Origin of the sequence: Cecembia lonarensis LW9, from assembly GCF_000298295.1 — a bacterium.
GTDB classification, from domain to species: Bacteria; Bacteroidota; Bacteroidia; order Cytophagales; family Cyclobacteriaceae; genus Cecembia; species Cecembia lonarensis.
This window is the reverse complement of the sequence record NZ_AMGM01000024.1, coordinates 1-54,861: the sequence shown is the minus strand read 5'-3', so window position 1 is coordinate 54,861 and position 54,861 is coordinate 1. Positions and strand designations below refer to the sequence as shown.

General features: G+C 39.8%; 52 protein-coding genes. 29 read left to right on the top strand and 23 right to left on the bottom strand.

Annotation, left to right across the window (positions count from 1 at the left end; translation table 11 throughout):
- Positions 1 to 2,053, bottom strand: a 2,053-nt coding sequence (gene mutS, locus B879_RS09435; RefSeq protein WP_040400403.1) for a DNA mismatch repair protein MutS, incomplete at its 3' end; no start/stop codon positions are given.
- 85 nt (positions 2,054 to 2,138) lie between these two features.
- Between mutS and B879_RS09430 the strand changes: the two genes are divergently transcribed.
- A complete protein-coding gene (locus tag B879_RS09430; RefSeq protein WP_157231579.1) occupies positions 2,139 to 2,684 on the top strand; it encodes an RNA methyltransferase in 546 nt (181 codons plus the stop codon).
- Between the two features lie 54 nt (positions 2,685 to 2,738).
- Here B879_RS09430 and B879_RS09425 read toward each other — a convergent pair whose 3' ends face one another.
- A complete protein-coding gene (locus B879_RS09425; protein WP_202949613.1) occupies positions 2,739 to 3,164 on the bottom strand; it encodes a hypothetical protein in 426 nt (141 codons plus the stop codon).
- A 21-nt stretch (positions 3,165 to 3,185) separates the two neighbouring features.
- Here B879_RS09425 and B879_RS09420 point away from each other — a divergent pair, with 21 nt between their 5' ends.
- A complete protein-coding gene (locus tag B879_RS09420; RefSeq protein ID WP_009184941.1) occupies positions 3,186 to 3,521 on the top strand; it encodes a tRNA-binding protein in 336 nt (111 codons plus the stop codon).
- Positions 3,522 to 3,523: 2 nt separating this feature from the next.
- Here the strand turns inward: B879_RS09420 and B879_RS09415 are convergent, their stop codons facing one another.
- On the bottom strand, positions 3,524 to 3,844 hold the full coding sequence (locus B879_RS09415) for a Rieske (2Fe-2S) protein (RefSeq protein ID WP_009184940.1): 321 nt from the start codon (positions 3,842 to 3,844) through the stop codon (positions 3,524 to 3,526).
- A gap of 54 nt (positions 3,845 to 3,898) precedes the next feature.
- Between B879_RS09415 and B879_RS09410 the strand changes: the two genes are divergently transcribed.
- On the top strand, positions 3,899 to 4,642 hold the full coding sequence (locus B879_RS09410; protein WP_009184939.1) for a hypothetical protein: 744 nt from the start codon (positions 3,899 to 3,901) through the stop codon (positions 4,640 to 4,642).
- A 35-nt stretch (positions 4,643 to 4,677) separates the two neighbouring features.
- Here B879_RS09410 and B879_RS09405 read toward each other — a convergent pair whose 3' ends face one another.
- Positions 4,678 to 5,286 carry a DNA-3-methyladenine glycosylase I gene (locus B879_RS09405; protein WP_009184938.1) on the bottom strand — a complete coding sequence of 203 codons (609 nt, stop codon included), beginning with the start codon at positions 5,284 to 5,286 and terminating at the stop codon, positions 4,678 to 4,680.
- An 11-nt stretch (positions 5,287 to 5,297) separates the two neighbouring features.
- Positions 5,298 to 5,603, bottom strand: coding sequence for a DUF4286 family protein (locus tag B879_RS09400; protein WP_009184937.1), 306 nt, complete (start codon positions 5,601 to 5,603; stop codon positions 5,298 to 5,300).
- Between the two features lie 103 nt (positions 5,604 to 5,706).
- Here B879_RS09400 and B879_RS09395 point away from each other — a divergent pair, with 103 nt between their 5' ends.
- The 11 genes from B879_RS09395 (at position 5,707) to B879_RS09345 (ending at position 18,794) form a co-directional block, all read left to right on the top strand.
- Positions 5,707 to 6,396 (top strand): carotenoid biosynthesis protein, encoded by a 690-nt coding sequence (locus tag B879_RS09395; RefSeq protein WP_009184936.1) that lies wholly within the window; start codon positions 5,707 to 5,709, stop codon positions 6,394 to 6,396.
- Between the two features lie 37 nt (positions 6,397 to 6,433).
- Entirely contained in the window at positions 6,434 to 6,874 is a 441-nt protein-coding gene (locus B879_RS09390) for a sterol desaturase family protein (protein WP_009184935.1), read from the top strand.
- Positions 6,871 to 7,776, top strand: a complete 906-nt coding sequence (locus B879_RS09385) for a MerR family transcriptional regulator (protein ID WP_009184934.1) — start codon at positions 6,871 to 6,873, stop codon at positions 7,774 to 7,776. The genes B879_RS09390 and B879_RS09385 overlap by 4 nt, the downstream gene beginning before the upstream one ends.
- A 213-nt stretch (positions 7,777 to 7,989) precedes the next feature.
- Positions 7,990 to 8,502, top strand: a complete 513-nt coding sequence (locus tag B879_RS09380) for an RNA polymerase sigma factor (RefSeq protein ID WP_009184933.1) — start codon at positions 7,990 to 7,992, stop codon at positions 8,500 to 8,502.
- 6 nt (positions 8,503 to 8,508) lie between these two features.
- The gene (gene crtID, locus B879_RS09375; RefSeq protein WP_009184932.1) at positions 8,509 to 9,990 is read left to right on the top strand and encodes a bifunctional phytoene desaturase/3,4-desaturase; all 1,482 of its coding nucleotides are present in this window, start codon (positions 8,509 to 8,511) and stop codon (positions 9,988 to 9,990) included.
- Between the two features lie 21 nt (positions 9,991 to 10,011).
- Positions 10,012 to 10,854: a phytoene/squalene synthase family protein gene (locus tag B879_RS09370; protein ID WP_040400404.1), complete on the top strand. Its 843-nt coding sequence runs from the start codon at positions 10,012 to 10,014 to the stop codon at positions 10,852 to 10,854.
- Positions 10,855 to 10,953: 99 nt separating this feature from the next.
- A complete protein-coding gene (locus B879_RS09365; protein WP_193786163.1) occupies positions 10,954 to 11,799 on the top strand; it encodes a 4-hydroxy-3-methylbut-2-enyl diphosphate reductase in 846 nt (281 codons plus the stop codon).
- Between the two features lie 26 nt (positions 11,800 to 11,825).
- On the top strand, positions 11,826 to 12,536 hold the full coding sequence (locus tag B879_RS09360; protein ID WP_009184929.1) for a fatty acid desaturase: 711 nt from the start codon (positions 11,826 to 11,828) through the stop codon (positions 12,534 to 12,536).
- Between the two features lie 83 nt (positions 12,537 to 12,619).
- Entirely contained in the window at positions 12,620 to 15,025 is a 2,406-nt protein-coding gene (locus B879_RS09355; protein WP_009184928.1) for a TonB-dependent receptor, read from the top strand.
- 61 nt (positions 15,026 to 15,086) lie between these two features.
- The gene (locus B879_RS09350) at positions 15,087 to 16,232 is read left to right on the top strand and encodes a BamA/TamA family outer membrane protein (protein WP_009184927.1); all 1,146 of its coding nucleotides are present in this window, start codon (positions 15,087 to 15,089) and stop codon (positions 16,230 to 16,232) included.
- Positions 16,233 to 16,304: 72 nt separating this feature from the next.
- Positions 16,305 to 18,794 (top strand): TonB-dependent receptor, encoded by a 2,490-nt coding sequence (locus B879_RS09345; protein WP_009184926.1) that lies wholly within the window; start codon positions 16,305 to 16,307, stop codon positions 18,792 to 18,794.
- Here the strand turns inward: B879_RS09345 and B879_RS09340 are convergent.
- On the bottom strand, positions 18,791 to 19,528 hold the full coding sequence (locus tag B879_RS09340; protein ID WP_157231578.1) for a spheroidene monooxygenase: 738 nt from the start codon (positions 19,526 to 19,528) through the stop codon (positions 18,791 to 18,793). The two genes, B879_RS09345 and B879_RS09340, sit on opposite strands and share 4 nt — an antisense overlap.
- A 194-nt stretch (positions 19,529 to 19,722) precedes the next feature.
- On the opposite strand from B879_RS09340, the gene B879_RS09335 reads away from it, so the two are divergent.
- Together B879_RS09335 and B879_RS09330 are read left to right on the top strand one after the other, a co-directional pair.
- Complete coding sequence (locus B879_RS09335; RefSeq protein WP_009184924.1) at positions 19,723 to 20,367, top strand: TatD family hydrolase; 645 nt, start codon at positions 19,723 to 19,725, stop codon at positions 20,365 to 20,367.
- Positions 20,364 to 21,092: a tRNA threonylcarbamoyladenosine dehydratase gene (locus B879_RS09330; protein ID WP_009184923.1), complete on the top strand. Its 729-nt coding sequence runs from the start codon at positions 20,364 to 20,366 to the stop codon at positions 21,090 to 21,092. Before B879_RS09335 ends, B879_RS09330 begins: the two co-directional genes overlap by 4 nt.
- Before the next feature lie 44 nt (positions 21,093 to 21,136).
- On the opposite strand, the gene B879_RS09325 is transcribed toward B879_RS09330, so the two are convergent.
- Positions 21,137 to 21,604 (bottom strand): MaoC family dehydratase, encoded by a 468-nt coding sequence (locus B879_RS09325; protein WP_009184922.1) that lies wholly within the window; start codon positions 21,602 to 21,604, stop codon positions 21,137 to 21,139.
- Positions 21,605 to 21,790: 186 nt separating this feature from the next.
- Here B879_RS09325 and B879_RS09320 point away from each other — a divergent pair, with 186 nt between their 5' ends.
- The 5 genes from B879_RS09320 to mtgA are packed head-to-tail and all read left to right on the top strand — an operon-like array spanning position 21,791 to position 27,164.
- Positions 21,791 to 22,081, top strand: a complete 291-nt coding sequence (locus B879_RS09320; RefSeq protein WP_009184921.1) for a hypothetical protein — start codon at positions 21,791 to 21,793, stop codon at positions 22,079 to 22,081.
- Between the two features lie 20 nt (positions 22,082 to 22,101).
- Positions 22,102 to 23,628 carry a transglutaminase-like domain-containing protein gene (locus tag B879_RS09315; RefSeq protein ID WP_009184920.1) on the top strand — a complete coding sequence of 509 codons (1,527 nt, stop codon included), beginning with the start codon at positions 22,102 to 22,104 and terminating at the stop codon, positions 23,626 to 23,628.
- 1 nt (position 23,629) lies between these two features.
- Positions 23,630 to 25,573 (top strand): DUF3858 domain-containing protein, encoded by a 1,944-nt coding sequence (locus tag B879_RS09310; protein ID WP_009184919.1) that lies wholly within the window; start codon positions 23,630 to 23,632, stop codon positions 25,571 to 25,573.
- Between the two features lie 48 nt (positions 25,574 to 25,621).
- A complete protein-coding gene (locus B879_RS09305) occupies positions 25,622 to 26,464 on the top strand; it encodes a class I SAM-dependent methyltransferase (RefSeq protein WP_238542114.1) in 843 nt (280 codons plus the stop codon).
- Positions 26,465 to 26,468: 4 nt separating this feature from the next.
- Complete coding sequence (gene mtgA, locus B879_RS09300) at positions 26,469 to 27,164, top strand: monofunctional biosynthetic peptidoglycan transglycosylase (protein WP_009184917.1); 696 nt, start codon at positions 26,469 to 26,471, stop codon at positions 27,162 to 27,164.
- 172 nt (positions 27,165 to 27,336) lie between these two features.
- Here the strand turns inward: mtgA and B879_RS09295 are convergent, their stop codons facing one another.
- The 5 genes from B879_RS09295 to B879_RS23185 all read right to left on the bottom strand — a co-directional run bounded on the left by B879_RS09295 (position 27,337) and on the right by B879_RS23185 (position 33,687).
- Complete coding sequence (locus tag B879_RS09295) at positions 27,337 to 28,854, bottom strand: GH3 auxin-responsive promoter family protein (RefSeq protein ID WP_009184916.1); 1,518 nt, start codon at positions 28,852 to 28,854, stop codon at positions 27,337 to 27,339.
- Positions 28,854 to 29,591: an LPS export ABC transporter ATP-binding protein gene (lptB, locus tag B879_RS09290; RefSeq protein ID WP_009184915.1), complete on the bottom strand. Its 738-nt coding sequence runs from the start codon at positions 29,589 to 29,591 to the stop codon at positions 28,854 to 28,856. The genes B879_RS09295 and lptB overlap by 1 nt, the downstream gene beginning before the upstream one ends.
- Before the next feature lies 1 nt (position 29,592).
- Entirely contained in the window at positions 29,593 to 31,317 is a 1,725-nt protein-coding gene (recJ, locus tag B879_RS09285) for a single-stranded-DNA-specific exonuclease RecJ (protein ID WP_193786162.1), read from the bottom strand.
- 236 nt (positions 31,318 to 31,553) lie between these two features.
- Entirely contained in the window at positions 31,554 to 33,251 is a 1,698-nt protein-coding gene (locus B879_RS09280) for a WD40/YVTN/BNR-like repeat-containing protein (RefSeq protein WP_009184913.1), read from the bottom strand.
- Positions 33,220 to 33,687, bottom strand: a complete 468-nt coding sequence (locus B879_RS23185; protein ID WP_238542113.1) for a WD40/YVTN/BNR-like repeat-containing protein — start codon at positions 33,685 to 33,687, stop codon at positions 33,220 to 33,222. Before B879_RS23185 ends, B879_RS09280 begins: the two co-directional genes overlap by 32 nt.
- A gap of 163 nt (positions 33,688 to 33,850) precedes the next feature.
- On the opposite strand from B879_RS23185, the gene B879_RS09270 reads away from it, so the two are divergent.
- Complete coding sequence (locus B879_RS09270) at positions 33,851 to 34,345, top strand: cupin domain-containing protein (protein WP_009184911.1); 495 nt, start codon at positions 33,851 to 33,853, stop codon at positions 34,343 to 34,345.
- Between the two features lie 19 nt (positions 34,346 to 34,364).
- Here B879_RS09270 and mazG read toward each other — a convergent pair whose 3' ends face one another.
- Positions 34,365 to 35,165 carry a nucleoside triphosphate pyrophosphohydrolase gene (gene mazG / locus B879_RS09265; protein WP_009184910.1) on the bottom strand — a complete coding sequence of 267 codons (801 nt, stop codon included), beginning with the start codon at positions 35,163 to 35,165 and terminating at the stop codon, positions 34,365 to 34,367.
- A gap of 71 nt (positions 35,166 to 35,236) precedes the next feature.
- On the opposite strand from mazG, the gene B879_RS09260 reads away from it, so the two are divergent.
- The 3 genes from B879_RS09260 to B879_RS09250 all read left to right on the top strand — a co-directional run bounded on the left by B879_RS09260 (position 35,237) and on the right by B879_RS09250 (position 38,125).
- Positions 35,237 to 35,467 (top strand): hypothetical protein, encoded by a 231-nt coding sequence (locus B879_RS09260; protein WP_009184909.1) that lies wholly within the window; start codon positions 35,237 to 35,239, stop codon positions 35,465 to 35,467.
- Positions 35,468 to 35,530: 63 nt separating this feature from the next.
- A complete protein-coding gene (glmM, locus tag B879_RS09255; protein ID WP_009184908.1) occupies positions 35,531 to 36,919 on the top strand; it encodes a phosphoglucosamine mutase in 1,389 nt (462 codons plus the stop codon).
- Positions 36,920 to 36,982: 63 nt separating this feature from the next.
- Positions 36,983 to 38,125: a cysteine desulfurase family protein gene (locus B879_RS09250; protein ID WP_009184907.1), complete on the top strand. Its 1,143-nt coding sequence runs from the start codon at positions 36,983 to 36,985 to the stop codon at positions 38,123 to 38,125.
- A gap of 4 nt (positions 38,126 to 38,129) precedes the next feature.
- Here the strand turns inward: B879_RS09250 and B879_RS09245 are convergent, their stop codons facing one another.
- The 10 genes from B879_RS09245 to B879_RS09195 all read right to left on the bottom strand — a co-directional run bounded on the left by B879_RS09245 (position 38,130) and on the right by B879_RS09195 (position 47,531).
- On the bottom strand, positions 38,130 to 38,756 hold the full coding sequence (locus B879_RS09245; RefSeq protein WP_009184906.1) for a response regulator: 627 nt from the start codon (positions 38,754 to 38,756) through the stop codon (positions 38,130 to 38,132).
- Positions 38,757 to 38,794: 38 nt separating this feature from the next.
- A complete protein-coding gene (locus B879_RS09240) occupies positions 38,795 to 39,559 on the bottom strand; it encodes a sensor histidine kinase (protein WP_009184905.1) in 765 nt (254 codons plus the stop codon).
- 755 nt (positions 39,560 to 40,314) lie between these two features.
- A complete protein-coding gene (locus B879_RS09230) occupies positions 40,315 to 40,725 on the bottom strand; it encodes a hypothetical protein (protein WP_009184903.1) in 411 nt (136 codons plus the stop codon).
- Positions 40,726 to 40,782: 57 nt separating this feature from the next.
- Positions 40,783 to 41,463, bottom strand: coding sequence for a hypothetical protein (locus B879_RS09225; protein ID WP_157231577.1), 681 nt, complete (start codon positions 41,461 to 41,463; stop codon positions 40,783 to 40,785).
- Between the two features lie 99 nt (positions 41,464 to 41,562).
- Positions 41,563 to 42,237, bottom strand: a complete 675-nt coding sequence (locus B879_RS09220; RefSeq protein WP_009184901.1) for a hypothetical protein — start codon at positions 42,235 to 42,237, stop codon at positions 41,563 to 41,565.
- Between the two features lie 137 nt (positions 42,238 to 42,374).
- Entirely contained in the window at positions 42,375 to 45,329 is a 2,955-nt protein-coding gene (gene secDF, locus B879_RS09215) for a protein translocase subunit SecDF (protein WP_009184900.1), read from the bottom strand.
- 87 nt (positions 45,330 to 45,416) lie between these two features.
- Complete coding sequence (locus B879_RS09210; protein WP_009184899.1) at positions 45,417 to 45,779, bottom strand: hypothetical protein; 363 nt, start codon at positions 45,777 to 45,779, stop codon at positions 45,417 to 45,419.
- Positions 45,780 to 45,876: 97 nt separating this feature from the next.
- Complete coding sequence (udk, locus tag B879_RS09205; protein ID WP_009184898.1) at positions 45,877 to 46,494, bottom strand: uridine kinase; 618 nt, start codon at positions 46,492 to 46,494, stop codon at positions 45,877 to 45,879.
- A gap of 18 nt (positions 46,495 to 46,512) precedes the next feature.
- On the bottom strand, positions 46,513 to 47,082 hold the full coding sequence (locus B879_RS09200) for a non-canonical purine NTP diphosphatase (RefSeq protein WP_009184897.1): 570 nt from the start codon (positions 47,080 to 47,082) through the stop codon (positions 46,513 to 46,515).
- Between the two features lie 146 nt (positions 47,083 to 47,228).
- Positions 47,229 to 47,531 carry a hypothetical protein gene (locus B879_RS09195; protein ID WP_009184896.1) on the bottom strand — a complete coding sequence of 101 codons (303 nt, stop codon included), beginning with the start codon at positions 47,529 to 47,531 and terminating at the stop codon, positions 47,229 to 47,231.
- 232 nt (positions 47,532 to 47,763) lie between these two features.
- Between B879_RS09195 and polA the strand changes: the two genes are divergently transcribed.
- The 4 genes from polA to B879_RS09175 all read left to right on the top strand — a co-directional run bounded on the left by polA (position 47,764) and on the right by B879_RS09175 (position 54,726).
- A complete protein-coding gene (gene polA, locus B879_RS09190) occupies positions 47,764 to 50,577 on the top strand; it encodes a DNA polymerase I (RefSeq protein WP_009184895.1) in 2,814 nt (937 codons plus the stop codon).
- 19 nt (positions 50,578 to 50,596) lie between these two features.
- Positions 50,597 to 51,976 (top strand): DNA repair protein RadA, encoded by a 1,380-nt coding sequence (radA, locus tag B879_RS09185; RefSeq protein WP_009184894.1) that lies wholly within the window; start codon positions 50,597 to 50,599, stop codon positions 51,974 to 51,976.
- Positions 51,977 to 52,399 carry a secondary thiamine-phosphate synthase enzyme YjbQ gene (locus tag B879_RS09180; RefSeq protein WP_009184893.1) on the top strand — a complete coding sequence of 141 codons (423 nt, stop codon included), beginning with the start codon at positions 51,977 to 51,979 and terminating at the stop codon, positions 52,397 to 52,399. It abuts the gene before it with no gap.
- A 113-nt stretch (positions 52,400 to 52,512) separates the two neighbouring features.
- Positions 52,513 to 54,726, top strand: a complete 2,214-nt coding sequence (locus B879_RS09175; protein ID WP_009184892.1) for a DUF5916 domain-containing protein — start codon at positions 52,513 to 52,515, stop codon at positions 54,724 to 54,726.
- Positions 54,727 to 54,861 lie beyond the last annotated feature (135 nt).

The window sequence follows — 54,861 nt, the reverse complement described above, 5'->3', positions numbered from 1 at the left end:
CTGTTTCGGTCATCTCTACCATAAAGGTAGACTCTCCTTTAGAGAGGTTATCAGAGGCACCAACCCTTGTAAATACTTTATCGATGATTCCTATTCTTGCGTATGAGGCAGGCACAAAACTTCCCATTTGAGCCATGAGCACAATCAAGGCCGTCTGTCGCAATAATGCGGACTTACCCGCCATGTTGGGGCCAGTGATGATGATGATCTGTTGGTTCTCATTATCCAAATAGATATCATTAGGTACGTATTCCTCTCCTGCGGGAAGCTGCTTTTCAATTACCGGATGACGGCCGTCTTTAATTTCCAGCGCATCAGTATCGGATATTTTTGGCTGGCTGTAATTGTTTATCCGGGCAACATGCGCAAACGAGAGCAAACAATCCACTGTAGCCAAAATCCTTGCATTATGCTGAATTTGGGTCACATATTCTGCTGCATCAAGTACCAAAGCCTGAAAGTATTTTTGCTCGATGGCTATCATCCTTTCCTCGGCGTTGAGGATTTTTTCCTCATAGGTTTTGAGTTCAGGGGTAATATATCTTTCTGCATTGACAAGGGTTTGCTTCCTGATCCATTCCTGTGGTACTTTGTCCTTATGTACATTGGTAACTTCCAGGTAATAGCCAAAAACCTTGTTGTATGCGACCTTTAGTGAACTGATTCCGGTATTTTGCATTTCCCGCTGCTGCAGTGCCACCAAATAATCTTTACCGGACTTTGCTAAACTCCTGTACTCATCCAGTTGCTCGTCCACACCTTCTTTGATAATGCCTCCTTGGTGAATAAGCATGGGTGCATCTTCCTGCAATTCCCTTTCAATTTTTTCAAGAAGAAATGCGCAGGAATTCATTTGATCAGCCAACTTTTTCAAAGAGGGATTATCAGAAGACTGCATCAAATCCCTAATCGGAACGGTGTTTTTCAGGGCTTTTTTAAGCTGATTCATCTCCCTGGGGTTAATTCTTCCCACCGCAACTTTTGAAATCAACCTTTCCAGGTCACCTATATGCTTAAGGTAACCGTAGATTTCATCCCCCAATTGTTTATTTTCAAAGAAATAAGCCACTACTTTAAGCCGTTCCTCAATAGGCTCCTTTTCTTTTAAAGGAAGGACCATCCATTTTTTCATCATTCTTGAGCCCATGGGCGTTACCGATTGATCAAGAATTTGAATAAGAGGCACTCCACCCTCCTGCTGGGCGTATACTAACTCGAGGTTTCTAATGGTAAATTTATCCAACCAGACATATTTCTCCTCTGCAATTCGGGAAATGGCCGCTATATGTTTGACTTCGCGGTGCTCTGTCTCCTCCAAATAATATAATACCGCTCCTGCAGCGATTATCCCCAATTCGAGGTTTTCAATACCAAACCCCTTCAGGTTGTTAGTAGCAAAGTGATTGGTAAGCTTTTCATAGGCATAATCATACTGATACACCCAATCTTCGCAGTGAAAAGTGGTGTATTGATCCTTGAGCATTTCCTGAGCCCTTTGTTTAAAGGCTTTGGAAAAAATCAACTCTGAAGGACTGAAGCTTTGCAAAAGCTTTTCTATATAGCTTTGGCTTCCTTGAGCACTCATAAACTCACCGGTTGACAGGTCTAAAAATGCAATGCCAATGGATTCTTTCCCAAAATGAAGAGAAGCAAGGTAATTATTCCGTCGCTTATCAAGAACGTTATCGTTGAAAGAAAGGCCGGGTGTTACCAACTCGGTTACCCCTCTTTTTACTATACCTTTGACTTCTTTTGGATCTTCAAGCTGATCACATATTGCAACCCGGTTTCCGGCCCGTACCAATTTAGGCAAATATGAATCCAGGGAATGATGGGGAAATCCTGCCAGTTCAATATGAGAGGCTGCGCCATTGGCTCTTTTTGTCAACACAATATCCAACACCTTGGAAGCCACAATGGCATCTTCTCCAAATGTCTCATAAAAATCTCCTACCCTAAAAAGTAACAATGCCCCAGGATGCTTGGATTTAATGGCATTATACTGTTTCATCAAAGGAGTTTCCTTACCTTCCTTTTGTTTTGATTTCGCCATATGCTCCCAGGATTAAATCTTTATGCTAATTTTGACACGGTTCAAAACCTGAAATTAAAAGATATCAAAAGGTAAACAAAACCTCATGAAAAAATTAAGCATGGAAGAACTCAACCGACTTACGGTAGAGGAATACAAGAAGAAAGACAAAGCGCCTCTAGTCATTGTGTTGGATAATGTCAGGAGCTTAAATAACGTCGGTTCAGCTTTTCGAACTTCTGATGCATTTTTGATAAAAAAAATCTATTTGTGTGGGATCACGGGTAAACCACCTCATAGGGAAATCCAAAAAACGGCTTTAGGGGCAACAGAATCTGTGGACTGGGAATATTTTGATAACACCCTTGCAGCCATCAAAAATCTTAAAGAAAATGGCTATATCATTTGCTCGTTTGAACAAACCGATCAGTCTGTGCCTCTTCATACATTTACCCCCAAAAAAGAGAGGGATTATGCATTGATATTTGGAAATGAAGTTTTCGGGGTGGAAGAAAGCATCATTAGGGAAAGTGACCAGGTAATTGAAATCCCTCAATTGGGCACCAAACATTCCCTAAATGTTTCCGTGAGCATGGGAATTGCCATTTGGGATTTCACAGTAAAACTTGATAACATAGACAGCAAAGCATAAAAAAAAGAGATCACATGATCTCTTTTTTTATTTTGGATTTATTGGTATTTGCATTTAGTCTTCTCTGAATTTGTCTACAATGTAGAGGAATAGGTTAAACGATAAAGTAGACATCCCTTCTTTTCTACCATCTTTTTCTCCACCCTGTCTATATATTGGGTTTTCTTTTCTCAAAAGATTTTGATTATTAGGGTTCTTACCTTCTAAAGGTTTTATAGCATTCAATCTTTGATTTTCTTGCCTCCAATCTAACTGAGAAAATTCGGAACTTTCTAATTGCCCCAAGTCATCAGGATTCCGTGGAAAATCCTGCATACCCTTCTCTTTTTCACCTTGAGCTAGGGCAGCAAAACTGAAAAAAAAGGAGAAACTTATTCCCAGAAGGAATATATTTAATCCTTTAATAGAATTCTTGTCCTTAAATATCATTTGTGATGGAGGTTGAGTAATTTTAACTCTACGTTTATACTTATGTTTCAAATTTAATAAAAATATTTCACAATGCAAACGATTGACTTTTGTGATTTTCAAAGAATCGACTTGAGAATCGGCACAATTATCAAGGTAGAAAATTTTGAAAAAGCACTAAAACCAGCCTATAAGCTATGGATAGATCTAGGTGAGTTGGGCGTAAGAAAGTCCTCTGCACAAATTACTGTAAACTATCTGCCTGAAAATCTGATAGGAGTACAGGTTTTGTGTGTTTGTAATTTTAAGCCCAAACAAATCGCCAATTTCATTTCAGAGGTCTTGGTGACAGGATTTAAAGACCAAAATGGCGCTATTATTCTTTCCACATCGGATAAAATAGTACCGAATGGTGCAAAATTATTTTAGGTTCATATATAGATTTTCAAACCCTCTGGGGTAATTTCATTTTTAAATAACTTAAGATCCTGGCAGTTGGACTGATGGCATCTTCCTGTCACCAGGTTAAAACGGTATTGATGAAGTGGACAAATGACTTCCTGAAACTTGTTGATAAAACCATTAGCTAAATCAGCCTTTCTGTGAGGGCAAGTACGCTCAAATGCAAAATAAGCATTTCCTACACGGCTCAAACAAATTTTCTCCTCACCAAGCCTGACGGTTTTAATTTGATTTTCAGGAACCAACCTTTCCACCTCTTCTTTCGTCCTTCCAAGTATAAACGTTTTCATCAACAGCTTCTTTCGATTATATTGTACAGCCAAACTATAAACAAAAATCCATTTATGAAAAAGATACTGATGCTACCGATGCTATTTTTGGCAGGAATCCTTCAAGCTCAAATTATCGAGGGCGCCTGGAAAATGACCCATCAGGATGGAAAAGAAATGAATGACAAAGAATTCATTAAAATTTACCAGGACGGTTATTTTGCTTTTGGTGCTAAGGAATTGGGCACTAATAAATTTATTGGAGCCGGAGGGGGTGATTTTAGCCTAGAAGGCAATGTTTACAAGGAAACCTTGGACTTTTTTACTATGGACCCAGAGAAAGTGGGTACTACTACCACTTATAACCTAGACCGAACAGGAGAAAGGCTTGTTATATCCGCTCAAATTGATGGAAAAACTTTGGTGGAAATCTGGGAAAAAATCGGAAACAGAAAAGATGATTTGACAGGAAATTGGGTTTTTACAGGAAGAAAATCTGACGGTGAAATATCCAGATCAACGCCGGGCGCGAGAAGAACCGTGAAGATTTTGAGTGGAGGCAGATTTCAGTGGATTGCCTTCAATTCCGAAACCAAGGAATTTATGGGAACTGGAGGAGGAACTTACACAGCTGAAAATGGGAAATACACGGAGTTAATTACGTTTTTTTCTAGAGACGACTCCAGGGTAGGTGCCAGCCTAAGTTTCGATTTTGAGATTAAGGATGGAGAATGGCATCACAGTGGGTTAAGCTCCACCGGAAATCCAATCTATGAAATTTGGAGCAAGTATGCCGAAGCATATAAGCCAACCAAATAAAAGCTTGCAAGTATAAGGGTTAAGTAGGAAACTGCTTAGCCCTTTTTTGCAGAATCTAAATTTTTCACCACCTCATATCGCCAGCAATGCATCAGGTGATCATTGACCAGGCCTGTTGCCTGCATATGGGCATAAATGATAGTGGAACCCAAAAATTTAAACCCCCTTTGCTTTAGATCCTTCGACAGTTTATCAGAAAGGACATTATTGGGTGGAATTTCCTGTATAGTTTTCCATTCATTTTGAATCGGTACCCCATCTACAAAATCCCAGATATAATTGCAAAACGATCCGAAAGCGGCCTGAATTTCCATAAATCGACTCGCGTTGTTTACTGCTGCTCTGATTTTGAGCTCATTCCTAATTATATTTTGATCCTTTAGGAGTCTTTGAATATCAGTTTCTGAAAATAAAGCTACCTGTTTATAGTCAAAGGCGTTAAAGGCATTATGATATCCACTTCGCTTTTTTAATATTGTCGACCAACTTAGGCCAGCTTGGGCACTTTCAAGGATTAAAAATTCAAATTGCTTTTTATCATCCCACACGGGAACCCCCCATTCCTCATCATGATAGCGGATATACGCGTCAAAACCCAAGCACCAATCGCATCGGCATTTTTGGTCTGAAAGATTTGATTGCATAAAATGTTGGCTTATTCCACTGTTTCCAATAAGGTTCTAAAAACCACAAACTTTTCCCCAAACCTGTCTTTGGTATCCTGTTGCAACTTTGGGGCAAACCTTTTCTGATAATCCAAAATCTTATCCATATGGTCTGTAAAGTATTGTACCGAATAATTTACACTTCCATCTTCGGAATCATGCAGGATTTTGTAAAACTTATTTTCTATGAACATACCTGTAGCCAATACATCCGGGATATGGACTTCCTTCATCCAAATTACCCATTCTTCTTCGGTATCCTTTTCAATATTGACGGTTACGTTGTACAATAACATAATATTTTGGTTTTATTTTTACTTTTGTTCTGTATATCTACCAACAAATATACGTTCATGTAGTTAAAGATTTTGCCTTCCACACAGATTGGTCCTTAAGAATATGTCATTAAAATTAAAAACAACGACGCCACCAAGCCCTCTTCTTCAAATACAAAACTGGAGCATCAGGCACTTGACGTTGGTAAAGATTATAGTATCAATTCTTTATTTGGTGGGTATAGCAGGAATGGCCATACCAGAAATCAGGCCTTATTTCCAGTATTTAACACCCTTTCATTTATTGATGACAGTAGGTGTTATGCTTTTGTTTCACAGCGACTGGAACAAACAGTTTCTAATCTTCGCTGCAGCAGCCTGGACGTTAGGTTATGGTTCCGAGGCTTTAGGTGTTCATACCGGGTTTCCTTTTGGCAATTATGCTTATGGACCCGTTCTAGGAGTGCAACTCTTGGAAGTGCCCTTAATGATTGGGGTTAATTGGCTCATACTTGTGTACTTGACTGGCTCCATTTTAAATAGATTAATTTCAAAAGATTGGCTTGCAGCCATTTTGGGAGCTTTTATGATGGTACTCATTGATTTTGCCATAGAGCCTGTAGCCATAGCATTAGACTTTTGGTCATGGGAAGGCAATGAAATTCCTTTGTCCAATTATTTGGGCTGGTTAGGTGTTGCTTTTATCATTCACATGATTTACAGAAAGCTTCAATTCAAGAAAGAGAACAAAATATCTTTTTTTCTATTGTTCAATCTAACGGCTTTCTTTGTGATCTTGAATTTTATTATTTAAAACGATTAAACATTCTGATATTAAATAGGTTATTGATATGATGTATGCTTTGTTGTTCACAATATTAGGGTTTGCTATCATGGAATTTTCAGGTTGGTTTATACATAAATATATCATGCATGGGCCACTGTGGAATATCCATAAAACCCACCATCAGCCTAGTAAATCCTTTTTTGAGCTGAATGATTTGTTTTCATTATTATTTGGAAGTATCGCGGTTTTAATGATATTTCTTGGATTGGAAGGATTGGATTATAGATTTTGGATAGGTATGGGTATCAGTTTTTACGGGATGCTTTATTTCTTTATCCATGATGTATTAGTGCATAGAAGAATAAAATGGTTTGAAAGACCTAAAAATAAGTTGCTGTTGGGGATATTCAGAGCACATCAGGCGCACCACGCGACCAACAATAAAGATGATGCTGTATCCTTTGGCCTTTTTGTTGTACCGAAAAAATATTTTAAAAGTAAATGAGCATAGTCAGCACGTATTCAATCAAAGACCTGGAACAATTGTCTGGAATTAAGGCACATACATTACGTATCTGGGAACAGCGGTACAACCTGCTTTCACCAAAGCGAACGGATACAAATATTCGCTACTATGACGATGAGGACTTAAAACTGATTTTAAATGTGGCCTTATTAAATGATAACGGTTATAAAATCAGTAAAATCGCAAGCATGTCAGAACAAGAAATGCGCGAGGAGGTGGTTAAACTTACTGAAAGAAGTCTGACCCATGATGATCAAATTCATGCTTTGACCATTTGCATGATTGAAATGGATGAGGAGAGGTTTGATAAAGTTCTTTCTACCAATATACTTAAAATAGGTTTTGAGCAGACCATGATGAACATCATCTACCCATTCATGTCCAAGATTGGTGTTTTGTGGCAAACAGGGGCGATAAATCCCGCTCAAGAACATTTTATCAGCAACTTGGTCCGCCAAAAATTGATCGTAGCGATTGATGGTCAAGTCACAAAACCGGGAGGTAAAAAGTTTCTACTATACTTACCCGAAGGAGAATTGCATGAAATTTCCATTCTTTTTGCTGCATTCCTAATCAAAAATAATGGTCATAGGGTGATTTACTTGGGTCAAAACACACCTAATGATGATTTATTTACAGTTTACAAACTCCATAAACCAGAGTATATCTTAACAGTAATCACCACATCACCAAGCTCGGAATATATCCAAGAGTACTTAGATGCCTTGGCAGAAAGATTTTCTCAATGTGACATCATTGTATCTGGATACCAAATCGTTGGTCAAGACCTGAAGTTCCCAAGTAATGTGAAAGCAATGCATTACATCCGACAACTTAAAGATATGTTAACGGAAATTGAAGCGGTACCACAAGAGAAATAGTTTTACTTTTTTTAAAAAAAATTAAACAAGGTGAAGTTTGGCAACTTCACCTTTTTTATTTGAAAATGGGCAAAAAAGACGTTAAAATCGGATTTTTAGGGGAATTAGCGCAAGTACATTTATTTTTGTTTAATATTTTTTAAAAATAATTAGACAAAATATTTGCAGATTGTTTAATCTTTACTACATTTGATTAAACAAAAACAAATAGCCATGACAACTCTAGAATTCAGTTACTCGCTTAACAAACTTTCAAGTTCTCTTAAGCCATTTGCTTTAAAATTGACCAGGGACATGGATGATGCCAATGATCTGTTACAGGATACCATGGTCAAAGCATTCACCAACAGGGATAAATTCACTGAGGGTACAAATCTTAAGGCATGGTTATACACAATCATGAAAAACACCTTCATTACCAATTATCAGAGAATGGTAAGAAGAGGGACTTTTGTAGATACAACAGACAACCTGCACTACATTAATTCGGGAGACATTTTAGTAGAAAATGGTGCTTATGGAGATTTTGCCATGGACGATATCTACGCAGCAATTGATAAATTGGATGATGTTTATAAAGTTCCCTTTATGATGCATTACAAAGGGTTCAAATATCACGAAATTGCAGATAAATTAAATATTCCAATTGGAACTGTAAAAAATAGAATACATATTGCTAGAAAGCTTTTAAAAGAAGATTTACTGGTTTATAAACATAAAAATTAATCAACTATGCCCAACAAAAAGGTAGTTGTTATCGGTGCGGGTTTTGCCGGACTATCAGCAGCTACACATTTGGTGCACGCAGGATATCAGGTAACCATTCTAGAAAAAAACACAACCCCCGGCGGAAGAGCTCGAAAGTTCGAAGCCGAGGGTTTTGTATTTGATATGGGCCCTTCATGGTATTGGATGCCAGATGTGTTTGAAAATTATTTTGCTCATTTTGGCAAAAAGCCATCCGATTATTATGATTTGATCAGACTAGACCCCTCCTACACTGTGGTTTTTGGAGAAAATGAGTTTGTGGAAATCCCTGCAGACCTTTCTCAATTTAGAGCCTTATTAGAAAGTATGGAACCGGGGGTAGGGCCAAAACTGGATGAATTTCTCAAACAAGCGGCATATAAATACAAAGTAGGCATTAACGACTTGGTCTATCGCCCCAGCAGATCTTTGTTTGAATTTACAAGTCCAGGTTTGCTAGCTGATGTGGTCAGAATGGATGTATTTCAATCCATGGCCAAGCACGTCAGAAAGTTTTTCAAAGATGAAAAAATCATCCGTCTGATGGAATTTCCTGTCATATTTCTTGGGGAAACAGCAGAAAATATTCCTGCTTTATACAGCCTCATGAATTATGCAGATATTGTTTTAGGGACCTGGTATCCCATGGGGGGAATGCATGAAATCGTAAAAGGGATGGTGGCACTCGCAGAAGAAAAGGGCGTAAAAATCCATTTGGGTGCTGATGTATCACATATCAATGTAAAGAATGGCATTGCTAAGGATGTCACGCTCAAAAATGGAGATAAATTCGAAGCGGATGTGGTGATTGGCGCAGCAGATTACCATCATATTGATTCGAAATTATTGGCCCCTGATGTTAGAAATTATGATGAAAAATATTGGGATAATCGGGTAATGGCACCTTCTTCCCTTTTATTTTATCTAGGTGTTGACAAAAAGTTGGATAACTTGACCCATCACTGCCTCTTTTTTGATGAACAAATGGGTCCGCATGCGGATGCCATCTATAAAAGCCCAAGATGGCCTGAAAGACCGCTCTTCTACTTGTCAGCAGCTTCAAAAACAGATCCATCAGTAGCTCCGGAGGGAAAAGAAAACCTGGTAATCTTAATCCCTTTGGCTCCAAACCTAGAGGATGGAGAGGAAATCAGAGAAAAATACTACCATATGGTTATGGACAGACTGGAAAAATTAACCGGTCAGGAAATCAGAAGTCATGTCATATACAAGCGCTCATATGCACACAGTGACTTCAAAGCAGACTATAATGCATTTAAAGGAAATGCCTATGGATTGGCCAATACACTTTTGCAAACTGCCATATTAAAACCTTCTTTGAAAAGTAAAAAAGTTAAGAACCTTTATTACACAGGACAGCTTACTGTTCCAGGACCGGGAGTGCCTCCTACTATCATTTCTGGACATGTGGTTTCTAAAGAAGTGATCAAAGAAAACAATTTGTAGATTAATTTGTATATTATGGGTATGGATGCAAAAATGCTTTTTGATCAAACCACCATGGAGTGCAGCAAACTGATTACCCAGCGGTACAGTACGAGCTTTACCTTGGGGATCAAAACCCTGGAAAAGAAGTTTCACCTGCCCATTTATGCCATCTATGGCTTTGTCCGTTATGCAGATGAAATTGTGGATACTTTCCATGATAAAGATAAAAAAACGCTGCTACAGCAGTTCAAAAAGGACACCTACGAAGCCATTGAGCAAAAAATCAGCTTAAACCCTGTACTCCACGCATTTCAGTTGATTGTCAATCAATATCAAATCGATTTGGATTTGATAGAGGCATTTCTGAAAAGTATGGAGATGGATTTGGACTTTAAAACTTACAATGATTCCAAGTATCATGAATACATCTATGGATCTGCTGAAGTGGTGGGCCTCATGTGTTTAAAAGTATTCGTAGAAGGTAATCAAGCGGAATACGAAAAATTAAGAGAACCAGCTTGCAAACTTGGTGCTGCATTCCAAAAAGTGAATTTCCTTAGGGATATTAAAAGTGATTATGAAGAAAGGGGCAGGGTTTATTTTCCTGGAGTAGATTTCAATACATTTGACAAGACCGCCAAAGAATTGATCGAAGAAGATATTCAAAAAGATTTCGATGAGGCTTTGGATGGTATCCGTAAGTTACCCAACGGGGCGAAATTAGGTGTAAAGGTAGCTTATCTGTATTATCAAAAACTATTTGATAAAATTAAAGGATTACCTCCTGAAACCATCACTCAAGAACGTATCCGTATCCCCAATGCAAGGAAGCTTTCTTTGCTATTAGGGACATACTTTGGAATGAAGTTAGGATTTGGATAAATATTTCAAAACCATTTACTTTCAATTCGTAAATGAAAAGAGATACTGTTGAAAAAGTGATCTGGGCAAAACAATAAAAAAAGTCACAAGTTAAAAGCTATGATGAATCTTAAAGTACATATTGATCAGCACTCCGGCTTTTGTTTTGGCGTGGTCTATGCTATAGAAATGGCGGAAGAAATTCTTGAAGAACAAGGCTATTTATACTGTCTGGGTGATATCGTACACAATGATGAAGAAGTCAACCGACTGACCAAAATGGGTTTAAAAATCATCGATCATGATGAATTAAAGACCCTTCAAAACGAAAAAGTGCTGATTCGGGCGCACGGTGAACCACCTTCCACTTATGAATTGGCCATCAATAATAACTTGACTTTAATTGATGCCAGCTGCCCGGTTGTACTAAAATTACAAAACAGGATTAAAAACTCATTTGATAAAGATGAAACAATCTATATCTATGGGAAGCATGGCCATGCTGAAGTAATTGGATTACTCGGCCAAACCAATAATAAGGCTGTGGTTTTTCAAGACATCAACGAACTAGACCTTCCAAGCTTGCCTAAAAACCTTACACTATACAGCCAAACTACAAAAAGTACTGATAAATTTTACGAGATTAATGGGGTGCTAAAGGAGAATGGTATTTCAGTGAATACCAACGACACCATTTGTAGGCAAGTTTCTAATAGAGATAAGGAGTTAAGGGATTTTGCTGATAAATTCGATAAAATAATTTTTGTCAGCGGCACCAAATCATCCAATGGAAAAGTGCTGTATAATGTATGTAAAGAAAAAAATCCAAATACCTATTTTGTATCCAATCCAGATCAGGTATTAAGTGATTGGTTTGTATCAAACGAGACTGTGGGAATATGTGGGGCAACTTCAACACCGATGTGGCTGATGGAACAGGTCAAAGAAAGAATTGAAACCTTTTAATTCATGGCTTTCTTGGCTAATTTTGTATGGTGGTTAGAGAAAGAATAAAAACAGAAGCACTTGATCCAAATGGTATCCTAATAGCCTTTGGTATTATCTTTTTTTGGTTTATTTCCTTGTTCTTCTTGCTGCAATGGGACTTTTCCTGGCTAAACCCTTTGACTTATCTAGCCATATTAGTGCAAATGCATCTTTATACGGGGCTATTTATAACAGCGCATGATGCCATGCATGGTGTGGTGGCTACCAACAAAAAGCTAAATCATGCTATAGGCTGGATAGCAGCGATTCTATTTTCCTATAATTTTTATTGGAAGCTATTTCCCAAACACCATGAACACCACCGTTTTGTAGCAACAGATAAAGATCCTGACTATCATTCCTCAGGAAACTTCTTTGTTTGGTATTTGAGTTTCATCAAACAGTATTTAAGCATTTGGCAATTCTTGCTCATGGCCATTACCTTCAATATCCTGAAGCTTTTTATACCTACTGAAAACTTGATCATTTTTTGGATGCTACCAGCTATTTTATCCACTTTACAATTATTTTATTTTGGTACATACCTGCCACACAAAGGGGAATCCGATAACAAACATCACTCAAACAGTCAGGAAAAAAATCACATTTGGGCTTTTATTTCCTGTTACTTCTTTGGCTACCACTATGAGCATCATGACTCACCAAACACGCCTTGGTGGAGACTCTGGAAAGTTAAGGAGGAGCAAATAGGATAATTTTGCATAAAAATGGGTATTTAATAGTTTTTAGTAAACAATTCCCAAGTCAATCCACTTATAGTTGGGGTTAGTACACGTTTATGAAATACATATTTACAATTTTTATCATTTTGTCCACTTTCGCCTCAGTTATTGCTCAGCAAGGTGAAGTAAGAGGCAGGGTTTTCAATAAAGTCAATAATGAAGGTATCCCATTTGCAAACGTTATCCTTCTGGGCACCGATTACGGCACGGTAACAGATATTGATGGAAATTATGTGCTTTCCAATATTCCCCCAGGCTTTTATAATATCAGGGCAAGTTTTGTTGGGTTCAGGTCAAAAACTGAATTTGATATACAAATAACCCTTGCAAGAGCAGTACGGCTGGATTTTGACTTAATCGAAGAAGCATCCGACCTCAGCGAGGTAACAGTCGCCGCAGAATTCTCCCGTTCAGATGAAACCCCCATCTCTGTAAGAAGGCTGAACACCAATGAAATCGAAAGATATCCGGGAGGAAACAGGGACATCAGCAGGGTGATCCAGTCCCTTCCCGGGGTCGCCAGCACAGCAAATTTCAGGAACGACATCATTATCAGAGGTGGTGCTCCTAACGAAAATAAATTTTTTGTGGATGAGATTGAGGTGCCTGTCATTAATCATTTTTCCACGCAAGGTTCATCAGGAGGCCCTGTTGGAATTTTAAATGTAAACCTGATCAAAAATGTAGATGTGATCACCGGTGGATTTCCAGCAGACCGTATGAATTCCCTGAGCTCCTTTTTTGAATTTTCACTTAAGGAAGGTAGAAAAGATAAAATGTTTACCCAAATGACAGTAGGCGCTAGCGAATTTACGCTTTCCAATGAGGGTCCGTTAGGCGAAAAAACTACCTACTTGGTATCTGCCAGACGCTCTTACCTGCAGTTTTTATTCCGGGCCTTAGGACTTCCATTTCTACCAACCTTTAACGATTTTACCGTTAAAACCACCACCAAGATCAATCCAAAAACAGAGCTTACTTTTTTGGCAGTAGGTGCGACGGGCAACTTTGCTTTAAATTTTGATGAACCCAGGAATGAAACCGAACTGGAAAGGGAGAACAGACTGTATTTACTGGAAAATCTTCCCATCACCTCACAATGGAATTACACGACAGGTCTAAGACTAAAACGGTTCAGAGAAAATGGTTTTTGGACATTTGTGCTGAGTCGCAACATGCTCAACAACCGTTCTTTCAAGTACTTCCAAAATGACGAAAGCGACCCTGCCAACCTTACTTTTGATTACATCTCCCAAGAAAGTGAAAATAAGTTTAGAGCTGAAAACTCTATTTTTAAAAAAGGCTTCAACCTAAAATATGGGGTCAATTATGAATACTCCAGATTTTTTGTCAACAGCTTTGACAGGTTTTCTTTTGCAAGTGAAGGTTTGGTCATTGATGTAAACGAAAAAACCTTTTTCAACAGTTATGGTGCATTTATTTCAGGGAGTAAAAACTTTAACAATGAAAGACTTTTGATAACGGGGGGAGTTAGGATAGATGGAAGTGATTTTGGTGAAACTGCCCGAAACCCCTTGAATCAAATCAGTCCAAGGCTTTCCGTTTCTTACCAGATTAAACCCCAACTATTTTGGACCAATAATGCCGGAATCTATTACCAGAGACCTGCATATACCTCCCTAGGTTTTCGGGATAATGATGGACAATTGGTGAATCAACTTAACAACATCAAATTCATTCAGGCAACTCATTTTGTAAGTGGAATAGAAAAGGTAATCCCTGAAAAAAGCAGGAGATTTAGCATAGAAGGTTTCTATAAATTATACAGAGATTACCCTTCTTCTATTTTGAACGGTATAGCCTTGGCCAACTTAGGCGCTGATTTTGGTGTCATAGGCAACGAACCTGTGTTATCTAATGCAGAAGGAAGGGCATATGGTATGGAGTTTCTTGCCCAACAAAGATTATACAATAATTTTTACGGCATTGCCGCAGTCACTTTGGTTAGGAGTGAGTTTACCAATCCCAATACAGAAGGCTTTGTCCCTTCAGCTTGGGATAATCGCATCATTGTAAGCTTGACGGCAGGGAAACGGTTTGGTAAAAACTGGGAGTTTGGTGCCAGGTGGCGTTATCTCGGAGGGGCCCCTTATACACCCGTTGATGTGGAAACCTCTTCTCTAATTGATATCTGGAACCTAAGGGGCCAAGGTATTCCCGATTTCAATCAGATCAATGCTTTCCGTCTGAGGGAATTCCACCAACTAGATGTTCGTCTCGACAAGAGGTATTTCTTCAAAAAATGGAATTTTAATTGGTATATTGATATAGAAAATGCTTACGATTTCAAAGCAGATCAACCTCCACTTCTACTCCCCACTAGGGATGCACAGGGGGGATTACTTGTCAATCCAAATGATCCATCCCGCTATCTTATGCGCTTGGTAGATAATCCAGCCGGGACTATAATTCCTACGATTGGTATCATAGTAGAATTCTAAAAATTAAATACTTTACACTGGCCCTATCGCCTAGGTGTTATTTTTTTTACTTTTGCCTCTGATGAAAAAGTCTTTTTTATTTTTATTTATATCTGTGTTTTTGCTAGCCAAAACCCAAGCCCAAATTTTTCAAGATAGTATCAAACAAGAAAAAACGGGGATTTGGGATAAAGCATTTGATCTTGGAGACCAAATCATTGATTTGATTTCTGGAGAAAATTGGGCCTTTATCCCCATCATAGTCTATTCTCCCGAAACCAGTTTAGGTTTGGGCATCAGGGCCATTAGGGTATTTCAATTTAAGGATCAAGAAAATGCCTTGCTAAGGCCATCGAGTTTACCGATTACCTTTCTTTATACCCTTAACAGACAAGCAATTTTTACATCAGAGATAAACCTCTGGTCTAATGCAAACAAAAATTTTTTCAATGCCAGACTAGAATTATCTGATTTCCCATTTAGGTTTTATGGTATCGGCCAAGAACCGGTCGTAGAAGAGGGTGAATTTTATAGTACTAGGTATGCATACCTGCATTTATTGTATCAAAAGCGATTGACAAAAGGTCTTTACCTGGGCGGAAGGTATGAGTTCAGGGTAGACAACATCTACGAAAAGAAAGAAGGAGGTCTGTTAGATGCAGGAAATATCCTCGGCTCAGACGGACAGCGACTATCAGGAATGGGTATTGTACTCAGCCATGATACCCGCGATCAAATTTTTCAGCCTACTAAAGGATGGTTTAGTACGATCACCTTGATGGGATTTCCTGATTGGTTAGGCAGTAATTTTACTTTTTCTCAATACACCATTGATGTAAGAAAATATACCTTGATAGGCAGTCAAAAAGTATTGACCATACAATCTTGGTGGAATTTAACTTCTGGAAACGCACCGTTTCAACATATATCATTGATGGGTGGTAGCGAGAGAATGCGCGGTTTTTTTGAAGGCAGGTACAGGGACAGGCATGCTATGATACAACAAGCAGAGCTTCGAACGCCAATTTACAGAAATCTTGGAATGGTATTCTTTGGCCATTCAGGGCTGGTGTTTCCCAATTTTGATAACATCAAATTATCCAAAATGCGCTATGGGGCAGGACTAGGTTTTCGGTATCGTTTAAATAAGGAAGGCCTGAATGTAAGATTAGATTTTGCTTATGGTGACCAAAAGGCATTTTATTTTGGATTAAATGAAGCTTTTTAATTTGGTTTTAACTATAACTATTTGTTTATTTAATTGATATTTAGTTCTCGTCTTCACATAACATAAATACACATGAAACGACCATTTTTTTTAACAGTCTTTTTTTACTTTATCTCAGCCAGAATTTTTGCTCAAGGCAACCTTGAACTACTGGAAACCGCACTTGAGAATTATGCGGCTGTTTACCCATGGGAAAAAGTTTACCTACATACTGACAAACCCCACTATTTCCTAAATGATACGATTTGGTTCAAGGCTTATGGAACTTTGGAGGTCGACAGTAAAAAGATTTACCCCACACTATCCGTTCCGCTTTACGTAGATTTGATTGATAGCCGGTTTGATCGGAATATCAAACGCGCTATTGTCAAGATGGAAGAGGGAAGAGGTATGGGGGATATTGTACTCCCCAGAGATTTGGAACCAGGGATCTATACTTTGAGGGCTTATACCAATTGGATGCATAATTTTGGTGAGAAGGCCTTTTTTACCAAAGATATTTACATTGGGGAAGTGGGCGATGGCTGGAACCTCCCCAATTTTGACCCCCAATTCCAAATCGGGTTCTATCCGGAGGGTGGTAATTTAGTGGCAGGAACAGAGAACCTAATAGGCTTTAAAGCTACAGACGAATTTGGTAAAGGAATTGATGTGACTGGGGTGATTTTAAACAGCCAAGGCGATCAAATCCAACAATTTGAGTCGGATTACTTAGGGATGGGAACCGTAAAATTCATACCAGAAAAGGACCAGCAATACGTGGTATTGGTCAGTACCAAAAACCAAGCGCCTAAGAAATTCGATTTGGGAGTAATTGCTGCTGAAGGTCACCTATTACACATTGATGGCTTAAGCAATGAAACCCAGCTGAACATCAAAGTATTTCAAAACACTTCTGAACTTCCAAGAGAATTGTACCTGATTGCTATGCACAAAGGAGTAGTTGCCTGGAGAGACCGAATCAACCTATCCGGGAATGAAACCAGCTTTACCATTCCAAAAGATATTTTCCAGTCAGGACTTCACAAATTTTCCCTGATGGATGGAGAAACGAGGATTTTGGCAGAAAGATTGGTTTTCCTTTTCCCTCAGCAAGCAGGCCATGCCCTTTTCAAAACCAATAAAGAGACCTATCAACCAAAAGAACAAGTTCAATTGGACATTCAGGTTCAAGATCTCACGGGAAGAGGGCTTGCAGGTGATTTTTCCGTTTCGGTTTTGGATGGAGACCAGGTTTTCTATCCGGAAAAAACACAAAATATTTTCACCTATTTTCTTTTGGATTCAGAAGTACGTGGAGAAATAGAAAATCCTGCCTACTACTTTGACCCCAACCAAAAAGAGGCAGAAAAGCATCTTGACAATTTACTTTTGACCCAAGGCTGGAGAAGGTTTGATTGGAGTGATTTGGCTAAACTTCAATCTTTGCCCAATTTTAATATTGAACCGGGCTTGTCTGTATCTGGAAAAGTAGAGGGAAGCGGAAAGAGAGAAATTTCAGAACACAAAGTGCTAACCCTTATGGTCAGGCATCCTTTGGAGGAGCCCATGTTTTATAATGGCGAAACCGATTCCTTAGGGAATTTTAGTTTTACAGGCTTGGATTTCGAGGATTCGGTAACTGTTTTTATTCAGGCATTTGAAGTAAAGGAAAAACGAAGACGCTCTAGAGAAGTCAAAGAAAATGATATTAGAATTTTACCTCCCCGGATTCCATTTATCGGGGAGCGAACCTATACAAGCTTTTCTCCAAATCCTGATTTCCGGGATGAAAATGAATATTTGATAACTGTAAGAGAAACGAAGAACCTTATGGAGCAATTCCAAATCAATAGGGATATTGAACTGGGAGAAGTCACTGTAGTTGGTAGAAGGTCTCAGATGATACCTGATAAGAGAACTATCCAATACCTGGACGCTCCAGATGCAAAACTTGAAGTCACTGAAGATTTCTATTACTTCGCAAATATCTTTCAATTGATCCGGGGGAGAGTTCCAGGAGTCGATGTAAGAGGGGATGTGATAGGTTTAAATCCTTTCCCAGTCGTACTAATAAGGGGAGGTAGGGTTACCGGCGAAGGGGGTTTAGCAGGAGCATCATATCTTTTGAATGGTCAACCGGTCCAACCAGAGACACTCATTGCAATTCCTGTGCCTGAAATCGAGCGAATAGATATTCTTCGGGGGTTGAGTAAGGCAGCTGTTTTTGGTAATGATGGTGGCGGTGGAATCGTACATGTTTTGACCAAATCTGGTAATCCCAATCAGGATTACTCAGACAGAGAGGTGAAAGGCAATGCCGTTGCTGAGGTATTGGGATATTCTGGCGTAAGAGAATTTTATGAACCTCCCGTAGTTCCATCGATTAATGCGCCTTTTGCAGTAGATTATCGTTCCACCATTTATTGGAATCCCAAATTGGAAACAGACCTAGAGGGAAAAACAGAAGTTAACTTTAGACTTACTGAGGGCAGTCCAACAGTCAGGGTAATTTTGGAAGGATTATCTCAAGATGGTGAGCCGATTTTTGGGATGTTCACATTCACGGTTGATGAAAATTAAATGGTATTCACTAAGGGTACAGTCTCAGCAACCTGTGGCTCTAGTGTAGGAACACCATATTTTTCCAAAAGATTTAACCCGCCCCAAGTCCCATAGCTCATAACAGGGTTGAACCTTGTAAACATTTGCTCTTTAAAACCATCTGCTTGTCTCACCTTTTGAATGGCTTTTCCATGAAAAGTAGTATAAGCAAATTCCTCCATACTCTGGGTATTTTCCCAAATGGTAAAAGTAGCCTGTTCGAGTACGGGCACCTCTCCTATCCCCTGCGAAAAAATAAGACCAGGGTAATCTTTTTGGATTTTACTGATAGAAGGCACCATTTTCCAAAAATCTAAAAGGTACTTTCTTTTTATTGTGGCCCGGGTCAAGGCACAAACCAGTCCATTATTTTGTTTTTCGCTAGATGCGATTTTCCAGTTTCCAAAACCTGACCAGGTGCCTCTTGATGAAGTAGGCTCTAAAAACACAGTATATTGCTCTGAACAAATCCCAGAAAGCTTTACAAATTGATTGGATTGGAAAAAATCCTTTGCAAGCTCTATATCATCCCAGACCATGAATACCCCAATTACACCATATTTAGGCCAGGCCCTATAACCTAATCCACTGCCAGCTCCTAAAAGCTTGAAGAACCCAACATGTTTATTTTTTTTGATTGAAAAACGCAGTTTTAACAATTTTGAAAGCCCCCAAGATTGATTAAGTATTCCATCAAATTTAAAAAATGTCATACTCGCACATTGAATGTTATTCATAGTCAGTTTCTTATACCCTATAATCAATTACAACTCTTTACGAAAAATTTTGTTTAAAAATATTTAATTTGATTTTTAAATACAAATTTTCGTATTTCAAAAAACTTGTTTTTTCAAAAAGATATGGAAAGATAGCCCCTGTTAACAAATCTTTGTAATTTTCTCTTTCAATGGCACTACTGGACATTCATACGCACACTATCGGAAACCCCAAGGGTATTTTTAATGGACTGGCATTAGAAAAAGCAAAACCACAACCCTTTTCTCTTGGTTTGCATCCCTGGTATTTAAAAAAGGATTGGAAGCTGGAATTTTTTCATCTTGAGCGACATATTAACCACCCAAGCCTTTACGCAATAGGGGAGTGCGGTTTTGATTTGATCAAAGGACCTTCAACCGATTTACAACTAAAGGTTTTCATCCAACAGGCCACATTAGCCAAAAGATTTCAATTACCGGTCATTTTACATTGTGTCAAAGGCCTGCATTTATTACAGCAATATTTAAAAACCCATACTGACCCTCCATTTATCATTTGGCACGGTTTCAACCAAAAAGTAAACATTGCACAAAAACTCCTTATTTTCCCCATTTTTTTTTCTTTTGGAGAGGCCTTGTTCAAAAAGGGCTCCAACGCAGAAAAATGGCTTAGAATCTGTCCTTTGGACAGGATTTTTTTTGAAACCGATATTTCTGATAAAAATATTTCCTCCATATATGAGCAGGCTTCCTTAATTTTGGACATTCCTGTAAAAACCTTAGAAAAACAGGTTGGGAAGAATTGGAAGCAAATATCAAAAAGAGGAATTAAATGAATGATTTTGCCTGGCTTTCACGTACGGAGTTGATCGTTGGTCGTGAAGGATTGGAAAAGTTGGCCAAAAAACATGTTTTGATTGTGGGATTAGGGGGCGTAGGCTCTTTTGCTGCTGAGTTTATCTGCAGAAGTGGTATTGGTGCCATGACCATCATCGATGGTGATGTAGTGGATATTAGCAATTGTAACAGACAACTACCGGCCACCCAAAAAAATATAGGACAATCTAAGGCAGAATGGATGGAAGAGCGACTTTTAAGCATCAACCCAAATTTGAAGATCAATGCCATTAAAAAATTTCTGGAGCCGGAACCTATGACCCAATTATTGGCTGAAAATACCTTTGATTATGTAGTCGATTGTATCGATAGCCTAACCCCTAAATTACATCTTATTGAAGGCGCATACCGTAAGGGTTTTCCCTTGGTCAGCTCTATGGGGGCAGGAGGAAAAGTAGACCCCACCCAAATCAGGATTGCTGACATTTCCGAAACCTATAATTGCAAACTGGCCAGGATGCTTAGAAAAAGATTAAAGCGACACGATATTAAAAAGGGCTTTAAGGCAGTTTTTTCGACGGAGCATTACTTCAAAGAAAGTTTGATGTTAACAGATGGGAAAAATTATAAAAAGTCCGCCTATGGCACCATGTCTTTTTTGCCTGCTGCCTTTGGTTGTAGCTGTGCTTCTGTAGTGGTCAATGACCTATTAGCTGGGAATTAAATAACTTCATCCCATGTTGGATTTATTGGGATGAAGCCATTTTATCAAGCATTAAAATGATAGAGGAAAACCAACACTCCCGTAAAAGCCGGTTTTCTTTGATCTTTGATTTCCAACTTCACTTCCACCTCAGCTTTAATCGTTCCCCTCAGGTTGACCACATTTTTTAGATGGGCATTTAGCCTAACCTCTCTATTTACCAAAACAGCCTGAGCAAAACGCAGATTTTCAATGCCATAATTGACCATCATCTTCAAGTTTTCCACCTGCACAATCTGCTCCCAAAGATAGGGCACCAAAGAAAGCGTCAAGTAGCCGTGCGCTATCGTATCTCCAAATGCACCTTCTGATTTTGCACGCTCTGGATCGGTATGTATCCATTGATGGTCTAGGGTAGCTTCTGCAAATTTATTGATCTGCTCCTGCGTGATTTGATGGTAGTCTGATACACCTAGGCCCTGTCCAATGAATTTTTCAAAATCTTCAAAACTTCCAATTGTGATCGGGTTCATGTCTATTATTTATTTTTTACTGATAAAGGTAAAAAAAATATGGATTCTGATTAGATCATTTTGTAGATCCCATCAAATCTCAGAAAAACATTATCCTTAATTGATTAAGTTTTAAAAAATATTTTCTGGTTTATGATTTTTTTTACAAACTAATTTGATAAATTCCAACGTTTTATTCGATATTTTATGCGGCTTCAATTAATCTTCCTGTTGCTATTTTTAGGGTTTAAAGCCGACCTGAATTTCATTCATCCAAATGAAGGTATTCCCACATTCTCCTTCTTGGAAAAAGCAGACAAAATTACCTTAAAAGAAGACTTTTCTGTACTATATGAAAGCCAGAGAATTATCGAAATTTATGATCAGAGGGGCCTTGCCCATGCCACCATAAAAATGCCTGAGGACGGCTTAAATAAAATTCAGCATTTTGAGGCTACAATCATCAGTATAGCAACAGGAAAAACGATAAAAAAATAAGGTTAAGAGACCTTCAATCTGTGTCATATCAAGATCAATACAGTCTCTATGATGATACACAAATTAAAATTTTTGAATTAGATGCTGTCAGCCTACCTGTAAGGGTTGAAATCAGCATGCAGAGAATCAGTTCAAGTAATTTTTTTATAGAAAACTGGTATCCTATAATGGATTACAATCAAAAAGTAAGAAAGGCAAAACTTGAACTTAAATATCCTGGTATAATTGGAATTAGGTATAAAGAACAAGCTATAAATTCACCAAAATCAGAAGTCAAAGATAATAGAGACAATACGCTCAGTTGGAAACTTGAAGACCTTAAAGTTCTTCAAGTTGGAACTGATGAACCAATTCCAGTAATCGAAATTGCCCCACAAAGATTTTCCTTAGAAGGATATACTTCAAATATGGATAGTTGGGAAGGACTAGCTGCTTTCATTGCCAAACTCAACCATCAAAAAGAGACATTACCCTTGAATTTTTCGGAAGAAGTAAAACAGATGGTAGAGGGTATAGAAAGTGATTATGAAAAGGTATCGGTATTATACAATTACTTGCAAAAAAACTACAGGTATGTAGCCATTTCGCTTGGTATTGGCGGTTGGATGCCTAGACCGGCCACTGAAGTCATTGCAACCAAATACGGGGAATGCAAGGCCTTGAGCACTTTAATGAAAGGAATGCTCTCAGCCATTGGTATTGAATCCCAATATACTCTTGTATTTGCCGGGGATGACTACAGACCGCTGGACAGGGAATTTCCAATCAATCAATTTAACCACGCCATGCTTAGGGTACCTTTAAAGGAGGAAGTAATTTGGCTTGAATGTACCAACAGCTTTTTACCTGCAGGTTTTTCGGGCGATTTTACCATGAACAGAGATGTATTGGTAGTAACCGAAAAAGGAGGATTTTTAGATCGTACGCCTGATTTCCGTGAACCAGCCTACAACTCAATTGAAACCATCTATGATATAGAATTGCTTGGGAATGGCGATGCCCGGTTAAAAGGTCTTTCAAAATTTTCAGGATTCCCAAGTATAGACTATTTTCTTCTAGAAGAGCGTGGACAGGAAAAACAAAAAAGGGATTATTTAAACCGGGAATTAGGAGGAGGCGGAGTCTTAATCCATAATTATACCCTGGAGAAAAGTAATGAAAAGGAAATCCCGGTGACCTCAATCAGTTTTGATGGAATAATCCAAAGATTTGGTCAACAGACTGCCAAAAGAATCATTCTACCCAGCCATTGGAAAAAACTCGACCCAACAATGCTGCCAACTGGTACGCTAAATTGGAAAGAAGAATATATGATTCGCTCAGAAAGAACAGTGGAATTAGAATCCAATGGGTCGAAAATTAAAATTGAATCCGAATTTTACTCCTACAGGTTGGAAAGTATTCTGACAACAGACGGAATCAAAATCAGTAATCAACTTGAAGTAAACCTTCCTACGGAAGCCTCCCAAGAGGAAAAAGAAAAACTTGTCGCAACAATCAATCAGGAATTCCTTAAACACCAACTTTTACTTAGAAAATTAGACTAATATGAAAAACCGGCACCTCATCCCCTTTTTAATGGGAATGCTCCTTTTCCCCTCTTTTGCCAATACTCAGGTCATGAAGTTTGGTAAATACTCCCAAGAAGAAATCAACCTGAAAAAAATTGATTTTGAACCGGATGCCAATGCAGTAGTATTGGAAGAAATTTCCAGAAATCAATTTATGGGCACCGTCCAACATACAGATGTACACCGCAGGGTTAAAGTGCTTAAGGAACCTGGAAAAAATCAAGGGAATGTATCTATTAGATATTATTTTGGGAAAGCAGGTATTCAGGATGTTTCTAAACTGAATGCACAAACGGTGAATTTTGTAAATGGAGAAGAGCAGGTCATCAAACTATCAAAAGCAGATTTTTTTCAAGTTGAATTAGATAATGGTTGGAGAGAAGTAAGGTTTACATTTCCCAGTGTTGAAGTGGGCTCTATTCTGGAATACAGTTACCATAAAACCGATAAAAGTATCGCCTTTCTTGAAAGCTGGGTCTTTCATAATCCAATTCCCACGATCAAGTCCACTTATACGATTGATTTGCCTTCCTATTTAAATTACCGTTTTCTTGCCCAAGGAGAAAAAACCTTAAATACGCCTTTCAAAGGCCAAAGGGATGGCTTTTATAGCTGGACAGTCAAAGATCTCCCATCAATTAAAGAAGAACCAATGATGTCCAATTATAGAGATTACCTGGAAAAAATTGATTTTCAACTGGCGGGATATGCCTTTGTTAATACAAGCGAATATGGAGGGAGATCCGGGTTTCAGGAAACGTTCGCGACCTGGCAAGACCTTACAAGATTTTTTACCGAATTAGAAGAGTTTGCTCAGTACATGAAACCAAACGCCTCTCTCAAAGGACAATTGGCCACCTTGAATGTTTCGGGAAGTTCTGAAACCCAAATAGCAAGGGAAGTTTATGAATATATTTTGAGCAACTATACTTATTCTGGTCAGGGAGGTTACTTCCCAAAGAAAAATTTAAAATCTGTACTAGACTCCAAAAAAGGCTCAAGAGCTGAAATTAACCTTACGCTTATGGCTTATTTGAGACAAAATGGAATCAGCGCAAACCCGCTACTTATCAGCACAAAGGGTAATGGAAGGTCACGATTGGTCGACACGCCATTTATTGACCAATTTGACCAAATGATTATCCATTTAAAAGCAGATGGCAAAGATTATTACTTGGATGCTACCAGCAATAGTTTCCCTTTTGGATATCTTCCATTGAACATGCATGTAGCCTATGGCTACCTTATGCACGACCAAAACAGCGGATTGGTCCCCATAAATATATCTCACCGATCCGGCATGCTACAAATGAGCCAAATCAGGAAGGAAGATAACGGCAATTTTGTAAGTTCGTCCACTGTAAGGTTTTCAGAATATGATGCCTTGGAAAAAAGAAATGGAATCAATTTATCAGAAGACAAAAAAATCAAAGAGGAATGGTTTGGTAGCCAAGAGATCAATGTTTATGATTTCACTCTTATTGAAAAAACTGAGCCACGGCTGCAACTGGAAGCCAAGTATAATTATTCAGAGGGAAAGGTAACAGAGAGTCCTATGATCCTAATTTCCCCTTTCCATTTGATGCGTTGGGCTGAAAACCCTTTCAAATCCGAATACAGAACCTTTCCTGTTGATTTTTCATACGCTTTTAATGATAGCTATACCACAATCATTGAAATTCCAGAAGCATATGAACTGGATGATTATCCTGAGAATACCGAAGTGGCCATTCCGGGTGGAGATGGGTTATTCACCTATCAGTTAACTACTTTAGACAATTCGGTAAAGATTTCGGCTAATGTTACACTTAAATATCCGTTGATTTCTCCATTCATATATCCCGAACTCAAGTATTTCATGGAAATAGTCACGGGTAAATTGACGGAACCCGTTATTATTAAGCTAAAGGCAAAACCTTAAAATTCCTATTGATTATATATTTTATTATGCACATAAAAACTCCTTATTTTGCTGCATAGAAAAAAATCAATGCAGCAGGATCCATCAGAAAAAAAATATATCCATGGCTATACTGCCACTGAGCAGGAAAGGTTAAGGGAGCAGGCTTTGGTCATCGAAAGACCAATATATGGGTACATAGACTTTTCCAAAGTCAGGGACTTGCTTGAAATAGGTAGTGGGGTGGGCGCACAGACTGAAGTCCTTTTGCGCAGATTTCCAAACCTATCAATAACCGGGGTAGAGTATGAAGCCCTGCAAATTAAAAAAGCCCAAGAAAACATGGTTGCCTTGGGTTATGGTCCGGAAAAAGTAAAATTTATACAGCAGGATGCCACCAAGCTTCATTTGGATAAAACTTTCGATGCGGCATTTATATGCTGGGTATTGGAACATATTCCTGATCCTGTAAGGGTTCTTATCAGTATGAAACCTTTTTTAAAACCTGGCGCCATGGTTTCTGTCACCGAAGTCTTCAACAGCAGTTTTTACACCTACCCTTACCTTCCAGCAGTCATGGACTATTGGGAGATTTACAATCAGTACCAAGTAACCATTGGCGGAGATCCTCAAGTAGGCGCCAAATTGGGGGCCTTACTGGATGAGGCAGGTTATAAGGATATTGAATTGAGAAGTGGAGGATTCCATTTGGACAAAAGGAAGCCAGAGGAAAAAAAGACGGTATTTACCTATTGGAAAAACCTAATGAGTTCAGGTGCGCCTTCGCTGATTCAGGAAGGTTTGATTACGGAGAAGGATTTCAAGGCCATGCAAGAGGCCATGGATTCCTTAAAAGAAATGCCAGAGTCGATTTTTAATTACAGGTTCATCCAAGCCACTGCTTACGCTTAATGCAATGAAAATCATCAAAAGAATTTTCAGGATATTCTTTAAAATCATTTTATGGTTTTTCATTCTGAGTATTGGCTTTACTGTGCTTTACCGGTTTGTTCCGGTGCCTATTACCCCTTTAATGGTCATTAGACTTTACGAGCAAGCAAAGGACGAGAAGAAAGCACTACGCCTGTACAAGGACTGGGTATCCATCCAAAAAATTTCGAAGCATGTCCCTCAAGCGGTAGTGGCGGCAGAAGACCAGAAGTTTTTGACCCATAAAGGATTTGACTGGGAAGCCATGGAAAAAGCTTGGGAGCAAAATAAGAAAGGAAAAAGAATCAAAGGTGCCTCTACCATATCCCAACAAACAGCTAAAAATGTCTTTTTATGGCCAGGAAGGACTTTGGTCCGAAAAGGCTTAGAAGCTTATTTTACCTTTCTGATAGAATTCATTTGGCCCAAAGAACGCATCATGGAGGTTTACCTCAATGTGATTGAAATGGGGGAAGGGATTTATGGCATAGAGGCCGCAGCCCAACACTATTTCAAGAAACCTGCTGAAAAACTGACCCGTAATGAAGCAGCATTAATTGCTGCTGTTTTACCCAATCCAAGGCGCTGGAATCCAGCCAGACCCACCCCATACATTCAAGGAAGGCAAGTTTGGATACTTAGACAAATGAATAACCTCCAGCCGGTGGGGATGGGGCTGTAGTTTTAATTCAGCTAAGTGCAAATTTCCACAGATTACTTTTTTGAAATGGTATCTACTCCACAGCTAGCTTACAACTTATTCAATAAAGCTCTCTGGAATTTTTAAGATTTAGTTCGAAAAATATAGAAAAAACGCTAATCTATACCTAAGCCCAAACGGACGCATCAATTCCTCAAATCAGACTCAAAACTTCATCTAAATACTCCCTTGTATTGGAAAGTCTTGGCACTTTGTTTTGACCTCCAAGTTTTCCTTTGCTTTTGAGCCATTTCTCAAACAAACCCTCTTCTGAAAAATGCACTTTGGGTTGGCTTAAGGCCAAATCTTTATACCTTTTGGCATCATAATCCGAATTGATTTCCCTCAGTTTCTGATCCAGTACAGCCGTAAACTTTTCTTTATCATCGGGGAATTTTTTGAATTCAATCACCCATTCGTGTGCCCCTTTGCTGGAAGAGTCTCCAAAATAGACAGGAGCTGCGGTAAAGTTGGTGATGGTGGCTCCTGTAGCCTCTGAGGCAGCTTGGACAGCCCTTTCCGCATTTTCCACGATCACCTCTTCCCCAAAAGCATTGATAAAATGCTTCGTTCTACCAGAAATTTTAAAGCGATACGGCTGAGTACTTGTGAATTTTACCGTATCACCGATTTTATAGCGCCAAAGACCTGCATTGGTAGAGATGATGATGGCGTAGTTTTTACCGATTTCCACTTCAGATAATGGTATAACCTTAGGGCTATCCTTTTCCCAATCTTCCATGGGGATAAACTCATAAAAAATACCATAATCCAACATCAAAAGCATTTCATCTGAATTTGTCTGATCCTGAATACCGAAAAATCCTTCTGAGGCATTATAGGTTTCCATATACCTCATTTTAGGAGAAGGGATGAGTTCCTTGAACAAACTTCTATAAGGGCCAAAAGCTACAGCCCCATGGAAAAACACTTCAAGGTTCGGCCAGACTTCCAAGATGTGCTTGGCTTTCTTTAACTCAAGAATTCGCTGTAACAGCACAATGGTCCAAGTAGGTACACCGGATATGCTCACTACATTTTCATCCATGACCTCTCTTGCCATCCTTTCAATCTTACTCTCCCATTCCTGCATCAATGCGATTTCAAGACCGGGTGTTCTTGCAAATTGAACCCAAAGTGGTAGGTTTTGCATGATGACAGCAGAAATATCGCCCACCTGAATTTCGCTGTCCGGATTGATAGGGTTGTTACTTAAACTTCCACCTATACTTAAGCTTTTCCCTGAAAAAAGGCGACTATCCGGATAATTATTGACATAGAGGGTAATCATGTCTTTGCCCCCCTTAAAATGACAATCTTCCAACGCCTCATTGGATACAGGTATGTATTTGCTTCTGCTTGAAGTAGTACCTGAGGATTTAGAAAACCAAAGGATCTCCGAAGGCCAAAGTAAATTTTGCTCCCCCTTCATAATCCTTTCAAAAAAAGATTGCATCTCCTCGTAGCTTTGCACAGGTACATTTGCCGCAAAATCCTGATATTTTTTGATACTTGAAAAGCCATGCTGCTTTCCAAATTCCGTCCTCCTTGCAGATGCTATCAGTTCTTCAAAAGTATCTCGTTGAACTTCAATTGGATTTTTTTTGAAATTATCTATTTGACCTATGCGGTTTTTAAAAATCCAGGTCATAAAAGAGTTGACTACCTCCATCAGTTAAAAACTTTTCTTTTCAATTCAAAATGCTGGCCCAAGTAAACCCTACGTACCTGTTCATCCGCGGCAAGTTCTTCCGCCGTACCTGCTTTAAGCAATCTTCCTTCAAACATAAGGTAAGCCCTATCTGTAATCGATAAGGTTTCATTTACATTATGGTCTGTGATCAAAATACCAATGTTCTTCGTCTTCAATTTGGCCACAATGGTCTGTATCTCCTCCACAGCAATCGGATCGACACCAGCAAAAGGTTCATCCAAAAGTACAAACTTCGGGTCAACCGCCAAAGCCCTGGCAATTTCTGTTCTTCTTCTTTCCCCACCGGAAAGTACCATGCCCAGGTTTTTTCTCACATGGGTCAAGCTGAATTCTTCCAAAAGGCTCTCCACCTTTTCCTTCATCTCTGCCTTGGTTTTATTGGTCATTTCCAAAACCGCCATAATATTTTCCTCTACTGAAAGTTTTCGGAAAACAGAGGCTTCCTGGGCCAGATAGCCAATCCCTAATTTTGCTCTTTTGTACATGGGGAGGTCGGTGATTTCCTGCTCATCTAAAAAAATCTTGCCTTCATTGGGTCTGATCAAACCCACTATCATATAAAATGAAGTGGTTTTGCCAGCACCGTTGGGGCCCAAAAGTCCCACAATTTCGCCCTGATTCACTTCGACAGATATGTCGTTGACTACTTTTCTACCCTTGTATATTTTTACGAGATGTTCCGCTCTTAATAGCATGTCAGTCAAATTTTATGTCTTTCACGTACAATTGAAGAGTACTGTTATTTCTAAAAGTATTCTCTCTGATTTCAAATGCCAAATCAAAACGCATTTTTCGCATCAGCATTTTGTAAATGATCTCATCGGGATAGGTGATTTTATCCGCTAAACCGAAAGCAATACAAATCGGCTTGGTTTCCTGACCATCCTGCACAACATTGAACCTCAAATGTTTATCTTTTAAAATCCGGACATTGTCAGCATAAACCTGTCTCACAGTGAATACAGGTTCCGGATTCCCAGGGCCAAAAGGTGCCATCTGTTTTAAAATATTGTAAAATTTATAGTTGATCTGGTCCAAAAGTATTTCATCATCTATTTCCAGTACCGGCTTCATATGGATATCATGAATCCTTGCACTTACTACTTCTTCAAACTTGGCCTGGAAGGCAGGAACATTGTCTACTGAAAGTGTCAGCCCTGCTGCATACTTGTGTCCACCAAACTGTTCCAATAAATCACTACATTCAGAAATGGCCTCATAAATGTCAAAATCAAATACTGATCGGGCACTTCCCGTAGCTTTGTTATTTGACTCTGTAAGGATGATGGTGGGCCTATAATACCTTTCGATACACCTCGAAGCAACAATTCCGATCACTCCCTTATGCCAATCCTCCTTGAATAGTACGGTGGTCTTCATCTGCTGCACTTCTTCCATGCTTTGAATCATAGACAGTGCCTCCTTGGTGATGTTTTCATCAAAATTTTTCCTGGCAGCATTTACGGTATCTACCAGCTCAGCCCTTGTTAGAGCATCTTCCAAATCTTTGGAGATCAACAGTTCCACAGATGCTTTGGCGTGTTCCAGGCGTCCAGAGGCATTGATCCTTGGCCCTATTTTGAAAACGATATCTGAAATCTCAATCTCTTTTTCAATTTTGCTTCTCAATATCAGGGCCTTTATCCCAGGCCTAGGGTTGTTGTTGATCCTTTCAATGCCATAAAAGGTCAATATCCTATTCTCTCCGGTGATGGGAACAATATCTGCTGCAATGCTGATAGCCAAGAGGTCTAAAAACTCCATAACCTTACCAGCCTCATCCCCCATCAATGAAGCAAATGCCTGTATGAGTTTAAAACCTACCCCACAGCCGCTCAACTCCTTGTAAGGATAAGAGCAATCGCTTCTTTTGGGGTCTAAAATGGCCACAGCGGGTGGTAACGCTTCCCCAGGAGTATGATGGTCACAGATGATAAAATCTACTCCCAGTTCTTTGGCCAAAACCACTTTGGAAATGGCTTTTATGCCGCAATCCAAGGAAATGATCAGTTTAAAATTGTTTTCCGCTGCATACCTTACCCCTTTTTCTGAAATACCATACCCTTCCTTATAGCGATCTGGAATATAAAAATCCACATGGGGGTAAAACTGGCTTATGTAACCATACATCATGGCCACCGAAGTAGTTCCGTCCACATCATAGTCTCCATAAACCAAAATTTTTTCTTCATTTTTGATGGCTCTTCCCATTCTGGCCACTGCTTTGTCCATGTCCTTCATGAGCATAGGATCATGCAACTTGTCCAGATCGGGTCTGAAATAATCTTTGGCTTTTTGAAAAGTATCTACCCGCCTGTTAACCAGTATGTTGGCTAAAGTAAGGTTGACATTGATTTCTTTGCTAAGGGATTCTACAGTTTTAGGGTCGGCCTTTTCCCTGATCATCCATTTATACTCCATAAGGCTAAATTACTAAAGTAAGCGGCTATTTAGGATAGATTAATCCCATTTATTTTTGAACGGTGGTAATTTGAGAAGACTAAATAAAAAATCCCGGCCTTTTCTAAAAGCCGGGATCTGAAAATTAAGAGAAATTTATAGATCAATTCACTTTTGCCACTAATCTTACCTCCAATGGGAAATAAAATGGGAGACTTGTACGTCTCCCATTTAGACTGATTTCCAACCCAAAAAGTTTAATCTTTCATCACTGCAGGAATATTTTTTTCCTTGAATTTTTCATTGAAAGTCACGACATCTTTTTCAAGGATTTCTTCCAAGCTTAATTTGTAGGTTTTCCATTCGTTTTCTAAGTCTGAAAGTCTTGCTTTTACGGCTGCCGTCAGCCTTGGATCATGCACATCTACAGCTGATCTCAACTCAAAAAACTGAGCATTCAGCTGACTTGGAAAATTAATCACATCTTGGAAATTGCTTTGTCTGGTTTCTACGATTTTACCTTCCCAATCATCTATTTTTTTGACTAGTTGGTTTCCAGATTCCAAAAGATCAGCATGCGCTTCATGGTCTTTTAAAAGACCGTTGAGATGCACCACCTGAGCTTTAACCTTCCTGATTTCATTTACGGATTGGTGGACTTCTGTAAGCGTAGCGGCTGCCCGTTCTAAGAATTGCTGCTGGGCCTCCCAATCCGCATCTGTAACATTTTTGAGGTTTGGATCTTGTACAATTTCAAATCCAGTTTCTGAAGTACCGCCATTATAATGCAACACGGCCTTATATTTCCCTGGTTTTACACGATGACCACTATAATCCCCGTACACAAAAGCATTGGGGATTTCCAAAAGGGTTTTACCTCGGAAATTCCAAACAAATCGGTTGATGCCTTTATGGGAAGGAAGTAATGGTTCAGGTGATGGTCCTCCGGAGAAAGCTTTAAAGTTTTCATCCTTTTGATTGGAGAAAGTGCGGATATTCCTTCCCATACTGTCAAAGATCTCAAGTTTTACTGGTAAAGAGTCTGCTTTTTCAGGCAAGTAATAATCCAAAATGACTCCGGTTTTTGGATTTTCCCCAATACCTGGAGGCAAATCCATCCAAGATGGAATAAAACCTTCATATTTCACCGTGGTCTTTGGCTCAAAAAGCTGAAGTCCTTTAAGATTACCCATGGACTGCTGAACTGCACTCAGGTCATCCAAAATCCAAAATGACCTTCCTGCTGAGGATATTACCAGGTCATTATCTGCAATAGCAATGTCTGTGACAGGCACTACAGGGAGATTGAGCTGGAATTTATTCCACTCTTGACCTCCGTCAAAGGATACATAAAACCCCCTTTCACTACCTGCATACAATAGCCCCTTTTTTTGTTTATCTTCCCTGATGACCTTGATAAAGTCATCTTTATCAATGCCAGTGTTAATATTTGTCCAAGTTTTGCCATAGTCAGTAGTTTTATAGGACATGCTCTGGAAATCATTGAATTTGTACCGGGTGGCAGCTATATAAGCGGTGCCTTTTTCATGAGGGGAAACCTCAATGGACTGTATCAAACTTTCCGGCAAACCAGCAGGAGTAATGTTTTCCCAGGTTTTCCCTCCATCTCTGGTAATATGAACCAATCCACAATCACTTCCTGTATAAATGACCCCCTCTCCACCACTTTGGACCTGCCAGGGCAACCTTCTGTGCTCCCATGTCGCTGCGTAGAGAATTCTTGGGTTGTTATAATCCATACTCAAAGAAGATGCCCCTGTATTCTCGTCAACATAAAGCGTCTTTTTCCAGGTCACCCCTCCATCAGTACTTTTAAAAATGCCCCTTTCCTCACTCGGCCCATGTGCAGCTCCTTGTGCAGCGACAAAAACCACATCAGGATTTTGTGGATGGATAACCACGTCAGATATATGCCTGGTCTTTTCCAGTCCCATATGCTTCCAAGTTTTTCCCCCATCTAAGGACTTGTAAAATCCCATCTCCATAGGTCGTCATGACTCCCCTAATGGCATGCTCTCCCATACCCACATAGATGACATTAGGATCAGATTCACTGATGGCAATATCCCCTACAGAACTGGTTTTGAAAAATCCATCAGATATATTGAACCAGGAAATCCCGGCATTTTCTGTTTTCCATAGCCCCCCTCCGGTATAGCCTGCAAAATAAACTTGATCATTGCTCGGAAGGCCGGTAACAGCATTGGATCTACCGCCGCGGAATGGCCCGATGTTGCGCCAGGTCAGCCCTTCATAAAGTGAGGCATCAAAACTGATGGTTACAGGGTTGCTCACAGTATTTTTCCCCCTTTGGGAAAAGGATGGCAAAGCAACAGCAAGCATAAAAACAAATAACAGTATTTTCTTCATGATGTATTTGGTTGGACTTGCCATAAATTTGGTTAAAATACCCCAATAAATCATCTGGCGAATCGGCAAAATTTAAGACCAAAAAGAGTTATGAGTATAAAATTTCAAAATTCCACAGCAATTTGCATCTTTGGACTTATTGTACAGCGGTATTAATTGAAAAATGGAAGTCAAAACCAAAATTTTTGAAAGCGCAAAATCATTGTTGCATACCAAAGGATTAAAGGTTGTAGCAGAAGACCGAGATAGGCCATGGGGTGGATTTCTGGTTATTGAAGAGGCTCAGGCCAAGGATTTTGCCAAGGCATTTTTCCCAGAAGAAGATTTTGAGTCCTTAAAAATTTCAGAAAAACTCAGCCCAAAAATCTTGTTGGTAGCCCCTGAAAAGCGGCTCAGCTGGCAATATCATTTCCGTAGGGCAGAAATCTGGCGTTGTATTGGAGGTTCAGTTGCCGTGGTATCCAGCATGAGCGATGAAGAAAAGGAAAGACATATTTTAAGCACAGGTGATAAAATCAAATTACAACAAGGGGAAAGGCACCGTTTGATTGGATTGGAAGATTGGGGCATGGTGGCTGAAATCTGGCAGCATACAGATGCCAATCATCCTTCTGACGAAGAAGACATTGTCAGGTTGCAGGATGATTTCGGTAGATAATGACCTAGAATCCCAAGCCTCAAAGCTTCTTGGCCTCTTCCCAGTACACATCCATTTCGGCTAGACTCATTTCTTCAATTTTTCTGCCCGCTGCTTTGGCTGCATTTTCAAGGTATTGGAAGCGTTTGATGAATTTAAGGTTGGTCCGCTCCAGCGCCTCTTCTGGATTGATATCAATAAAACGGGCATAATTGATGAGGGAAAACAATAAGTCACCAAATTCCCCTGAGGCTTTTTCCTTGTCAATTTCTTCCTCTTTTATGGCATTAAAAGCTTCCTTAAACTCTTTCATTTCTTCTTCCACTTTCTCCCATACCTGATGTTTTTCCTCCCAGTCAAAGCCTACGCCTCTTGCCTTTTCCTGTATCCTCATGGCTTTAATCAATGCAGGTAGGGACTTAGGGACACCTCCCAGGACGGACACATTACCCTTTTCCTGAAGCTTGATTTTTTCCCAATTTTGTTTCACTGCTTCTTCGTCTTTGGCCTCTGTGTCCCCATATATATGGGGATGTCTCCTGATCAGTTTTTCACAAAGACTATTGATGACTGTTCCCATGTCAAATGCCGATTTTTCTGATCCGATTTTGGCATAAAAGACAATGTGTAGCAGTATATCCCCCAGTTCTTTTTTGATTTCCTCCAGGTCATTTTCCAAAATGGCATCCGATAATTCAAAAGTCTCCTCAATGGTCAGGTGTCGTAGACTTTCCAAAGTTTGCTTTCTGTCCCAGGGACATTGTTCCCTGAGCTCATCCATAATGGTCAATAAACGGTCAAATGCGGCAAGCTGGGCTTCTCTTGAAGATAATTCTGGCATAAAAAGGGAAACTATTCTTTATGTGAGGACGTTTTGAAAGTATTACGTAAATTTGCGCAAATTATATTGATATGACAACCTTGTATTTGACTTTAGCCTTTCTTGCCTTATTTTTCATTTTGATGTCCGTAAGGCTCATCTTTATCAAAAATGGTGAATTCAAAGGCACCTGTGCTTCCCAAAATCCTTACCTGAACAAAGAAGGTGGAACCTGTGGATATTGCGGTAAAACCGTAGATGCCAATTCCAGTTGTGGTAATCCCGACAACGAGGTAGACAAGGTGTTGGCCAAATTCAAATAAAAATATTTTGTATGCCTGGCTTGTCCAGGATTTTTCTGTTATTAACCTTATTTAATTTTCATCGTGGCATTAATCAAATCTATCTCCGGAATCAGAGGAACGATCGGAGGCAAACCTGGAGAAGGGCTTACCCCACTTGACGTCGTAAAATTTACCGCTGCCTATGGTTCATGGATCATCTCACACACCAAAAATCCCAAAGTGGTGATTGGAAGGGATGCCAGAATCTCGGGTGAAATGGTTTCCAAATTAGTAACAGCCACCCTTCAAGGCTTGGGCATCGATGTCATCGACCTGGGATTAAGCACCACGCCAACGGTGGAATTGGCCGTGCCTCTGGAAAAAGCCGGGGGAGGTATCATCCTTACTGCCAGCCATAATCCTATTCAATGGAATGCCCTCAAACTTCTCAATGATAAAGGAGAGTTCATCTCAGATGCAGAAGGAAAAGCCATTTTGGAGAGTGCGGAAAGCGAGAATTTTGCTTTTGCAGAGGTAAGAAAACTAGGACAATACACGCTGATTGAAGACTATATTGACCGACATGTAGCGCATGTACTTGAACTCAAATTAGTAGATGTGGAAGCCATCAAAGCCAGAAAGTTCAAAGTAGTGGTAGATGCGGTGAATTCCACAGGTGGTATTGCAGTACCCAAATTACTCCGGGCTTTGGGAGTAGACAACATAGAGGAAATGTACTGTACGCCAGATGGCCACTTTCCCCATAATCCCGAACCATTGCCAGAAAACCTTAGAGATATTGCAGATAAACTCCATAGAGGAAAATATGATTTGGGAATTGTGGTCGACCCGGATGTGGATAGGCTTTGTTTCATGAATGAAGACGGTTCCCCTTTTGGTGAGGAATATACCTTAGTGGCTGTTGCAGATTATGTGCTTTCTCAAACGCCTGGAAATACTGTTTCAAATTTGAGTTCGACCAGGGCCTTGAGGGATGTAACAGAAAAACGTGGTGGAACCTATCAGGCCGCAGCCGTGGGAGAAGTCAACGTGGTCAACAAAATGAAGGAAACCAATGCGATCATCGGCGGTGAAGGGAATGGAGGAGTGATTTATCCCGAATCTCATTATGGAAGGGATGCTTTAGTAGGTATTGGCTTGTTTTTGACCCATTTGGCAAAATTTGGAAAAAGCATCTCTATGCTTAGGGCTACCTATCCAAATTACCATATTTCTAAAAACAAAATTGAATTGACACCTGAGATTGATGTGGATAAGATCCTAGAGGCGATTAAAAGTAAATACAGCAAACATCCGATCAATGATGTGGATGGGGTGAAAATCGAGTTTGAAAAAGAATGGGTCCACTTAAGAAAATCCAATACCGAACCGATCATCAGGATTTATTCAGAATCTGAAACCCTGGCCACAGCAGAACACCTGGCCAATAAGATTATTCTTGACATCAAAGAACTGATCTCAGGAACTTAAATCTTTTCCAAAGTTCTTAACTTTGGAAAAGATTACCTATACAACCAGCAAAATAACTTGAAGATGCGCGTTTATTTTGACAATGCCGCTACAACAGCCATGGACGATCGGGTGATCGAAGCCATGCTGCCTTATATGAAGTTGCATTATGGCAACCCCTCCTCTGTCCATAGCCATGGCAGACAAGTGCGTTCGGCCATAGAAAAGGCAAGAAAGAAAGTTGCAGAACTTTTGAATGCTGCTCCTTCTGAAATATTTTTTACCTCAGGTGGAACCGAAGCAGACAATACTGCCATTGTTTGTGGCATAGAAACCTATGGCATCAAGCATGCCATTACTTCCCCTATTGAGCACCATGCAGTTTTACATACCCTAGAGGAATGTGCCAAAAAAGGAAAGATTAAACTGAGTTTGCTGGATGTCAATCCCAAAGGGGAGGTAGACTTGCAGCAATTGGAAGCATTGCTTCAGGCCAATCCCAATTCATTTGTATCATTAATGCATGCCAATAATGAAATTGGCAATATCAACGATATTGAAACCATCGGCGAATTGGCCAAAACCTACGGCGCATTTTTCCATTCAGATACCGTACAGACCATGGGGCATTATGCCCATGATTTAAAAAACCTACCCATTGATTCCCTGGTTGCCGGAGGCCATAAATTTCATGGCCCTAAAGGATCAGGTTTCCTATATGTGAAAAAGGATAAGAAAATACACCCCTTTATTCACGGGGGTGCCCAAGAAAGGAATATGCGGGGTGGAACTGAAAATGTCATCGGAATCATAGGCATTGCCAAGGCCCTGGAACTGGCTTATGAGGATATGGACGGACATAGAAAGCACATTGAAAGCCTTAAAAGTAGGTTTATTGAATTGCTGAAGGAAAATATTCCCGGAATTGAATTCAATGGCAAATCTGCAGACTTAAAAAAGAGCCTGTATACAGTATTAAACGTAAGTTTACCCCCATCAGAAGAAAATAGGGGTATGCTTTTGTTCAACCTTGACCTGCATGGCATTTCTGCTTCTGGGGGTTCGGCTTGTAGCAGTGGAGCCACGGTAGGTTCACATGTGCTTCGTGCTTTGGGACATGACCCCGAAAGAGAATCCGTGAGGTTTTCTTTCAGCAGGTTCAATACTGCCGAAGAGGTTGATTATACCGTGGAAAAGTTGAAAGAATTGTATACTGTGAATGTATAAACATTCAAAGGTTCATTTCTATAGCCTTTTTCACCAGTTCTACGGCAGAACTCACCCCAAGCTTTTGATGTATTTTTTTGCGGTGAGATTCAACGGTGTGCTGGCTTAGGCTTAAGATATCGGCAATTTCCTTATTGAGGTTGCCGTCCTTGATCAAGCGTAAAATTTCCAATTCTCTACGGGATAGCTTAAAGCGCTCTTTGAAATGATCTGGGTATTTTCCGTCATCCTGTTGAAAAAGTAATTTTTGGAAGCCTTGAATATAACTTCCTTCATACACTTCCCTAATGGTATAAATCAATTCATCAGGGTCTGAGCCTTTTAATACATAGGCATCAGCACCGAGCTTTATGCATTTCTCGTAGATTTCTTTATCATCATACATAGAAAGCACAATTACCTTGGTGTCAGGTATGGTTTTCTTTATCGCAGCCACTACCCCCATACCATCCATCTGTGGCATATTCATATCAGTTAGCACCACATCCACTGCTTTATTTTTCAAAAAATCCATCAGTTCCACACCATTATTAAAGACTCCCTTGATGACAAAATCATCTTCCTCCTCCAAAAGACTTTCTATGCCTTTTGCAAACATCTTGTGGTCATCCGCCAGTGCAATATGGATCATCTAAGTTTGGGTGATAGATTTCAGAAACAAAATATAAGTCAAGGATTCGATATTGGCAAGGAGAGTTTGATTTCTGTACCTTTTCCAAGCGCTGATTGTATATCAAATTCACCTTCTATGGCAAGCATGCGGTTCTTCAGGTTATACATCCCTGAACCATTACTTACCTGTGAAGTGTCAAAACCTACTCCGTCATCTTTTATACAAATTATCAAGTGTTCCGGTCTTGTCTCCAAATGAAAGGAAATACTTTTGGGTTGGGCATGTTTGATGGCATTGTTCAGGCACTCCTGAATGGTCCTGATCAGGATGATTTTTTTGTCTTTGTCCAATTGGATTTCGTCTCCTTTTTTTTCGAATTGTGTTTGACAAAAGGCAGCACTCTTCAACTTGGCTAACTCATTTTGTATAAAATCCTCCAAAGTGATGGATTCTACCCAATCCAGGTTTAAAGATTTGGACAGTCCCCTCACTTCTTTGATAATTTGGTTAAGCATGGACTTTCCCTCTGATACTTTTTCGGGTTTGGAACTGGCCAAATTCATTTTAGCCAAAGAAAGGAGTTGGCCAATATTGTCGTGGAGTTCCCGCCCTACGTGGGTAAGGGTGTTTTCCCTGATTTCTTTCTCGGCATTGATGATGGTTTTCTCGTATTCTGCCCTCACTGCCGCCAATTTTTGTTGATTTTGTAGCTGCTTTTGACGATGTACTATCACCATGGTCACAATAAATGAGCCCATCAACAACATCAATACAAATCCCAATAAAACGATGTAGAAAACTTCCGTTCCAGAATTATCCATGCCAAAGAAACCTATAATTGGATGATTTGACTAAAAGTACACATTTTGACACTACTTATCCTAACAAATCAACTCAGATTGCTGCTGATTTTGGTCTTTTTATTTTTAATCAAGGGCAGATAAAAACTAATGGCAAAAACCAAATACATAAAAGCTCCTAAAGCATTAATGATGTTTTGCATCATTCTCATTAATTCAAAATTAGTAGTGGTGACATATCTTATGGAAGCAAAATTTAATATCGAGCTGGAATAAAAAAATAGCAGAAAGGTGACTACCCAAAAAACAGGAAATCTTAAAAGGTTTATTTCGATAAACATATTCTTACTGATGAGGCCATAAAAAAAATAAAAACAACAGCCAAGAATTATCATAGAACCAAGAATATAGGAATTATGATGAAACTCTAGAATAGAAGTAAAAAAAAGAGATTTGACGGTCCCAAATAACAAAAATAAAACGCCTAACATTATAAATGCATTTTTCACACTTCCCTGTTGGAATATTTCTTTGAAAAAATATAAATATAAAATGGGCAATGTATATACAAAGATGGCATTATAGTAAACTAAATTTGGCTTACCATTAGTTGCCAAATAGAAGCCAAGGTTTTCCACAATAGCTACAAGGATCAGAATCAATAGGATGATACGATGTAATTTTTTGAACGGGCCCAAATCAAAGAAAAGTAGTGTCATACTTCCGAGCGCCGCAATGGAAACTAAAATGAAATACCACGACCACATGGAAATAAATTAAGTATTTATAGGAGGCTCACAATAAGGAGGGCAAAGCATACCTCCATTTTCAATGGAATTAGCATCACTTCTTTGACCCTCTGAGTTCAAAAAGACATCAAAAATACCATTTTGCTCTTCATTGGCTGCAGAGAGGGCCACTGAAATTTTTCCGATGTATTGCTCTCTATCCCTTCTGTCCTGTGGAACTAAATAAAGATTTTCCCTATCATATTGCCCAAAATAAACTTTTATACCCCCCTTATTGGCATCTGTCATTCTTAATAGTTTTTCAATGGTTGCCCTATCAAAAAATACCCATTGGGACTGCTCTTTAATGGCCCTTCCTTGCTCATCTCGACCTGGTTCTCCAACCTGAATAGTTTCACGATAAGGCTTTACAAATTTTTTTAAATCATCTCGATTCATGGCTTACATTTTAAAAGTTTATAATATCAAAGAATTATAATTCCTAATTTAATGCTTTTAAGGGGCTAAGAAAAACTTTTTTTGGAAATAAGGTAAAAGATAAGCCAAACCCATGACCAAATACATCAAGCCACTTAAGGTTCTTAGTATAGAGCCTAATATAAATATCAAATTCCTATCCAAACCAATCAAATAACCGAAAGAAGCAAAATACATAAAAGAGGCAGTATAAAAGAAAAACAAAAAGCAGACCACCCAAAAAGACGGAATCCAAAGCAAGCTTTTGCCATTCAACCAATTCTTAACTAAAATGGCATAAAAAAACCAAAGGCAGCATAAGATGATCGACAGGGATGAAATAATGACAGTATAGCTTTGAAAAGTTTCCCAAAAACCCTGTAAAAAGAAGGAGTTGAAAATAAACCAAATAGAAAATAACACAATTCCCACAATGAATATCTTTTGATAATGCCCCTTCCGGAATACGGTCAAGAAATAATACCAAATCACAATGGTTTCCAAGTATAAAAAGCCAAAGTTAAATATCCAGGAATTATATATTCCCCTAGCCCCATAATACCTTCCAATAGCTTCGGTGAGCATGCCCAAAAAAATCACAGTAAACAAAACCCTATGTTCTTTTTTATTTTCTTGCAAAGTAAAAAAAGGGAATACCCCAATTACGAATGACAAGAAAAGGATGTAATTGTAAAATGTCCAGGCTAATCCCAAGTTCAAAGTATTTATCTTTTGATGCAGATAATTTTACACTAAAAATACCTGGCAAACAAAAGATATTATTTGGCTGGGTAAAAGGTTTTCTAACCTGAAATAAGGTTATTCAATAATAGTAAAGCTCCTCCTGTAAAGCCAGGGCAACATAAAAGCCAAACCAAACACCAGATACATCAAGCCTGCTACCAACTGATTGATGGTGAATAATAAATGTACATGATCCAGGACAAAAACCGGATGGAACTGATAAGTCCCAAACAACAATATGGCTTCAAAATAAAACAGCAATATGGCCCAAGAAATCCAAAAATGGGGCAATTGAATCAAATCCCTGTCTGCATAAGTTTTCATCTGTATCAAATGGATCAGAAACCTTAACACCAAAAAAACAATCAATAAGGCAAAAGGTAGGAAGGTGAAATATTGAAAAACGGTGTCAATAGATTGAAAAAACAAAGCATTGACCAAGCCCCAGCATACTATGCCCAAACATATCCAAACAATTTTTCTTCTGAATTTCTGATTGACTTCAAGAAGACTCAGATAGAAAATAAGCAATAAAGATTCAGCATATACCCAACCTATATTGTACAAGAGGGAATTATTAATCCCCCTTGCGGCTGTAAATGCCCCAGCTAATTCCATCAGCAAAGCAAGAAACAAAATGCCTATGATCACATTTTGGGCAGTGGATTCTAACCCTTTACTTTTCCTCAAAGGAAAAAGAGAAAACAGAAAACCAACAGCAATGACAAAAAGATAAAAACTACCAAACATTAATATTGAATAAGCTTTACAAAGGTAGGTAGTATAAAAAAACCAAAAAATCCCTGTACAGGGAGTTTTTGGTTATAAGCTTGAACTTTTTCCACTGAAAAGCACACCAAGCTTTAAATTCTATATGAAATTATTGATTAAACGGCCTTTTTACCAGTTGCTTCCTGAGCTGCCTCAGCTGCCAGTTCTCTCTTCATTAAATCTACAACTACAGGAGTAGCAATATAGATAGATGAATAGGTACCGACCAAGACACCAATCAACAAGGCAAAAGAGAAGCCTCTCAATACCTCACCGCCGAAAATCAATAGTACCAAGACCACAATTAGTGTAGTAGCAGAAGTAATCAAAGTTCTGGCCATGGTCTGATTGATGGCATCATTAAACATCTTCACCAATTTGGAAGTGCCACGGTTTTCGATGTTTTCCCGTATACGGTCAAATACAATCACAGTATCGTTAATGGAATAACCAACTACGGTCAATACCGCTGCGATGAATACCTGGTCAATTTCAAAGGTAGCACCCAAGGCTGAAGCGATCGAGAATGCCGCAATTACAAAGAACACATCGTGCACCAAGGCGATGATAGATCCCAAAGAAAACTGCCACTTACGGAACCTCAACAAGATGTACAAGAAAATCGCAACCAAAGCAAAGAACATCGCTTCAGCGGATGACTTCTTGATATCATCAGCTACCGTAGCACCAACTTTGGAGGACCCAGTGATGGCAAATTCTGTATCAGAAAGGTTGGTTACATCTGTACTAAAGCTCAGACCTGTCACAGAAGCAATGCCTTCTATCACCCTTCTTTCCACCTCGGCATTGGACGCATCATCATCTTCATTGATCAGATAAGAAGTGGTTACTTTCATAACATTGTTGGCACCGTAAGTTTTCACTTCAACTGAGCCATCAAACTCGCCATCCAGACCAACTTTTAGATCGGTTGCCGTAACCGGCTGAGCAAATTGAACGATATAGGATCTACCTCCTGTAAAGTCTACACCAAATTTCAAACCATTCACTGCAGCTATGGCCAAGCCTACAATAATGATCCCGGTTGAGATCAAATAAGCAACTTTCCTCTTACTTAAGAAGTCAATATTCAATTGACCCATTACATTCTTTGCGAAAGGTGTAGCAAAGGAAATTTTACTTCTGTCTCCCTTCTTGGTCATCCAGGTTACAATTACTCTGGTAATGAATACCGCAGAGAAGAAAGAAGAAGCGATACCAATCATCAATACAATAGCGAAGCCTTTCACAGGTCCTTGACCCAAAGCGTACAATATGGCACCGGTAAGGAAAGTGGTCACATTGGAGTCTAGAATGGCAGAGAAAGCTTTGTTATACCCTTCACTGATGGCTGCCATCAGGCCTGAACCGTTCCTGAGCTCCTCCTTTATCCGTTCAAATATCAGCACGTTGGCATCAATGGACATACCTATGGTCAACACAATACCTGCAATACCCGGCAATGTCAAAGCCGCACCAAGCTGAGCAAGAATACCTAATATGAAGAAAATGTTGAACACCAATGCTGAAATGGCTACAAATCCACCTTCTGAATAATAAGCGATCATAAACATAACCACCAAAATCAAACCGGCCAACATGGAAATGATACCTTGTCTTTGGGCTTCTTTACCAAGAGTTGGTCCAATGATGGCCTCTTCCACGATTTTGGTTGGTGCTGGCAAGGATCCTGACTTCAGGATATTGGCCAAATCCTTGGCTTCTTCAATGCTAAAGTTACCGGTGATTTCAGATTGTCCGGAAGGGATCTCACTTTGTACCACAGGAGCGGTGTACACAAAATCATCCAACACCACTGCAATCCTTCTTCCAATATTCTCAGAAGTAAGTTTTCTCCACTTTCTGGCACCTTCTGCATTCATCTGCATGCTTACCGCAGGTCTGGAAGTTTGGTCCAAGGTTTGTCTGGCATCAGTAATCACATCACCTTCCAACGGAGCCTGATCGCTTGCTCTATTAAATCGTATGGCAAACAATTCCAATAATTCCATATTGTCCACCACCTGAGGCTTCACAGACCATAGGAATTTCACATTTCTTGGCAAAAGAGACCTCACATCTTCTCTGGCCATAATTCTATTAATGGCAACTGTATCCCTGATTTCATAAATCAGGCCCTGACCTTTAGTTAGTGAAAATAAAGGGGAGATTTCAGTTGAAACATCATCCAAAGTACCTTCAGCCAGCTGTCTTTCCAAATCAGTGGCTTCATCCACTTCACCTTCCTCTGTAGCTTCAGCAGGCTGACCCTTTGCAGCCCTTGCCTCTTCTACCAATAGACGGTTGACATCCTCCAATTCAGCAAAAAACTCATTCAGTTCGGCCACTTCCCAAAACTGAAGCTTAGCAACCCCCTGCAATAGGTTTCTAACCCTTTCAGCATTACTTACACCAGGAAGTTCAATCTGAATCCTACCTGTACCCTGGATTCTTTGGATATTTGGCTGAGAAGTACCAAATCTATCAACCCTGGTTCTCAAGATATTGAAAGATCGGTCAATGGCATTTTCTACTTCAGTGTCAATGATTTTGAGAATATCCGCATCAGAAGTTTCTAAAGAGATTCTACCTCTATTGGCTGCTGTAGCAAATATCTCGCTTAACTTTCTACCGGAAGCACTTTGTTGCCAGGCAGAATAGAAAAGGTTGACAAACTTTTCATTGGTAGTTTTGGCAGCTTCCGTGGCCTGATCCAAGGCTGTGTTGAAAGCAGCATCCTTGCTGTTTCCTGAAAGTCCTCTTACTATTTCCACTGGAGACACTTCTAAGGTTACGTGCATACCACCTTGAAGGTCAAGACCTAGCCCTAACTCCGTTTCTTTGATTTCTTTGTAAGTGAATTTTGCACCAAGAAAATTATACACCGGCTCCCTGTAAATAGAATCCAGGTACCTTTGTTTCATGTCAAAATCCACATTGCCCACCTCATCAGTGGCAAAGGCCGTGGCTTGGCCCTCAACTTTGTTTGATACAAGTGTAAATGAAAGGTAATACAGACACAATGCTGTAATGATTACCGTCAGAAACACTACGACACCTTTGTTACGCATGATATTTAAGTTTAATTGATTTTAATTGAATAGAATGAATCATCACTGGCAATAAAAGCCAAAAGCAAATGGAGTAAAAAAACAGACTTAGGGAGCGTTGGTCGAAATGATCCGCTCCAAGAGAATCTCCCAAAAGGGTAAGGTACTTGGAAAGCTAATGTTTTGAAATCCTGTTTCAGGCTTTTCAAATTTAAAAGTTTCATAAATAAGGTGGAAAACCTGCTGTCCCAAAACTGTAACAAAAGGAACTACCGCATCTACGGCAATATTGAAAAAAGTTTCAGTTTCTGTTTGACTTTCAGGTAATTCCTTGATTTCCTTTTGATGCTCAACTTCCTGTTGCAAAAGGGTAAGGTACTCTGCACTTGAAATCAACACACAGAAAAACATTACTAAAGCCAGTGTGGCCCGTTGTTTCCAATTGTTGTTATGTCTGCCATTTGATTTCATGGGTGGCAAATATAGGAAGAATTATACATTACTCCAGTATCTCTTCAAAAAAACTGCAAAAGGCTAAACACAGCACAAGCCCTTTGTAATCAGATAATTATTCTGTCCTAACCCTTAAATACGTCCGAATCACATCCAAAGCCCTATCAAAATTCCGGTTATTCGGAATAATCAGGTCCGCATCATGCTTAAAGGGCTCTATATATTTTTCATAGGTGGGCATCACATGCATTTCATAGCGATAAAGTACATCATCCAAATCATAACCTCTTTCAACCTTATCGCGGACAATCCTTCTTTTAAGCTTGATATATTCCTTGGCGTCAATGAAAACCTTAAGATCGAGAAGATTGGCCAACTCCGGATAGTACAACACGAAAATTCCTTCAACCACCACGACTGGGGCCGGAGCAAATTCCAGCATTTTGGGTTTTTTGTTGGGATTATTAAAGGTGTATTCTTGCCTGTAAACGGTTTCGCCATTGCCTATTTTGCGGATATCTTCTGCATATTGTTCAAAATCAATGGAGTTGGGTGTATCAAAATTATGCACCCCCTTGTCATCGATGGGCTGTAGGTGTCTTGCTTTATAATAATTGTCCTGGGATATCAGACAAACTTGTCCAGGTTCAAAAGTATGCAGTAATTTATCTAAGAAAAGTGTTTTCCCAGAGGCGCTACCGCCCGTTATCCCAACGATGAAAGGTTTCTTCATGGGGGACAAAATTAAAGATTATTTTAGAAAGTCCACCAAGGCCTGTACAGCCTTTCCTCTGTGGCTGATCTGATTTTTTTCTTTTAAACTCAGTTCGGCAAAAGTCTTTTGATAACCCAAAGGCCTAAAAACAGGATCATAACCGAAACCTCCTGTTCCTGACATTTCTTCTAAAATTTCACCTTCAGCAATCCCTTCAAAGGCATGCTCCATCCCATCCTGAATCAGCGCAATCACCGTCCTGAACCTTGCCTTTCGGTTAGTCTTGCCCTCCATTTCTTTCAGTAACTTATTGATATTTCTTTCATCAGACCTTGGCTCACCTGCATACCTTCCCGAATATACTCCTGGAGCCCCATCCAAGGCCTCTACCTCTAGTCCTGTATCATCAGCAAAGCAATCCACCCCATAATTTTCATAAACATACCTTGCTTTTTGGAAAGCATTATGGTCGAGGGTATCACCTGTTTCAGGCAATTCCTCCACACAACCTATTTCAGCCAAAGCTACGATGGTATATGCTGGTCCTAAAGCAGCCTTTACTTCTTCTATTTTCTTGGGGTTATTGGTGGCAAAACAAATTTTCATGAGCTCAAAGGTGGTTTTAAAATTTGGCATGTAATGGTGCACAAACTTACGCAATATGGGTTAAACGTATGTTCTAAAACATTCCCGTATCGACATAAAAAATCCTCCAGTTTCCCAGAGGATTTTTTTGATATGATTTCTTAATTTTAAGTCAGCAAAATTAAAATCAACAGGATGATAATGATGGCACCAACGGATAAATATACTCCACCGCCTAAATCCTTGGCTTCTTTCTTTATTTCTTTCAATTCACTTCTTACGGCTTTTTTTTCAGCCTTTTCCATCGTAGAAAAGTCCATGGCCTTGATTTCATCCACCCGCATTTCAATTTCCACTAACCTGCTTTTCTCTTCTTCTGTCAATTCTGGGTTATCCTTTTTTGCCATGGCCATCGGAGAAACTGCCAAAAACAAAAAGAGCATGGATAAAAGATAAAATAGCTTTTTCATAAGTTATTAAATTTAAATGGAACATAATCATTAAACAGTTCTGGCAAAAATGACCAGACCAACTAATCAAAACAAGAATCGGGCCGTTTAAAGTTTTTGCTTCTACGAGGCCTGATTGGTATTTGTTATAGTACAAAACGGATTTTGGAATGCCTTTCCATTATAATTTGTAATTTAGCTTTTTGTCAGGATTGACGTTCATTTAACTGGTTTTACACTTATTCATTATTATATGTCTTCCAAAGGAGATAAAAAGCTTTTTTTACTGGATGCTATGGCCTTGATCTACAGAGCTCATTTTGCATTCAGTAAAAACCCTAGAATTAACTCTAAAGGCCTCAACACAGGCATCATGATGGGATTCACCAATACCTTGTTGGAGGTGTTGGAAAAACAGAAACCTACCCATATTGCAGTAGCTTTTGATACCAAAGCACCGACTTTCAGGCATACCCAATTTGAAGCTTATAAAGCCAATCGGCAGGAACAACCGGAAGATATTGAGGTTGGGACCCCATGGGTCAAACAGATCGTACAGGCATTTAATATACCCGTATTGGAAATGGATGGCTTTGAGGCAGATGATATCATCGGCACCATTGCCAAAAAAGCAGAGCGCACCAGCTTTGAAGTCTACATGATGACACCGGATAAGGATTATGGACAACTGGTAGAGGACCATATTTTCCTTTATAAACCCGCTTTTATGGGCAATGGGGTAGAAATTATGGGGCCAAAGGAAGTCTGCGCCAAATGGGACATCGAACATGTGGACCAGGTGAGGGACATCCTTGGCTTGATGGGAGATGCCGTAGACAATATCCCGGGAATTCCCGGGATAGGGGAAAAAACAGCCGTAAAGTTATTGAAGGAATATGGGTCAGTAGAAGAATTACTTCAGAACACAGACAAATTAAAAGGTAAGCAAAAAGAAAATGTGGAAAACTTTGCACAGCAAGGCTTGATATCCAAAGAATTGGCTACCATTAATATTGATGTCCCCGTAGATTTTGACGAGGAAGCACTAAGGTATAACGGTCCGGATGAAGAGAAATTGAAAGCCCTTTTTGCAGAACTTGAATTCCGAACACTCACCCAAAGGGTTTTTGGTGAAAAAATGAAAAAGCCTCAGGTCAAAGTTTCCGAGCAACTGGGACTTTTCACCGGTATTGATGAAACAGTAACTGAAGAGGAAGAAGTTGTTGAATCACCTATCCCTGCACCCGTTTTGCATGACAGCATTCTGACCACAGCGCATGATTACCATAAAATTGCGGGAGAAGATGCCATCAAGGAATTGATTGGCTATTTAGAATTACAGGAAGAGTTCTGTTTTGATACAGAGACCACCTCATTAAACCCCAATGAAGCAGAACTCGTTGGTTTGTCTTTTGCCTATGTTCCAGGAGAGGCCTTTTATGTGCCCTTCCCTGCTGACCAGAAAGAAGCCAAAGCCCTATTGGAATTATTCCGCCCCGTTTTTGAAAATGAAGCCATTACCAAAATAGGCCAAAACGTGAAATACGACATGCTGGTATTAATGAACTATGGCTTAAAAGTGAAAGGCAAGTTCTACGATACCATGTTGGCGCATTACCTGATTGAACCGGAAGGCAAGCATTCTATGGATTGGCTGGCCCAGCAATACCTGAATTACAAACCGGTATCCATCGAATCCTTGATTGGGAAAAAAGGAAAAAACCAGGGCAATATGCGGGATGTGGATGTAGATGAAGTGGTCGCCTATGCTGCTGAGGATGCAGATGTTACTTTAAAACTCAAACAAAAATTTGATCCTATTATTAAATCCAATGGCCTGGAAAAATTGCTTCATGAGGTGGAGAATCCACTCATAGAAGTACTGGCAGATATGGAATTTGAGGGCGTAAGGATCGACACAGAAAGCTTGGCAGAACTCTCCTCTATTTTGGAGGAAGAAAGCAAAGCCATAGAAAAGCAGGTATATGAACTGGCCGGGGTAAAGTTCAACCTCGCCTCGCCCAAACAACTGGGAGATGTCTTATTCCTTAAATTAAAACTGGATCCCAAAGCCAAAAAAACCAAGACAGGTCAGTATGCCACAGGGGAGGAAGTACTCAGCAAGCTGGCCGGAGAGCATGAGATCGCCCAGGCCATCTTGGATTACAGGCAAATGGTCAAACTCAAATCCACCTACGTGGACGCATTACCTACCATGATCAATCCCAAGACAGGTAGGGTGCATACCACTTACAACCAATTTGTTGCAGCCACCGGAAGGCTATCTTCCATCAACCCCAACTTGCAAAACATCCCCATCCGTACCGACAGGGGCAGGGAAATCAGAAAAGCCTTTGTTCCAAGAGACAAAGACCATATTTTATTGGCAGTGGATTATTCTCAGATAGAGCTGCGGATTATGGCGGAGTTTTCTAAAGATGAATCCATGCTCGAGGCATTTAAAAATGGCAGGGATATCCATGCTGCCACCGCGGCCAAGATTTTCCAGGTTCCCTTGGAGGAAGTCACCTCTGATATGAGGAGAAAGGCCAAAACGGCTAACTTTGGAATTATCTATGGGATTTCAGCTTTTGGGCTTTCCCAAAGGTTAAACATCTCCAGAACGGAAGCCAAAGAAATCATCGATGCCTATTTCAAAGAATTTCCAGCTGTCAAAGCCTATATGGACGATTGCATAGAAAAGGCCAAGAAAAACGAATATGTAGAGACTTTATTAGGAAGAAGAAGGTACCTCCGGGATATCAATAGTCGGAACATGACCATGCGGGGATTTGCAGAGCGGAATGCCATCAACGCCCCGATTCAGGGTTCGGCAGCAGATATGATCAAAGTGGCCATGATAAATGTACACCAGTGGATGAAAAAAGAAAAACTGAAATCCAAAATGATCCTACAGGTACATGACGAACTGGTTTTTGATGCACACAAGGATGAATTGGAATTGTTACAAAAAGAAATTCCCAAGCTGATGTCAGCTGCAGTAAAGTTGGAAGTGCCTATAGTAGCGGAAACAGGAACCGGTGAAAACTGGTTAGAGGCGCATTAAGGGAGAAGAAGTAAACCTTATGGCAAAGATTAAAACATCCTTTTTCTGTCAGGAATGTGGTGCACAAAGCCCCAAATGGATTGGGAAATGTCCTTCCTGTGGTGCCTGGAACACCTATGTGGAAGAAGTCATCCAAAAAGAAGAGGCAGGCAGGGGCAATTGGAAACAGGCGAATACCGGAATCAAAAAGGCAAGTCAGCCTAAAAAACTCCAGGAAATCAATTTTGAGGAACAGCCAAGAATCATTACCCAGGACCAGGAATTGGACAGGGTCTTGGGTGGAGGTATTGTTCCAGGCGCATTGGTATTGATAGGGGGCGAACCAGGTATTGGAAAATCCACGCTCATGCTGCAGATTGCGCTGATGCTTTCCAAGCTAAAAGTGCTTTATGTCTCCGGTGAGGAAAGTGAATCCCAGATCAAGATGCGGGCGGAGCGCATGCATTTTGTTTCGGAAAACTGCTATGTGCTTTCTGAAACCAACACACAGCATATTTTTGAAGAAGTCAATAAACTACAACCTGACATATTGGTCATTGATTCCATTCAAACCTTGCACAGCAAGTATGTGGAATCAGCTGCGGGTTCTGTTTCCCAAGTACGGGAATGTACGGGTGAGTTGATGCGCTTTGCCAAGGAAACCGGTACTCCCGTTTTTTTGATTGGCCATATTACCAAGGATGGAGCCATTGCCGGACCAAAAGTTTTGGAGCACATGGTGGATACCGTATTGCAATTTGAGGGAGACCGGCATCTATCTTACAGGATTTTAAGGACTTCCAAAAACCGTTTTGGATCCACCAATGAATTGGGGATTTATGAAATGCGGGCAGATGGTCTGAGGCAAGTGGCCAATCCCTCAGAGATTCTTCTCACACAGCGGGAAGAACTGCTGAACGGCGTGGCTATAGGGGCCATGTTGGAAGGTAATAGACCACTATTGATTGAAATCCAATCCTTGGTCAGTCCTGCCACTTATGGAACGCCTCAGCGGAGCTCCACGGGTTTTGACGCCAAAAGATTGAATATGCTTTTGGCCGTTTTGGAAAAAAGGGGTGGGATGCGTTTGGGACAACAGGACGTATTCCTCAATGTGGCCGGTGGCATGCGGGTAGATGATCCTGCCCTGGATTTGGCCGTCTGCGCCTCTCTGATTTCTTCCTATGAGGACAGCCCTGTGCCGGAGGATTTATGCTTTGCTGGAGAAATTGGCTTAGGAGGGGAAATAAGGGCGGTACACCGTATCGAAAACCGTATTGCAGAAGCAGAAAAATTGGGTTTTAAGCGCATCATGGTTTCAAAATACGCCGTCAAGGGGCTGGATACAAAAAAGTATAAAATCAAGGTATTACCCTTGAGTAAATTGGAGGACATGTATCAAGTCATATTTGCTGGATAAATGAAAAGTTTTCAAAAAACCATATCCCTCCCCTCTTTCCCTAGGGGCTTTCACTTGATCACTGATTTACTCATCCAAGAATTCCCGGAATTAAAAGAGATACAGACAGGCATATTACATGTCTTCATTCAACATACCTCGGCTGGGTTAACCATTAATGAAAATGCGGACCCAACAGTCAGGAAAGATTTTGAAACTTTTATCAATGACCTGATACCCGAGAGTTATAGAAAATTTATCCATGATTATGAAGGTTCAGATGACATGCCTGCCCATATTAAAAGCAGTTTTTTCGGGAGTTCTTTACAAGTTCCCATACAAAATGGCCGACTGTTATTAGGAACCTGGCAAGGAGTTTACCTTTGTGAGTTTCGGAATTATGGTGGATCAAGAAAATTAATATTAAGTGCAATGGGCACCTGAAAAAATTAAATTTTTAATTACCGGATGATAACATGAAAATTTTGCCTTTAATATAAAAGAGGGTGAATCTCTTGACATATATGCTAAAATTGGCTGCTTAATTCGTCCAGTATATGAGGTTTTTGCTTACCCTTACCTTTTTCTTTTCTTCCCTATTTGCTTTTTGTCAAGAAGAGACAAGATATAAATATCCCCCACTCATCGCAGATAAAATTGAGGCACAAATTACCTTGGACGGTGTATTGGATGAAGAAGTCTGGGACTCGGATGAATGGGCCACTGACTTCTACCAATTTTTTCCATCAGACACTTCCCTCGCCAAAGCGCAAAGTAAAGTCCGAATTGTCTACGATGACAAATTCCTGTACATCGCTGCAATAATGTACAATTTAGGCCCAAGAGACCGTTATGTCAGCACTTCTTTAAGAAGGGATTATCGTGGTGAGCAAAACGATGGAATAAGCTTTGTAATAGATACTTTCAACGATAATACCAATGCATTCCAGTTTGGGGTAAATCCTTATGGAGTACAAAGGGAATCTCTTATTGCCAATGGAGGTATGCAGTCATCAGACCTAAATTTGGCTTGGGATAATAAGTGGTTTTCTGAAGCAAAAATTTACGAAGACCACTGGATTGTTGAGGCAGCCATCCCATTTTCTACCCTGCGTTACAATGACAATGCCATGAACTGGAATGTCAACTTCTACAGAATTGATTCAGAGTACAATGAAAGGAGTACTTGGACCCCTATTCCCAGAAACTTCTCAGTAATTTCTTTGGCATTTTCAAGGAAACTTATTTTCACCGAACCTCTAAAAAAAGAGAGTGCAAATGTTTCTTTGATCCCATACGCGGCAGTAGCAACAGATAAAAACTTTTTGGAAGGAACCTCCAACCCCATGCGGCCTGCCTTTGGGGGAGATGCTAAAGTTGGGATAGGCCCTGCTTTGAACCTGGACCTGACCTTTAACCCTGATTTTTCTCAGGTAGAGGTAGATGAGCAAGTAACCAACCTGGACCGATTTGAAATATTTTTCCCGGAAAGACGGCAGTTTTTTCTGGAAAATGCAGACCTATTTGCGGATTTTGGTACCAGAAATGTAAGACCATTCTTTTCAAGGAGGATCGGTGTGGACAGGGATGAAAACACGGGTCAAAATGTGCAAAATCAGATACTCTTTGGTGGTAGATTAAGTGGAAAAATCGGTGAAGATTGGCGAATTGGCCTAATGAACATGCAAACGGCCAATGATGAAGAAAGAGGAATTTCTGGAAGGAATTTTTCTGTAGCAGCACTACAAAAGAAGGTCTTTTCTCGCTCTAATGTGGGTATGATATTTATCAACAGAGAAACTCTTGATCTCGGTCAGGAATTCTCCTTATTCGATCCGACCGATTTCAACCGACTGGCAGGAATAGACTATAACCTTGCCTCAGAGGACAACCGGTGGACTGGAAAATTTTTCTATCACCGCACTTTTGAAGCTGACAATCCTGAAAACAGTGGGGCCTTACATGGGCAATTAAACTATAACGACCTGCACATTGCAGCAAGCCTGTCTTTCTCAGATATAGGGGAAAATTTTAATCCCCAAGTAGGATTTACCCCAAGGAATGATTACAAAAGAGTGGCAGGAGGATTTGCCTATCAGTTTTTCCCACAGTCGAATTTGATCAATAGACATGGTCCTGGATTTGAGTCAGAAATTTTGTGGAATGAAAGACTGGGCGTCACGGATGAACTTCATACGCTATTGTATGAGATTCAGTTCCAATCACTGTCCAGATTCGCACTGACCTTCAACAACAGGTATACTTATCTCTTCGCTCCATTTGATCCGACAAGAACCAGGGGGGAACAGTTGGCCGCGGGGACTGATTATAGGAATACTTTTATAGGTTTCAGGTATATAGGAAACCCCAGACAAGCCATGTTTTTCACCCTGCGTGGAGAATTCGGAGAATATTTTACCGGTGATATCAAAACCTTACAAGGTGCCATGAACTGGAGATTGGGCTATTTGGCCAATATTTCCATGAACTTCAGCTATAACAATATAAGGCTGCCCGAACCGCAGAATTCTGCTGATCTTTTTTTGATTGGGCCTAGAATTGATCTGACATTTACCAAAGACCTGTTCTGGACTACTTTCTTTCAATACAACAATCAAATTGACAATATCAATATCAATACCAGGGTACAATGGCGTTATGCACCGGTATCAGACTTTTTCTTGGTATATACAGACAACTATTTCCCCAGTAATTTCGCCCCTAAACAACGAGCATTGATCATGAAGTTGAATTATTGGTTTAACATTTAAGTTAATCCAACTGATTTTGGGCAAATTCAATAAAAAAGTAGATGACCGGGGCAAATAGCAACATAGGAAATACAACGATGTACCATTTAGGAATGCCTGTCCCATACCCTGATCCACTTTGAAAAGAAAAAAACT

Excerpts from the sequence above, each read along its gene's own strand:
- B879_RS09430 (WP_157231579.1), top strand. The coding sequence starts at position 2,139 with ATGAAAAAATTAAGCATGGAAGAACTCAACCGACTTACGGTAGAGGAA.
- B879_RS09420 (WP_009184941.1), top strand. The coding sequence starts at position 3,186 with ATGCAAACGATTGACTTTTGTGATTTTCAAAGAATCGACTTGAGAATC.
- B879_RS09415 (WP_009184940.1), bottom strand. The coding sequence starts at position 3,844 with ATGAAAACGTTTATACTTGGAAGGACGAAAGAAGAGGTGGAAAGGTTG.
- B879_RS09410 (WP_009184939.1), top strand. The coding sequence starts at position 3,899 with ATGAAAAAGATACTGATGCTACCGATGCTATTTTTGGCAGGAATCCTT.
- B879_RS09405 (WP_009184938.1), bottom strand. The coding sequence starts at position 5,286 with ATGCAATCAAATCTTTCAGACCAAAAATGCCGATGCGATTGGTGCTTG.
- B879_RS09400 (WP_009184937.1), bottom strand. The coding sequence starts at position 5,603 with ATGTTATTGTACAACGTAACCGTCAATATTGAAAAGGATACCGAAGAA.
- B879_RS09395 (WP_009184936.1), top strand. The coding sequence starts at position 5,707 with ATGTCATTAAAATTAAAAACAACGACGCCACCAAGCCCTCTTCTTCAA.
- B879_RS09390 (WP_009184935.1), top strand. The coding sequence starts at position 6,434 with ATGATGTATGCTTTGTTGTTCACAATATTAGGGTTTGCTATCATGGAA.
- B879_RS09385 (WP_009184934.1), top strand. The coding sequence starts at position 6,871 with ATGAGCATAGTCAGCACGTATTCAATCAAAGACCTGGAACAATTGTCT.
- B879_RS09380 (WP_009184933.1), top strand. The coding sequence starts at position 7,990 with ATGACAACTCTAGAATTCAGTTACTCGCTTAACAAACTTTCAAGTTCT.
- crtID (WP_009184932.1), top strand. The coding sequence starts at position 8,509 with ATGCCCAACAAAAAGGTAGTTGTTATCGGTGCGGGTTTTGCCGGACTA.
- B879_RS09370 (WP_040400404.1), top strand. The coding sequence starts at position 10,012 with ATGGATGCAAAAATGCTTTTTGATCAAACCACCATGGAGTGCAGCAAA.
- B879_RS09365 (WP_193786163.1), top strand. The coding sequence starts at position 10,954 with ATGATGAATCTTAAAGTACATATTGATCAGCACTCCGGCTTTTGTTTT.
- B879_RS09360 (WP_009184929.1), top strand. The coding sequence starts at position 11,826 with ATGGTGGTTAGAGAAAGAATAAAAACAGAAGCACTTGATCCAAATGGT.
- B879_RS09355 (WP_009184928.1), top strand. The coding sequence starts at position 12,620 with ATGAAATACATATTTACAATTTTTATCATTTTGTCCACTTTCGCCTCA.
- B879_RS09350 (WP_009184927.1), top strand. The coding sequence starts at position 15,087 with ATGAAAAAGTCTTTTTTATTTTTATTTATATCTGTGTTTTTGCTAGCC.
- B879_RS09345 (WP_009184926.1), top strand. The coding sequence starts at position 16,305 with ATGAAACGACCATTTTTTTTAACAGTCTTTTTTTACTTTATCTCAGCC.
- B879_RS09340 (WP_157231578.1), bottom strand. The coding sequence starts at position 19,528 with ATGACATTTTTTAAATTTGATGGAATACTTAATCAATCTTGGGGGCTT.
- B879_RS09335 (WP_009184924.1), top strand. The coding sequence starts at position 19,723 with ATGGCACTACTGGACATTCATACGCACACTATCGGAAACCCCAAGGGT.
- B879_RS09330 (WP_009184923.1), top strand. The coding sequence starts at position 20,364 with ATGAATGATTTTGCCTGGCTTTCACGTACGGAGTTGATCGTTGGTCGT.
- B879_RS09325 (WP_009184922.1), bottom strand. The coding sequence starts at position 21,604 with ATGAACCCGATCACAATTGGAAGTTTTGAAGATTTTGAAAAATTCATT.
- B879_RS09320 (WP_009184921.1), top strand. The coding sequence starts at position 21,791 with ATGCGGCTTCAATTAATCTTCCTGTTGCTATTTTTAGGGTTTAAAGCC.
- B879_RS09310 (WP_009184919.1), top strand. The coding sequence starts at position 23,630 with ATGAAAAACCGGCACCTCATCCCCTTTTTAATGGGAATGCTCCTTTTC.
- mtgA (WP_009184917.1), top strand. The coding sequence starts at position 26,469 with ATGAAAATCATCAAAAGAATTTTCAGGATATTCTTTAAAATCATTTTA.
- B879_RS09295 (WP_009184916.1), bottom strand. The coding sequence starts at position 28,854 with ATGGAGGTAGTCAACTCTTTTATGACCTGGATTTTTAAAAACCGCATA.
- lptB (WP_009184915.1), bottom strand. The coding sequence starts at position 29,591 with ATGCTATTAAGAGCGGAACATCTCGTAAAAATATACAAGGGTAGAAAA.
- recJ (WP_193786162.1), bottom strand. The coding sequence starts at position 31,317 with ATGGAGTATAAATGGATGATCAGGGAAAAGGCCGACCCTAAAACTGTA.
- B879_RS09280 (WP_009184913.1), bottom strand. The coding sequence starts at position 33,251 with ATGGGACTGGAAAAGACCAGGCATATATCTGACGTGGTTATCCATCCA.
- B879_RS23185 (WP_238542113.1), bottom strand. The coding sequence starts at position 33,687 with ATGAAGAAAATACTGTTATTTGTTTTTATGCTTGCTGTTGCTTTGCCA.
- B879_RS09270 (WP_009184911.1), top strand. The coding sequence starts at position 33,851 with ATGGAAGTCAAAACCAAAATTTTTGAAAGCGCAAAATCATTGTTGCAT.
- mazG (WP_009184910.1), bottom strand. The coding sequence starts at position 35,165 with ATGCCAGAATTATCTTCAAGAGAAGCCCAGCTTGCCGCATTTGACCGT.
- B879_RS09260 (WP_009184909.1), top strand. The coding sequence starts at position 35,237 with ATGACAACCTTGTATTTGACTTTAGCCTTTCTTGCCTTATTTTTCATT.
- B879_RS09250 (WP_009184907.1), top strand. The coding sequence starts at position 36,983 with ATGCGCGTTTATTTTGACAATGCCGCTACAACAGCCATGGACGATCGG.
- B879_RS09245 (WP_009184906.1), bottom strand. The coding sequence starts at position 38,756 with ATGATCCATATTGCACTGGCGGATGACCACAAGATGTTTGCAAAAGGC.
- B879_RS09240 (WP_009184905.1), bottom strand. The coding sequence starts at position 39,559 with ATGGATAATTCTGGAACGGAAGTTTTCTACATCGTTTTATTGGGATTT.
- B879_RS09230 (WP_009184903.1), bottom strand. The coding sequence starts at position 40,725 with ATGAATCGAGATGATTTAAAAAAATTTGTAAAGCCTTATCGTGAAACT.
- B879_RS09220 (WP_009184901.1), bottom strand. The coding sequence starts at position 42,237 with ATGTTTGGTAGTTTTTATCTTTTTGTCATTGCTGTTGGTTTTCTGTTT.
- secDF (WP_009184900.1), bottom strand. The coding sequence starts at position 45,329 with ATGCGTAACAAAGGTGTCGTAGTGTTTCTGACGGTAATCATTACAGCA.
- B879_RS09210 (WP_009184899.1), bottom strand. The coding sequence starts at position 45,779 with ATGAAATCAAATGGCAGACATAACAACAATTGGAAACAACGGGCCACA.
- udk (WP_009184898.1), bottom strand. The coding sequence starts at position 46,494 with ATGAAGAAACCTTTCATCGTTGGGATAACGGGCGGTAGCGCCTCTGGG.
- B879_RS09200 (WP_009184897.1), bottom strand. The coding sequence starts at position 47,082 with ATGAAAATTTGTTTTGCCACCAATAACCCCAAGAAAATAGAAGAAGTA.
- B879_RS09195 (WP_009184896.1), bottom strand. The coding sequence starts at position 47,531 with ATGAAAAAGCTATTTTATCTTTTATCCATGCTCTTTTTGTTTTTGGCA.
- polA (WP_009184895.1), top strand. The coding sequence starts at position 47,764 with ATGTCTTCCAAAGGAGATAAAAAGCTTTTTTTACTGGATGCTATGGCC.
- radA (WP_009184894.1), top strand. The coding sequence starts at position 50,597 with ATGGCAAAGATTAAAACATCCTTTTTCTGTCAGGAATGTGGTGCACAA.
- B879_RS09180 (WP_009184893.1), top strand. The coding sequence starts at position 51,977 with ATGAAAAGTTTTCAAAAAACCATATCCCTCCCCTCTTTCCCTAGGGGC.
- B879_RS09175 (WP_009184892.1), top strand. The coding sequence starts at position 52,513 with ATGAGGTTTTTGCTTACCCTTACCTTTTTCTTTTCTTCCCTATTTGCT.